The sequence below is a fragment of the Dysgonomonas mossii genome (genome assembly GCF_004569505.1).
Taxonomy (GTDB): Bacteria; Bacteroidota; Bacteroidia; order Bacteroidales; family Dysgonomonadaceae; genus Dysgonomonas.
In genome coordinates this window covers 57,672-114,673 of the sequence record NZ_SPPK01000001.1, presented here as the reverse complement: position 1 = coordinate 114,673, position 57,002 = coordinate 57,672, and the positions used below count along the sequence as shown (strand labels likewise).

The following is a 57,002-nucleotide window of genomic DNA, read 5'->3' as shown; positions in this document are numbered from 1 at the left end:
GAAAGTATCTATGTGAACTACTTTGCTGCTAAAGGTAAAAAGGTAAAAGTAAATGTATTTAAATTCTTCTCGAAGAAAAACGATATTATAGAAGTAGAAGAAAAGGAGGACAATAATGGCTGAGGTTAACAAATTAGCTCCTATCATCCTGAAATGGGAAGGAGGATACAATAATCATCCGCTTGACAAAGGAGGCCCCACAAATATGGGCGTCACAGTAGAGACTTGGCGCAAAGTGGGTTATGACAAGGACGGAGACGGAGATATCGATGTGGATGATCTGAAGCTATTGACAAAAGAGGATGTTGTGAACCGTGTATTAAAACCTCATTATTGGAATAGGTGGAAAGCCGATCAGATAAAAAACCAATCGATAGCAAATATCCTTGTCGATTGGGTGTGGGCTTCTGGATCATGGGGGATAAAATATCCTCAAAGAATACTGGGAGTTGCGGATGATGGAGTCGTAGGGCCTAAAACCCTAGCTGCTATTAATAGCTATCCTGATCAATCGGAATTATTCAAAAAACTTTGGCTACGAAGAAAGCAGCATTTTGAAGACATCGTAAAAGCTGATCCTACACAAAAAGGATGGATTAAGGGATGGTTAAACCGGTTGAATGATTTTAAATTTTATATTTAAATATATTATAGAGACTCAATGATGGTTGAATTAAAGAAGGAATAATATCCGCATTTTGTGCATATAAGGGTATACACGGACTTTGGAACAAATTTCTGAACTTCAATATCCAGAGCAGTTGCAGAACCGAAGATTTCTCTCTTTTCAACAAAAGAAAAGCTACTTCTTTTACAGAAAGGGCATACAGCATCTCTAATAAGTTTATAAAACTTTTGTTTTTGTTCCATATTTAATTTCATATTCATACAATTTTAAAGATTAATAAATCAAGTAAATGTAGTGATATAAATTAGTTTAATATCAATATATTATGAAAAAAGCATCAGCCATAGTTTTAGCCATGATAGTTAGTTTAGCAATTGGTTTCTTCAGTGGAAGATCATCTATTGATTCCGAACCGAAGAAAGAATATATAAAGGGTGAAACGCTTACAGGATCAGTAAGTCCAACTCAATTTGAACCAATAAAAGAAGAAAAGCCGGATAAATCTCTATTACCATTTATTCAGTACCGGGATACAGGTAGTGTGAGATATATGCCTATTGATTCAGCAGCTTATGCAAAACTTGTTATTGCTGATTATGAACTAAAGCGAACATATAAGCTTACGGCCTTCGATAATAAGACACAGGGTAAGCTTGATTTATTCCCGGTTATACAATATAACAGGCTATCGGCACTAGATTATAATTTCACTCCGGTAATAGAGCGTCAGACAATTTATAAGACTAAAATATGGCAGCCGTTTATCTCTGCGTCTTACTCTACTCTTAATTATATAGGGATTGGAGGAGGAATATTCTATCACGATATTGGTATTGAATATCAATATCAAAAGAGTTTAGGTAGTCAGAGCAACGGACATTTGTTTGGGGTGAAGTATAAGTTTTAATTTATTAAAGGTTAAACTTATGGAGTCGTTTAGTCGTGAGATTGAATGTTTTTTAATGTTTATTTTAAAATATTGAATATAAACAACTATATTCGCTTTAAATTTTAACTAAATCTAATACAGAAATATGAATGAAGATGCTCAACTTAAATTAGCCTTAATAGAGAGGAATTCAGAAAATGATATGCCCATACAGCAAAGATTAATGGATGGGTATATAAATGCAACAGAATTATGTCAAGCAAGTGGAAAAAATTTCAATGATTACTCTAGACTTAAATCAACCAATGAATTTATAGATGTGCTTTCTTCCGAAACGGGAATTCCCGTTTCGACTCTAATACAATCTGTTAGAGGCGGTGATGTTAGATTTCAGGGGACATGGGTACATCCACAAGTCGCAATTAATCTTGCGCAATGGGCATCGCCTAAATTTGCAGTATTAGTATCAAAATGGGTATTCGAATGGATGAGTGGTAATATCCCAAGCGCAGGGAAATTGCCTTATCATCTTCAACGATATATGATTAATAGGACCCAAATTCCCCCTACCCATTTCTCCGTATTTAATGAACTTGTATATAATCTGATAGCACCTTTAGAGGATTATGGGTATGAGCTTCCTGATTCAATGGTTCCAGATATATCAGAGGGGAGGATGTTCGCCGATTGGGTAAGACGAGCGAAAAAGCTAAATCCTGATAACTTTCCAAGATATAATCATACATACCCTGATGGTCGTAGTTTTCCTGCACGCCTATACCCGAATGAATTATTAGCAGAATTTAGGGAGCATTTTCATAATGTATGGTTAGTGAAAAATGCCCCAATATATTTTGCTCAAAGGGATACTAACGCGCTCCCATATCTAAGGAAAATGATAGATTCATTGCCCGAAGGTAAAAAACAAGAGGCTATTGATAGCTATAATAAAGTTGATAGAAAATTATTAAAATAATGCAATGTTCAAACCGCTTATCTGTTGAGATAGGCGGTTTTTTTAATATTTATCTTTAGAATGAGTTTGCTAAATATATGATAGCCAAATTTATTTTTAGATTAAAAAAATACATATAATTGTCAATATTTTCTATTTTTGTAACCTTAAATAATATTTAAAGTGGCAAAAAATCATAACCAAATATAAAAGATACCCATCTAGATTTAGTCAGACTTATTTTGGGCGGATTAAATCTAGTAAAGAGATGATTATAATATTTCTTTTAAAGAAATGGAGAAGGAAGTTGGAAATACAACTATTGTTGCAACTAGAATTATTGCTCCTTATTTAGATTCTTTGTTAATTAGATAAGATAAACAAAATATTTATGTTTATTTTATTTCCTCGATAGAGCCGCCTTGCTTGTGAAAGTAGGGCGGCTATTCATATTCTCTTAATATTTCATAAAGTTCGTCTTTATGCATCTCTCTAATTTTGTATCCTATATTTTTTAAGGATTTGAGTTTATCGAGAATTTGAGTACCCTTGATTTTATCGCCAATCAATATAATATCAGTATGTTCATGAACAGAGCTTCCGACAGTAGCACCCATACATCTAAGCTTATTAGCCAGTTTTTTTTGAGAGATATTGAATTTTCCTACAATTACTAATGATTGTCGATAAAACGGATTACCTACGTTCAAATCAGGATTCGGGTTTATTCTTAATATTATTTGTTTGACATCTCCGCATCTCCTTTGATTATCATAAAATTCTACATATGCAATATATTTATCTAATTGGTTATAATCTTCAATGAAATCGTATGAATTTAGATACCATCCTATACCATTTTTAGAATATTGGCAGTCTATATATTTATCTACAAGGATACTTCCCCGTTTTTCAACCTGTTCTAACAATTTAGGAACTATGTAATTTTTGTTATGAACATTCGACACTGAGATACATAGACTCTCTGATCTTGTATGATAAATTGCTAATACAATAAATATGATTGCAATAATAAGCATTATCCAGTACATAAGCAGGGTTATTATTCTTTACTCCTTTCAAATATCCATTGATCGAATTTTAATTTATCTGATCCGATTTTAAGTATATTATATTCTTTGGTTCCATTCTTATTGTATTTGAGTATAATCTTATTTGCAGATAATTCATAAGTAAATAAATCAGAAAAAGAAAAATCTTTATTCTCATATATCAAATACGAACCTGTCATATCCGAATTAAATTCAAGGAAACGGCCAGACGTGCCATCTGAATTAACTATTTGCCATTCGCCTATGATATAATCAAGAGAAATGTCGGATTGTTGGTTATCATCATCGCTACTACAACTGAAAAATAAAAGAGATAAAATAAAAAACGATATTAAATTTTTCATAGTCTATATATATTTTGATTTAAACTTTAATTTAACATTTTGTGTTCACAATTAACACGATAATATTTAACATAAGACACGTTAACCTTACTCTATACTGCATATAGGGTTAGGAGGGATATTTTTTGATTTTTAAGTACCCGTTTGACGGTACTGTATTTTGTTCTCATCGAGTATTCCCTTTAGTCGTCCTATTTCTTGGTTGAGGTTGTTTATTTCCCTATCCTTGCCCTCTATTACATCCTTCAACTCAGATATTTGATCTCGTAGAAATGATATAAACTCATTATTCCCTAACGATTCGTGCGAATTGGCGTTATGGGGTGTATCGGATATGTTTTTTAACATATTTCCATCACCTGTAAGAAGCCACTCCTTACTAAACACATTATAAAAAGTTTGCTGCAATTTTATCACAAAACTTTCTGTAAGATAATCCTCATATCCATTAAGAGCCTTTGAAATAGATGTTCTTGAATATCCCATCTTATCCGCCAAATCTTTCTGATCGTTAATTAGCCCGGCCCCTTTTAAGTGATGGTAAGCCTGTTTTAATCTGCCTTTTATATCATTTACTTCCATTTTGATAATTATTAAATAAAGTTAATAACAGAAATAAATGTTCTGAATTATTTCATTACAGAACATTATGTTCTATATTTGCATACGTAATACGGTACGGATAACAAATATAATAAAATAGAGTAATGAAAACATCAACATTCAGGATTAAAGAAGTAACAGAATACAATGAGCTCGTACGCCCGTTAGTCTATGACTTGAAAAACTGTTATGTAGTTCAAAAGCAGGTATTCGGCTTTTTGTGGGTAAGTGTAATATCGTTCAACAACCCAACATCAGCAATAGATTTCGTAAACACGGTACACCAACGTGAGCTAGGATTGCCGGAACTTTTGTCCGCTCAGATATCCGATGTGGGAACATCTAATTACGTAGAAACAAGAGGTCAGGAACTATCCGCTGTAGTTTACCCGAAAGAGCAATGCGCTCAACTAAATGTCTATTTATCTCCAATCAAATAATAAACAAAAGAACTATGGCACAGATACTAGCAAAAAAGGTTCAAAAGATATCATGGACGGACACCATCCGAGGAATGAAGGCGGGACAAACACTCTATTGTACGCTAAAAGAGCGACTATCGGTAGCCTCAAGATTGAGCGACTATAAGAAACGTCACCCGGAGGTAGAGTTTAGCGATTGGAGGGAGATAGAGCCGGACAAATACGCTATAACCTGCAAAAAGAACTGCAACGATGAATAACGATATAATACTCCAGGGAATTAGCAAGGATGCCCTTATAGATGAGGTAACAAGTAAAATAATGTCACGTATCGAGGGCATTGTGAAGAAAGCTTCTACACCTGCATCTCCACTTTTGGATAAAAAAGAAGCGGCCGCCTACCTGAATATAAGTCTTCGCAAATTAGAAGACCTGACAAAGAACGGGAAAATAAAATACTCGAAGATAGATAGTAATGTAAGGTTCAGGCTATCAGAGTTAGAGGCTTATGTAATGAAAAATGAAGTTAAGATAAGGAATCTTTAAATAAAAATCGATCAACAAAAAAAATAGCTATGGACTCAACTACTCAGGAATATAAGGGGATTTACTACGACGGATTGAAATATTCGACTCGTGAAATAAACATGAATTTCAAGATAAAAGTTAGCGGCCAAAATAACGGCGCAAAACTTCATACGCTCGTGGGCGTCGGTGGATATCTCGATATAGTAGGCAATACCGATGTGGCTAATAATCTTCTGGATATGGCATTCAAGAAAGGTAAGGATGTAGTTGTATGTAGGTTGAGGAGAGGTTTAAAGATAACATTTTACGCAAACTAATATGAAAAAGATATTTGAAAAACACATCTGGGACGTGCTACTGCTTATACTCCTTCTGATATCGATAGGTCTTGCAATACATAGTTGTATCGAGTGTAACAACAGAACAAAGGCCCTAAGTCAAAGTAAAGAATACGATATCCCAACCATACGTAAATAACAACATGAATTGTAAATGCGGAAATATACCATTGCGGGGCAAAGATATTTGTTTGTCATGCTTCCTTAAGGAGGATGCGGAAAAGCAAACAAAATCAATATCGCACGAGGAGGATGATATACAAGAGTGCTTTTTCAAGAGTGCCAGGGTGATATTTCCTAAACTGGATAAACTTCTTTTTGCCGTGCCGAATGGCGGGAAAAGAAACTACCCTGAAGCTGTAAGACTGAAAAGGCAGGGAGTAAAACGGGGGCCGGCTGATATACTTTGCTTAGTTCCAAACGATAGATACAGTTTTCTATGCCTGGAAACAAAGACGGATACAGGCACACAATCAGCCGATCAAATAGAATTTCAGAAACAAGTTGAGGCCTCCGGCGGATTATACCTGATATACAGATCAGCCGCCTCTGGGATAGAACTACTAAAAGAGTATTTATCAACTACTAAATATAAATAACCTATGGACTACAGGATGTCCCGCCGAACAAATAACGCCATATACTTCTACTTAGGAAGCTACGGAAATGTACAGATGGATAAAGATACAGGATCGGAACGCCATCAAATGAGATACGATATCGGAAACTACATCCCACGCGAAAAAATATATGAAGCACAAAAAGCATTCTTTGAGGAAAAGTTTCCCACACTATCGAAAAAAGAAATTGAAGACAAAATACGCAAAGCTGAAGAGCTAGCAAAAAACAAAAAATAAACTATGGAACCAAATCAAGTAAAAGCTAAAAGCTATACATTATATACTAAAAATGGGTGCTGGTTAGGGCAAATAGTCCTTACATCTGATGGTGCTTTTATGGCAATAACAGATTATGGAAACTTTTCTTTTGCCTGGAGATCATATGGTAGCGGAGATTTCAGAGAATTTATATGTAGGCTTAATACAGACTATTTTGCCGGAAAGATGGCTAACGGAATGGGATATGTAGCTTATGGAAAAAAGATAGATAAGGCAGCCGAAGTATTCGCTGAAAAAATACTCCCTCCATTACAGGATATACTCAATAAAGAGATAGAATTAGAAAAAAATAACCCCTAAAATTAATCATTATGCACAATTGGTTTGAATGTAAAGTCTCCCATGAAAAAATGATGGAGAATGGATTACAAAAGAAAGTAACAGAGCCGTATTTGGTAGATGCTCTTTCTTTTACTGAGGCTGAGGCCCGTATTACAGAAGAAATAAAGCCATATATATCTGGAGAGTTCACGATACAGACAATAAAGAGGGCTAAACTTTCAGAATTATTTTTCAATGATAATGGAGATAAATTTTTCAAAGCGAAAGTATTGTTTGTTCATCTCGATGAAAAATCAGGAACTGAAAAGAAAACCCCTGTTTATATGCTAGCTCAAGCTTCAGATATTGATGAGGCGCAAGCCGTAATAAAGACAGGTATGGCAGGAACATTGGCGGACTACGAGATAGCTGAGGTAAAAGAAACCAGGATCATGGACGTATTTCCTCACTCTGAGGAAGAAAAGAAAAAGATAATCATATAATAACATCGCCCTACTTTCGGGTAGGGCACAAATAAAATAACTATGGGATATATAGGATTAGATAAAATTATAGATATAGATAATATATCAGATCTTGAAGAGCTATCCGAATTGAATATAGAATTAGATGAAATATTCGGTGAAATATCAGATAGCGAATTAATGAAAGAAATGGATTCTCGTGGATTACTTCCAAACGATGATAATGATGACGATGTGGATTTAGACGAAGTTGAAACATCTGATATAGTTGAACATTTATCTGGGCTTGGATACGAGGTGATAGAATCAGGTAAATTACCCGACCATCTATCCGAACTCCCCCCCTATAAACTAAAAGACCTGTTTTGTGATATGGTAGGCGTAAATCATCCCACGCCGAAAGACGAGTTAATGAAACTCATTGCAGCTAAAATATAAATATTTCAATAAAATAACTATGGAGGAAAAAGCAATATTCAAAGTCTCAAAAAATGAGCTTCAACACCAATTGCAAAAAGTTAGTAAATCGGTATTGGATAAATCTACACTTCCAATCTACACATATATACTTTTTGAGCTACTGGAAAACAAAAAATTAAACCTGACAGGATCTACAACGGAAATACAGATAGAGACAAGTATGGAGGTAATAGAATCTAATAATGTGCTTACATTCTGCGTGGATAAATCGATAATAAACATACTGAAAACTCTACCGGAGCAACCTGTTACGATTGAAGTGACAAAAACTCCAAATCATAACGAGGGAACAGCTAGTGTAACTATTGTTTTTAGCCACTCGTCAGGAAGTGCAATTATACCGGGAATGGATGCAACGTTTTTCGAAAAAATGAAAGAAACGTCCGGGCAATCTTTCATAATACCTGTAGAAAAATTAAGAAGAGGCTTAAATATGACACGAAAATTTGCGGGGACAGATGCGATGAAACCGACACAGTCAGCTGTATTCTTTGATCTAAAAGAAGATTGTATAACTTTTGTGGCTACTAATGGAGCCTATATGTCTCGATTCAAGGACGAATCTGTTAAGTGTCCGGGATGCGAGGGATTTATATTCAAGTTGGATGCAGTAAACATAAGCTCCTCTACACTGGAAGGACTGTCAGATATTGATGTGAAAGTAACGTCGAATAAAACAAACGTGAATATGTCGGCAGGTAGCCTAAAAATAACGTCAAGGCTGGCTGAAGGTCGTTACCCTAACTACAACAGTATATTTCCATCTGATAATAATATTGAAATAATGATAGATAGCAAAGCTCTTGCTTCTATCATAAATAGGTTGTTGATAGTTGCAAACCCCCTCGTTGCTCTTATAAAATTAGAAACAGGAATGATAGACTGCTCATTGTCTACATCGGATGAGTTTAGTAATAAATCTGCAAAAGAGATTGTAGAGGTTAGCAGCAATATGGAAATAACAATAGGGTTTAGCGGCTCTCAAATGATAGATATATTGTCTGTTATATATGGAAATGCAATACTGGCATTTTCAGCACCTGAAAGGCCTATTCTTGTAAAGCCGGAAATAAATGATGAGGATTGCGATTTAACTTTATTATCAATGCCCTTAATACTAAGATAAGGATATGACAAGAGAAGAGGAATATATAAATTTTCTTTCCTTAAAAATGGCAGTCAGTAGCCAAACAGGATTTGATGTAGAAAAAAGCGAATTAACACCTACATTATATCCACATGTGAAAGATACTGTACAATGGGCCATAAAGGGAGGATGCCGGGCTATATTTTCATCATTCGGGTTACAGAAAACAGTAACCCAATTGGAAATAGCAAGGCTTATAATAGCACACAAGGGGGGTAAGGCTCTTATTGTATGTCCTAAACGTGTCGTTATAGAGTTTAAAGCTCAGGCTAAAGAACATCTTAATATGGATGTAACCTATGTGAGATACATGACTGATGTAATAGACTGCAAAACGGACATAATGATAGCTAATTATGAACGTGTCCGGGATGGAGATATAATGCCGGATTATTTCATAATGACATCACTTGATGAGGCTTCGGTATTACGAGATTACGGTACAAAAACATATCAAGAGTTTCTACCTAAATTTTCGACAGTACCTTATAGATTTGTAGCTACTGCAACACCATCTCCGAATAGGTATAAAGAGCTAATACATTATGCAGGGTATCTAGGAATTATGGATACGGGGCAAGCTTTAACTAGATTCTTTAAACGTGACAGCACAAAAGCGAACAATCTGACACTATACGATCACAAAGAAGAGGAGTTCTGGTTATGGATGTCAACATGGGCGTTGTTTTTGACAAAACCTTCTGATCTCGGATATTCTGACGAGGGTTACGAATTGCCGGATTTGATAGCCTATGAAGAAGTTGTTAATGTAGATAACTCTACAGCAGGTGTAAATAAGGACGGACAGGTTAAAATGTTACGTGAAGCCTCAACAAAGGATTTCCGGGGAAAAGCAAAGGAAAGAAGAGATAACCTAGATGCTAAAGTAGATCGTATAGTAGAGATACTGGCCCGGCCTGAAAACAAAGATGATCATTTCTTGATATGGCACGACTTGGAAGCTGAACGACACGCCATCTGTAAAGCCATCCCTGAATGTAAAGCCGTATATGGCACACAAAAGGATGAGGAGGCCGACATCATTATTGACGACTTTAAGAATGGTCGTTTGAAATATCTAGCTGCAAAACCCTCGATGCTGGGAGAGGGTTTAAACTTCCAATATTATTGTCATAAAGCAATAATGATAATTGACGATAAATTCCACGATAAATTCCAAGCTATACATCGTATTTGGCGTTTCATGCAGAAATACAATGTACATCTATATCTGGTATATGCTGAATCTGAAAGCAAGATTTATCAGGATTTCATCCTGAAATGGGAACAACACAATAAACTCGTGGATAATATGGCCGAAATAGTACGCAAATACGGACTTTACGGACTGGATGCACAAGAAAAAATGATGCGATGGATGTTTGCCAGTCGTGAAGAATATAAGGGCACGGAATTTATATCTGTTAACAATGATTGTGTATTAGAGGCTTTTAAAAAGAAGGATAATTCTTCAGGGTTAGTAATTACATCTATCCCATTCTCTAATCATTACGAATACACACCAACTTATAACGATTTCGGGCATAATATCAATAATGATAAATTTTTTCAGCAGATGGATTTCTTAACACCGGAGATGTATAGGATCTTGCAACCGGGACGACTAGCCTGTATCCACGTTAAAGATCGTGTGCTATTCGGAAACGCTACAGGTACAGGGATGCCAACAATAGATCCTTTTCATGCCATGTGTATTTTTCATTATATAAAGCACGGATTTGAATTTATGGGAATGATAACAGTAGTTACCGATGTAGTAAGGGAAAATAACCAAACTTACAGACTTGGATATACAGAGATGTGTAAAGATGGCTCGAAAATGGGCGTCGGTTGTCCTGAATATGTATTATTGTTCCGCAAACCGCAAACCAATAAAAGCAAGGCATACGCAGATATACCGGTAGTTAAAGACCCGGAATCATATTCTTTGGCAAGATGGCAAGTAGATGCGCATGCGTTCTGGAAATCATCTGGAAATACATTGTTGACAGCCGAGCATATTTCCAATATGAAAATAGATCAGGTTAGGTTACTATTCAAGGATTTTGATAGAAACAATGTATACAATTATGAGCGACATGTAGAGATTGCCGAAATGATGGATAGAATAAATATTCTACCACGTACATTTATGGCTATAGACCCGACAACAGATCATCCGATGGTGTGGGATGATGTAGCGAGAATGAAGACACTTAATACTCGTCAGACACAGCATAACAAGCAAAATCATATATGTCCCTTGCAGATAGATATAGTCGATAGGCTGATAGATAGATATAGTAACGAAGGAGATGAGATATACGAGCCATTTGGAGGTATCGGTACAGTTGGTTATTGCGCTCTGAAAAAGAAGAGAAAAGCCTTCGTGACTGAACTTAATTATGACTATTGGATAGATGGGTTAGGCTATATGCGTGAAGCGGAAATGAAAGCATCCGCACCGACATTGTTTGACTTAATGGAAATAGAGACGATATGAGAATAATTATAAATTATGGAAAACAATATAACCGTTTCAGCAAAAGAGTGGCGGGAGGCTCAATCTATCTGGATGAGGATAGAAGAAAAGCTCTCTAAGCTACTAGAGGAGAAAGAAAACGAAATATTAACGCCTAGCGAGGCGTGTAAAATTCTAAGGATAAGCAGAAGTACATATCAGAGGTATGTACAGAATGGTATAATTGAACAACATCCATTTAATGAACAGAAACAGGGAAAAGTATTTGTATTGAGGTCTAGTCTCAATAAGCTTATCGAAGAGGGGAGGTTGTAGATGATTGATTTAATCACACTGGTAAAACCATTATCAGATAATGAAATTAGCTCAATCGTCGCAAAAAACCATCTCCAAACAAACTCTAAAGATGGAGTAGTCTTTTACGACAACCTGGCAACTAAAAATTTCTCTCAAGATAAAGGAGTATTCATACGGATAGAGACAAATAAAAAGCTAAAGATGGAGTGTAGTCTGCATAAGTTTTTCAATGAGATATCAGGCCGGGAAAGAAACAATTATAACATGTTCTCGATGGCTGAGGCTAAACAATCTATCAATCATCTATTACTCGAAAAAGATGTAAGTATAGACAATCTGAGGATATATGGTTACGAAATAGGTTTGAATATCGACGTATCTAGGGATTGTAACTATTTTTTAAGTAAGATGAAAAGTATAGGCCCGTCGGGAGATGAAAAGCAGCTGTATGTGAATGCCAGATACAAAGATGAGCGCATGAAGACAACACTATTCCACAAGGACGCCCGAAAATACTTCAAAGTATACGATAAGGTTTTTGAGTCTATGGATCGGAAACGAAAGATCATTCCTGATGCAAATATATTGAGGATAGAAACTGTATACAGAAGGCAGGAGAATTGTATGGTAAATAATTTCTTTAAGCCGGATAATCTTAAAAAGTTAGTTGAGTCATTTTTCCGTGATTGGAGGACAATCCAATTTGAACAAGATATTATCACGCCGAAAGGTACAGGGAGAGCCAGGCAGCATCTATGTATGCAGATTATAGAGCTCGGTAAAGATGCAGTACTGGCACAGGCAAAAGAGAGGCATAAAAACGGATCTCTGAAAGACTGGGAGTATAGAAATATAAGAGAATTTATCTGCAATGAATGGGATATAATCAAGAAAGAAATCCGGTTCATTCAGAGCGATGAGGAAAAGGAATACAGGCACTTGTTAGGAGTGTATCATACTATCCTAAGAAATGAGGAAATACGCAATTGACATTAAAATCGTAAATAATTATATATGAAACAGATACAAAAATCAGTGAATACAGATGGCTATAAATGGATAAACAAAATGTTTTTCATGGCAACTATTATAACATCCATAACAGGTTGGTAGCTTGTCGTATATTTCCCGAAAGGGAAAGCCGTAAGGCTTCCAAGAGGGAAATCAAAAAGACCGAATAATGAAAAAGATTGTACTCTCGATTTATTGTAACGAAATATCAGACACATCGAAAATTCATATAAGAGATATTATAAGATTGCTGTGTAAGATTACAGGTGTACACATGATCGAGATTGCAGAAATAGACATAGATAAAGAAGAAACTAAAAACGATAAATAAAATGAGTAAGATAAGAGAAATAATAGAAATAAATCCTCCTATATCTCTGTACTGGCCAGCATCAAGAAAAGAGGTTGTTAAAACAAAGGTGTATGAATGTACATCATGCAAAGGTACAGGAGGGATGTATCGTGATGGCCCGCCAAAAGAAGAGGGTTTTGAAGCTTGTGTTATGTGCAAGGGTACAGGATTGATACAAGCTGTAGCAAGTATAGAATGGCAATCTACAGGAGAAGTAAAAGAACAATTTAAAAGAGACAATAATGGAAAGAACGATAACAGATAGGTCAAAAACCCCGCAGCAATATAAAGACAAATGGATTTTACGTGTTGAATCGAAACAATACGGCGTGATAAGAACTCATATCCTACTATTCAACACTGAAGCTGAGGCTAACAATACAAAGATAGGCGATGTATACTCAACTGACAATATACTTAGAGAGGCGCATGAGCGAAAACCAAAGGCTCTGTCGGTACAACAGCCATTCGCCCTACTGGAAGTATTGGGGATAAAAGACGTTGAAAATAGATCATGGGAAACTAGTTATAGAGGTAGGATATATATTCATGCTTGTGGAACGAAGAAAAAGTCAATATATAGTTTGACGGAGAGTCAACAAGAGATAGTTTCGGATATTCCTCTAATTGGCACACTACTGAAAGATACTCAGATGATGTATTCGGCCATAATCGGACACGTCGATCTTGTCGCCATAACTGAAAATAGCTCTTCTATTTGGGCGATACCCGGACATTATCACTGGATACTTGCAAATCCTGTAATGTTTGAGACTCCGATTGTAAACGTTAAAGGGAATTTGAATCTCTGGAACTGTAACGAGCACCTGAAAGGTAAAAGTATACACCCATTAACAAAATAATAGACGATATGGGATCATGTGCTATAAAAATAAAGATTGAAAGCAATACACTTGTAGACATCAAGGGCAAAGAGTTATCCAACGGAGATATCATAGAGGTTGTGGATGAACGAGGTAGGCCTTGCCGCCATATAGTGTTATATAATAATGCGATAAATGGATATATACAGTACTTGTTTATGGCTCAGGATATTGTTGTTAAGCCATTCGATTGTGGCTTGTTGACTCAAAAATATATAAATGACGAGGGTAAATATATCATAGGAAACATAATTGACAACCCAGATTTGCTCACGAATAAATACTAGACATAGAAAAAGTTTCAGAATCAACGAAATAAAGCAATAAGAGCCACAATAAGAGCGATTATAGATATAATAAATGCTGTATTGTCTCTCCGAAATTGAATATCAGATCTTCTCTTAGTCTCCTGGTAGTCCATTATATTTCGAAATTCAATAGAGTTGCTCAATAAGTCGTTATCGCCGTGGGTATCTCTATCAAAATCATCTAAATCGTAAGGGTCGTTGGGATCATTGACACGCTCTATAGGAGTTTTATTTCTAAATCGATTCATCGTATTAAATTTTAGTAAACAAATATATATAAAATAATTAAATCACATTAAATAGAGAAGAAATGAAACAAGGAATAGAATTAAATAATAAGGATTATAAAGTAATAGCAAGGCATATAATGCAAGCTATTCAATTAGATAATGGATATGGACATGTGGAAGGTATATCATATCCGGATAAATGGGTATCTAAATTATCTAAATCGTTACAAATTTTCTTTGAAGCAAATCCAGATAAATTTACAGATGAAGATGTCGAAAATATATCTTTAGGAGGATATGACGAAAATCTGGAAATATACGGTGATCTAATTGGATGGTCTGAACTGGATAAAGTACTTAATGATTATTTTGATGAAGGCATGGGTGTCGGCATAGTTGAAGAAAAACCCAGAATAATGCATACCTACCATAGGGTTAAAAAATAAAATAACTATGAGTTTAAGATACAGTGTTATCGGCGACAATACGCCTGAAAATAGAGAGTGGTTGGAGAAGGTCGGGTATGGACTAGTTGTCAATAGTGAATTAGATAAATATATATGCGTATTCCATGATTCCTCTTATGCTGTTGGAGGTAACTTCATTCCAGACTATTTTTATCATAAGGCTATAAGCTGCATCGGTAACCCTCATTTATTCAGATCCGTAACAGCTATGAGGGATGATAGCGATTATATGCAGTGGTTTACAGATGGCAATATAAGGGTTTGCCGTAATCAATCAGATTTCAGATATGAAGTTTCAATACCTAGTAATATCGTGAAGGATGTTCACAAAGCTACTCTATCCGAACTTCAAGAACACTTCCAACGTGTATAGTAAAGTAACATTTTCTATACATATCAAATTAACGTGTATAAATTTTAAAGAAAAATAGATATGAAAAAATTTACATGGAATGATCTGCAAGAGCGGATAAATAATATGAGTGAAGAGCAACGTCAAAAACAAGTTTATTTCTTGACTGGGGACGACGATTCTTTTAAAGTTATAGACGACGTGGAATACGTGGAAAACGATGTATATGTAAATATATACGATCAAGATGAAGCTGGAACATTAGCAGACCTAATGCTTGCAAATGGCGAAGACTTCAATATTGAAGACTATAAGTTGTCTACACCTAAAGGAACACCTTTTTTGTGGGATGGAAACTAAAAATGAATGACATGAAAGTATTCAAGATCGACGACGGAGGCGTTATAACTTATGTAATAGCAAAAAATGAGAGTGACGCAATAGGAGAATATGTTACTAAAATGAATGCTGAGACAGATTGTATAGACCATATATCAGAGGTTGCATTAAATGAATTATCATCAATAATAATACATGATGATTTATCCGGAAAAGATATATCATTAAAGAAACTTATAGATAGGGAAAAATATACAGAATCTGATATCGTTGCTTGTTCTGAATGGAGTTAAAAGCATCATTATTTTAATCGAATTTTCGATATGACGAACTTTCGATAAGGAAAGCATAACTAACGTGCTATTTAGGATAGAGGCCTTTAAATTTGATTTAAAAGCCTCTATTTTTCATATAGTATAAGGTGGATATATTTTCGATACTTAGTGATATAATAAATAAGTAGCCAACAAACAACCGCCCCAACAACCGCCCCAAATAAACAGTGGCTGCATATAACAATAATATACAGCCACTTACAAACACCCATTGTGACCCCGGAGGGGCTCGAACCCTCGACCCATTGATTAAGAGTCAATTGCTCTACCAGCTGAGCTACGGAGTCGTTTGGTGAGTGCAAAAGTATAATAATTATTCTTTTTAAGAAAATTAATCTAAGAAAAATTAGCTTTTATTAATCACTCTTTTTCTTCGTCTTAAATAATATACTACTATAAATATAGCTAAACATTGATTTTGAATACAATAATTCTTCAGAGAACACCTTTTAACTAAAAAACATAGTTACAACTAAAACATTTAGTTATATTTGTTTTAAATAAATATCTAACATGAAAAACCTAACAAAAAAAGAAGAGGAAATAATGGACATTCTTTGGTCGCAAGGTCCTATGCGAGTCAAAGACATTCAAGATCTGTATGATGACCCAAAACCTCATGTAAACACAATATCAACATTAATTCGTATACTTGAGGACAAAGGCTATGTGGGCTACGAACCTACAGGAAAAGCTTACAGGTATTATGCACTGGTAAGCAAGGATAGCTTCAAAAAAAACACACTGACAAAGATAATCAGCGAATACTTCAACAACTCTTATTTGGGAGCAGTATCTTCACTTGTCGAAGAAGAGAAAATTTCCGTCGAAGACCTAAAGGGGTTAATAGAAAAAGTGGAAAATGCAGCTAAAAATAAAAAGTGATGGCAGACTTATTAATATACAGCACCAAGGTTTCCTGTGCTTTATTCTTCTTCTATATAATATATAAACTGGTATATAGCCGGAATAAATTTTTCAGAATAAACAGATTTTGTATTCTTTTATTTTATATCAGCAGCCTTTTTATCTTTCTTATAAAAATAAAAACCTCTGCACTAAACGAAGTACATCAGACCATTGCCGCATACGAATCATCACTGACCAGCGAATCGGCTCCGATAGAATTCATCCCCGCCACCTCCGCCACTTCTATAGTAGTCGCAGAACATGCAACAATAGATTGGATTAGGATAGTGGGAATCATTTATCTGGCAGGAGCACTCTTTATACTGATACGTAACACTTACTCTACTTTGCACATATTGGCTATGATAAAGGGATGCGAAAGACTGAAAACAGACGAAATCAATATTCTTATTACAGATAAAGACATCCCTTCATTCAGCTGGATGAATTACGTTATCATATCGCGAAAAGATTATAATGAAAACAAAGAAATAGTACTGACTCACGAATTATCGCACATAAAGAATAGGCACTCATTAGACTTGCTCTTTTCAGAGCTTTTCGTACTTTTTCAATGGTACAACCCCTTTGCGTGGCTTTTTAGAAGAGAACTGCGTAATGTTCACGAATTTGAAGCAGATAACTGTGTACTAAAATCAGGTATCGATACTAAAACATATCAAATTTTATTAATTAAAAAAGCTGTCGGCTCACAACATCTCACCTTTATGACCAACAGCTTTAACCACAGTAAACTCGAAAAAAGAATCACTATGATGTTAAAAGAAAACAACAATCCGCATGCAAAAATGAAGTATCTACTTCTGGTTCCTGTATTTGCAATTGCCGTATCAGTTTTTGCCCACCCTCAACTAACAAGTAAATTGGACGAGCTTTCAGACGCTGAAGGTATAGAAAAAAATGCTTATCCGCAAAAGACCGACAAGACTGATGAGAAAACTGAGGTAGCCGAAAATTCGGAAATAAACGTCGAACAACAAAAAACTGTCACCCACCCTTCCGACACTATCGACCTGAAAAAGTATAGGGTAGAAGCCTACAAAAAGGGCAAAAGAATCGATTTTAATTCATGGAAAAACTTTGAAAGAAAAGACGGCAAGATTCTTGTTACGTCAGACTCCGCATTTTATTACAAAGGTGATAAAATGCTATCCTATACTCACGGAGGAACAATTCACATTGCAGAAAACACCAAAAATTTAAACGCAGCAACAATACAACGCAGAATGATAGCTGCATATGCCATATCCCATGAAAAACAAAAGGATATGATAAATACAGCAGGAAGCGAAGAAGCTTTTTTTAAATCAATCGATTTGGATAAATACAGGATAGAAGCCTATCGGAACGGAAAGAGAATCAACTTTGATGACTGGAAAAATTTCAGCGAAAAAGACGGTTATATCGTTATAGACTTGGATTCGGCAAATTACTATAATGGTGATAAAAAAATCGGACAAGAGTCTGCCACTCCGGGACCGTTTCAAAAAAATATATCTAAAAACACTGAAAACCTGAATGGTGAAACAATCCAACAGAGTATAATCGGTATGGTTCTACTGCTAAATGGAATCAAGCCCCAATAAATAATCTTAAAGTATCAAAAAGAGCTGTATCCCCAAAATAAGGATACAACTCTTTTTCGTTTTCACTTTTCATTTTTCACCTATTATTCCTTACTTTTGTAGCCGAAGAGAGATTTCTCCTCCGTGTATCTTAGGATTAACCACGTAAAAAACAAAGTTATAGAATGAATAAAACAGAATCAGCGTTGGTCTTGTTTTCGGGTGGACAAGATTCAACAACATGCCTCTACTGGGCTCTTGAAAATTTCTCATCCGTTCGTACGCTGTGTTTTACCTACGGACAACGTCACTCCAAAGAAGTGGAAGTAGCAAAGGCTATTGCCGAAAAAGCCAATGTACCGTTCCAGCTACTGGATGCATCTATTATTAGTCAACTATCCGTCAACTCTTTGACAAGCGATATTGTTATGGATCAGGAAAAACCGGCAGACTCTTACCCAAATACGTTTGTACCTGGACGTAATCTATTATTTCTTACTTTTGCGGCTGTAATTGCTCGCTCGCACGGTATACGCCACATTGTAACAGGAGTATCAGAAGCCGACTACAGTGGTTATCCCGACTGTAGAGATACATTTATACTTTCAGCAAATGCTTCTATTAATCTGGCAATGGACGAACATTTCCAGATACATACGCCATTGATGTGGAGAGACAAAACTGCAGTATGGCAATTAGCTGATGAGCTGGGTGTTTTCGATATCATTCGTACTCAAACCCTGACCTGCTACAACGGTATCATTGCCGATGGTTGCGGACACTGCCCTTCTTGCAAATTGCGTAAACAAGGATTAGACAACTATCTAAAGACAAAACTATAATATGACAATAGAAGGACTTAGCCATTTAGGCGGAAAAACCGAATATAAAGATAATTATGCTCCTGATGTATTAGAAGCCTTCGAAAACAAACATCAGGGAAATGACTATTGGGTAACATTCAATTGCCCGGAGTTTACAAGCCTATGCCCTATTACCGGACAACCCGATTTTGCAACAATACACATCAACTACATACCTGATGTGAAAATGGTAGAAAGCAAGAGTCTTAAGTTATACTTATTTAGCTTTCGCAATCATGGGGCATTCCATGAAGACTGTGTAAATATTATGATGAAAGACCTTATTGAACTGATGAATCCGAAGTATATTGAAGTGGTAGGAATATTTACGCCACGTGGAGGCATTAGTATTTATCCGTTTTGCAACTATGGACGTCCGGGTACGAAGTTTGAACGACTGGCAGAAGAGCGTCTGATAAATCATAACCCACAGCAAATATATAAATAGTTAAGAGGCTTTAAAGCCTCTTTTTTTATTCTGATTATGCTATCTTAGGTCTTCGTTTTTGTACTCTTTTATAGACTACTGTAAACCAAACAGGCAGTATTATACCTTTACAAACCGTAGATATAGCAATTGCCCACCACACCCCAACAATGCCCATTTGCGAAGCCAGATAATAAGCCAAAGGGATGCGTAGCGCATTGAATGTGATGCTTATCACGGCAGGCTCTACTGTGCGGCCAATACCATTAAACATACCTTGTGTAGTCAACTCAAACATCATAAAAATCTGAACCAAGCCCATAACAAACAAATATTCGGCTCCGGCTCGCATAGCATTCTCTTCAGGAACAATAATTCCAAAAATTTGAGCACCAAACAAAATAAATGCAATACTGACAAAAACACCCAAGGTAAACATAACACGTATCGTATAGATATATGCCTTTTTACCTCTTTCCAATTTATTAGCAGCATAGTTCTGAGCAACAAAGGCACTCAGCGCCGTAGAAAATCCCTGTGATGTATTCCACGTAACGGCCTCTATCTGTCCTCCCGTTGTCTGAGCCATCATGCCTAAATGACCGCCATGAATAGAAGCCACACGAGCCAGATTCATATTGATGATGGCATACAATGAGTTCATTATTGAAACAGGCGTTCCCAGAAAAATTATGCGTTTAAGGTAAATACCTTTCGGCTTAATAAAGAAGGAGAAATCGCCTAAAATACGATTACCATATTTAATCTGATAAAAGAACAAAGAAAACACAAACAATTGTGCAGCAACTGTGCCAATAGCGGCACCGTGCAATCCCATCCCCATACCAAACATCAAAATAGGGTCGAGTATCATATTTAACACGAGCCCGGCTGCATTATTTTTGAACGGAACAGTACTTCGCCCTGCACCATTGTATATCCCTGCGAAATTGTATGACAAGAACTGAAACGGAAGACTAATAGTGAGTATTCGTAAATAAAGCACCGCATCGGCTGTAATATCAGCAGATAATTTGAAAAAAGACAAGATAGAATTAGCAAAAACAAAGAGTGTAGATACCCATACCACGCTAAGCACAATAGAGATAGTTGTAGAATGTGAGGCGTATATAGCTGCACGTTTCATTTTCTTCGCACCTATCGATTGACCGACTGCGACCTCCGATCCGATCATAGCCAGATATGCGACCGATGAAGTCAACCACAACAACATACCTATAGCACCGATTGCAGCTTCCGATTTGGTTGCTATTTCGGGGTGAGACACAGTACCCAGCCTGCCAACCCACGACATAGCCATCAGCGTGTAAGCCATCTGTAAAAAGCTTGTACCCATCAGAGGCAAAGCCAAGCGTATTAAGGTAGAGAATATTTTTCCCTCGGTAAGATTATGAATACCTGATTTCACGTGTATGAATTATAAATTTTTGAGCAGTTTGTCCCCATTTTCGCTATCCGAAAGCTCTTTAATTTCTAAAATAGTCTCCCACTCTTTCCTGAATTTTGCATTTGTATCAATCACAAAATCCTCTGAACCATACATCTCTATTTTCTCAAACAGATAACTTACGGTAATATGATTGATATCCAAAGCAGGTATAAAAGCGGGTACTAATGCGTTTTGAGATGGAGTCTCTACAATAAGACCGATATCCTGCAAATAAAAAAGAGTATCACTAGTCAATTTTGTCGGAATTTTATATTGCTCCGAAAGTTCATCAGCAGTATAAGGCATATCGCCTTTTTCAAACCGCTTAACAATCAAAGTCATTATTAGTAATGCAACAAAATCCTTATAGCGACGACTTATTTTAGAAGTTTCATGCTCGAAACTAAACTTATTTACATTCTGATAAGCAAAAGATAGCTGCACACCAAACAACACAAAAAACCATGTCAGTTGCAACCATAGCAGCAACAAAGGCAAAGCAGCAAAACTACCATATATAGCATTGTATTTAGAGATCCAAATCTGACCACCGATATACAGCATTTGGAATACCTGAAAACATATACCCGTAAACACACCGCCTAATAAGGCACTGGTAAACTTAACCTTCGTATTAGGAATATAGATATATAGTATTGTAAAGAGTAAAATGGTAATAAGAAAAGGAACAACTTTCATAAAAGGACCAATAACCAGTCCCAGTATATACTGTTGCTCGGCTGTAGTGCTCAAAAGAATATTAACCCCGGCATTGCATATAAGAAAAACAGGCGCAATAATGATAAGAGCCAGATAGTCCGTGAACATCCGAAAATAGGTACGTCCTTTTTTTATCTGCCATATTTTATTGAAGTTATCTTCTATGTTCGAAAGCAGATTGATTACAGTATATAATAACAAGATGACGCCGACGCCCAAGAAAATCCCACCCTGAGCATATTCGATCGATTTGTCGATAAAAGCTGTCGCCTTATTCAATATCTCTTCTTGTCCTGCAAAATAGCTAAAGAGTTGAGTCTTTACAATATTCTGAAAACCAAAGCCTCGAGCTATGGCAAACAATACAGCTAGCATGGGGACGATAGACAGTAAGGTGCTATATGTCAATGCTGATGCACGTGTAAAAAGTTGCTCTCCATCAATATTCCTGATGGCTAGGATAAAAGACTTAATAATATCGTACAATCCCATTTTACGAGACGATCTCTCGCGCTTGTTTATCCGCCAGATATCATACCTAAGAAATCGAATTACTCTTTTTACAAACTCTTTTATTCTTTCAATCATACGAGATTTTTATCCGAAATATTTACAAATATAGCTTGTTCTTTATAAGTAAACATACTTGATAGATAGAATCTTAAAAAATAGTAACAAATATATCTACCAATAAGATCAATCTTCATTACTAAAATTTGTAAAAAATCTCTACACTAGACCAATAACCTAACCATAAGAGACACTGTGTAGAATATTCACGAAAGAGGAAGACCGATAAGTATAATTTAACTTTGGCATAGAAATATAAAATATCTATACTGGGATATTTTTATTACTTTCGTGTTAGTAAATAACAATGATAGATCAAGCCACCATAGACCGTATAATAGATGCTGCACAAGTAGTGGATGTAGTGTCTCAGTTTGTTACGCTCAAGCGTAGAGGTATTAATTATGTAGGGCTGTGTCCGTTCCACGAAGACAGAACTCCGTCATTCTACGTTTCTCCATCTAAGAATATATGTAAATGCTTTGCTTGTGGCGAAGGAGGAACCGCTGTTCACTTCATTATGAAGCATGAGCAGCTCTCTTATTTCGATGCACTACGTTATCTCGCAAAGAAGTATAACATCGAAATACAAGAGCGGGAGTTAACCGATGAGCAGAAGCAGGCTTATAACGAGCGTGAAAGCCTTTTTATATTAAATGACTTTGCCCGAAATCATTTTGTAAAAACTCTGCATGAACATATCGAGGGTAAATCTGTAGGTCTAAGTTATTTTAAAGAGAGAGGATTCCGTGAAGATATTATACAGAAATTCCAACTCGGGTACAGTCTCGAACAAAGAGACAGCCTCACGCAGGAAGCTATAAAAAATGGCTATAAAGAAGAATTCCTTGTAAAAACAGGTCTCACGATAAAAAGTGAGAGTAACGGCGCTCTTATCGACCGTTTTCGAGGGCGAGTTATATTTCCCGTACACACGTTATCGGGGAAAGTTGTTGCTTTTGGAGGACGTATTCTAAAAAAGGCAGAGAACACAGGAAAATACGTAAATTCTCCCGAAAGTGAGATATACCACAAGGGCAGCGAACTATATGGAATATATTTTGCAAAACAAGCTATCACCAAAGCCGACTGCTGCTATCTGGTAGAAGGATACACCGACGTGATATCAATGCATCAGGCAGGTATAGAAAATGTAGTTGCTTCATCAGGGACAGCACTTACTCACGGACAAATCAGGCTCATTCATCGCTTTACAGAATATGTAACTATACTCTACGATGGTGATGCTGCGGGTATAAAAGCGGCGCTGAGAGGGATAGACCTCTTGCTTGAAGAAGGAATGAAAATAAAGGTGGTACTCCTTCCTGATGGTGAAGACCCCGATTCATTTGCACGCAAACAAAATGCCGAGTCGCTGACAAAATATGTACAGGAACATGAAGTGGATTTCATACGCTTCAAAACACAATTACTATTAGATGATGCAGGCAATGACCCTATAAAGCGAGCAACCCTTATCTCCGACATAGTAAGCAGTATAGCGGTTATCCCCGACAACATTATACGCAGTGTATATATAAAAGATTGCAGTATACTACTGAATATAGACGAACGGATACTTATTCAGGAAGTAAATAAGAAAAGGCTTGCTCACCTAGAGAAGGCTCCTCAGCCGAAAATAGATCCGGAACTATCGGCAATCAACGTTGACCTCTCGCAGCCTGAAGCGCATAGAGGGAAACCCGTTGTAAAAAAGACTAACATTGATAAGTTTGAGTTGGCGATCCTCTACTTTATTGTCCGTTATGGAATGGAAATATTGATAGAAGGAGGAGAAAATAATCCTGCGACAGGCGATATGCCGACAACCGTAATAGATTGGGTGAAATTTGACTTGCAAAGAGATGGTTTTTGGTTTACAAATCCTCTGTATAAAACAATACTGGAAGATGCAATAGAACACTCGGCAAATGAGTATTTCAACCCTAGCCGTTACTTTCTGGCTCATACAGACGCACATATAAGCAAAATTGCAGCCGAGTTGGTAAGCGACAGATATCAGTTGAGTAAACTGCATATAAAACAATTTGGTGAGAATCTTAAAAAGGAAGACACCCCTCTTGCCGAAGAAAAGCATCTCTGGAAAAACGTTCCTCGTGCAGTTACCGAGTTAAAAGATGCTCATATATCTAAACAGATGAAGGAGATCAAAGAAGATCTGGAAAAGAAACAAAAGGAGAAAGACTGGGACGGAGCTATTATCCTTATGCAAAAGCTTAAGGAAATGGACGAAATAAAAAAGATTCTGGCAAAAGAATTAGGCGAAAGAATTATTCTGCGATGGTAAACAGTCTAAAGTATTTATTGCCGTACCTTATCTTCACATCTCAATACCTTTAGAAAAGGAAATGCTTAGTCACATATCTATATAAAATACGACAATAACTCTTCGCAGAGACTTAAAGTACCTTATTCTTCATCCTCGACTATAAACCAGCGCGTACTATCTTTTTCTCTTGTAGCAGCTTGTCCCGGTTGCAAATCAGGAAGTTTCTTCAATATCGGTTCCATCTCCAATATCTCATCTACCGATACCAGATAAGCATCCTCTTCGTCATCAACTTCATCATCACCAAACAACTGCCAGTCTCCGTCTTCATCATAGAGGACGAAAGTTATCGGAGATCCGTTTGTTAGTACATAACTGGTTGTCAGTACCGATCTGTTTTTTTGTTCTTCTTTTAGCTTCATTGTTATATATTTTGAAAATAAAGGTAAGCATTATTTAATTAGACAAGGCCTGATTAACTCTCCTATTTATACGCCTTAACAAAGAAGCCTTTTTACATATATACATAAACAGCTTAGTGACAGGGGCGAAATAAAATATCTCAGCCATTATCTTCCGCTTCTTTATTGTTTTTATCACATCCTTATTTTGCACTTTGAGATTGGCTTCTGTAGATAACGATACAACTCTGAATATTTTTCGCAAATAATTACTAAGCATCATTTATTACAGAATAGTTGACACGAAGAATCAAGGATAGATAAGGACTTTTCGTTAAAACATCCTTAAAAAAGCTCAATAAAATTGCACAGGTCTTTCCTTCTTTTCCTAATTATATTTATTGGCAGTACTCTTGTACCTCCAAATAATAAGTTAAATGAAAAAATCGATAAGAATATTACTGCTTGGTATTTTATGTATATTTCAGTCATGCGAGATGATCGAATATCATCCGTACGATGGTCGCATTTCAGGGAAAACAGATATCAACAAAAAGAATATAGCACGAATAGAGGAAACTTGTAGAAACAAAGAAACAATACGGTTTGCGATGATTGGCGATACCCAACGATGGTATGACGAAACAGAGGCTTTTGTGAATGCACTAAATAAAAGAAACGATATAGATTTCGTTATTCACGGAGGAGACGTATCAGATTTTGGGCTTACCAAAGAATTTCTATGGCAACGGGATATTCTAAACAAACTGAAAGTACCTTATGTAGTCTTATTGGGAAATCACGATTGCCTCGCAAATGGGATAGAAGTCTTCAGGAAAGTTTTTGGTGAAGAAAATTTTTCCTTCATTGCCGGAAAAACGAAGTTCGTATGTTTAAACACCAATGCCTTGGAATTTGATTATTCGCTCCCTGTACCCGACTTTCAATTTATAGAACAAGAAATAAAAGACAAGAAGGATGAATACGATAAAACAGTAATGGCAATGCATGTCCGTCCTTTTTCAGAACAGTTCAACAACAATATAGCCAATGTATTTCAACGCTATATAAAAGAATTTCCGAATCTTCAATTTTGCCTCAATGCTCACGATCACAACATAGCAGTAGACGATCTCTTCGATGATGGAATAATCTATTATGGCACACCCAATATAGCTAAAAAGAAATATTTACTATTCACATTAAATTCAGATAACACCTATGACTATGAAGTGGTCGCTTATTAAATATATATCTTTTTTATCACTCATCCTATTATTCAACCTGTCCGGTTATTCTCAGAATGGCTACGAAAAACGTGTAGAAAAATATCAGAACCAGTGGGCCAATCTCATTCCTACACATATAAAATTTCAGTATGCAGGCGGCATGGGGCTTATATCGATAGGAACAGGATGGGACTATGGAAAAAACAATAAGTGGGAAACGGATGTGTTCTTTGGATTTCTTCCTAAATACTCAACAAAAGAAAATAAGATAACATTTACCTTGAAGCAAAACTTTATTCCTTGGACAAAGCCAATAGGGACAAAAGGATTCTATATAGATCCGCTAGCCTGTGGCTTGTATATCAACACTATCCTTAACGGAGATTTTTGGATAAGTGAACCCGACAAATATCCAAACGATTACTATTCGTTCTCTACGAAAATGCGTTTTAATGTCTATATAGGACAAAGGCTTACGTATAAGATTCCACACGAAAAGCGTTTTTTTGCTAAGTCTGTTACGGCTTTTTACGAACTAAGTACAAATGACTTATATCTTGCAAGTGCTTTTACGAACAAGTACCTTAAACCAAAAGACTATTTAAGATTATCGTTTGGTTTGAAGCTCCAATTCTTTTAAAAAATCAATATTGATCTTTTACAAACTTATTTTTAGAAGACAGCTTGATCGGATTGTTGGAGAACCAGTCTGTAAAGCTTTTCCATTTACTTTCATTCGCGGATTTCCACTGAAGAAATTCGGAAGGATCTCCCTGCATCAATATCCAATAGTTATAGGCTTCAAGGTGTCCGGCATCCATCAACAACTTTTGATAGTCGAGCAGTACATTTGGATATATATTCTCTATATTATTTTTATAGTAGATATTCAAAAAATTAGTGCGAATCTTACTCAATGTAGCCAAATCTAAAGTTTTGACATCCGGAAGAGACAACATAAGAATTGGTTCGTAGATACCACTACCAAAAGAGGATTCCGAATTATTTTTTAAATCTAGTCCTGCATATTTACAAAAACTGACAGACACAGCAGAGTCACTCACTATCGTGATCTCACTCTTATATGTCTCATAGAGCAACTTACTCATCTCAACCGTGCGATGTGTATTACGCTCCAGATTCATAAATAGTTCGCCGTAGAGCATCCCCCATACTTCATCTTCTGTATCTAAATATATTTTAGCTGCCCAATAATAATTAGAAGGATATTTAGGATCTGCTGCGATTCCCTTCTCAAAATAAGATAGTGCAGTGTATTTTTCATCTTGAGCCATATACGCATTTCCTAATTCAAAATAAAGAGCACCTGAATCGGGGAATTTCTTTATACCTTCCTCAAAGGTCTTTATTGCACCTTCATTATTTCCTATAGAGTTATAGCAAATACCCAACATCTGGAAAAATGTATCCGAAGCATCTTCATTTTCCTGTATCGGTTTCAGAATATTAATAGCCTCTTCATAATTTTCTTCGAGACAATGCGCATAAGCTATTTCGTAAGGATACACAATATTCGCCGGATCAAGCTTTTGAGCTTCCTTAAGCAGAGTGATACTTTCTTCTACTTTTCCACAGTCCATTAATTTTACTGCTTCTATTCCCTTTTGTGCCGCAATATCCTTTTTGGACTGCGAAAGCAAGGGAAGAGTTGAAAGAAAGAAGATTGATGATATAATTAAGATTTTCATTTGCGTCTAGTACATGTTTTTTATGGTGTTTAGCATAGCAAATATATAAATAAAAAAGACCGGAGATATAATTTCCGATCTTTTTTGCATTTATCTTAACGTCTATAAAACATTAATCATTGAATGTTGGCAATGAAGAGAACTCTTTCGAGTATCGAATCATTTGCTCTGCATAACCTTCTTTATAATTAATTTTCACATCTGTAATTTTACCATTGCTATCTTTCACCAATTCGAAAGTAGGGTTTACAAATCCCTTGTAAGGCTTCATATTCAACTTCTTATAACGAGCTAAAACTTCACTATGCAATTTTTGGTCTACCTTGACAGCATAATTTTCTACAATCGCTTTTGCCCCTTTAAAATCGCCTTCCGATTTTATACGTTGAATTTCAGCTAACAGATCCCCAAACAGAGTCCGTAATTTATTGTAATCGTTCACTACAACGTATGTTTTTCCGTCTCTCACTTTATATTCGACTACATTGTCTGCTTTTCCTTTTTCATAAACCCATTTAGCGATCAACTGACGATTGCGCATGTGCGATTCTTCTATATTCTTACCCGGTTCTATCCGCACCAACTGAGTCATAAGACCATTCATCATAAACTTATAATACTCCGCTTTGTATGCATCGCCATTCGGTATTATACCTAGTTCTACAAGCTTAGGATCGGCAAGGAAATAAAGACCGAACAAATCGGCACGGGCTTCTTCTATTGTCGAGCTGAATTCTCCTAATGCATTCGGATCAACCTCCGGCAGCAATTTACCCGAGCCATGCCCTAAACATTCGTGAAGGTCGGTATGCAATACGTCTGTTATAAAACCATATTGCTTTACTGAGTTAACTTCATGTTCAGACCACATAAACTCATCATTAAAGCCTGTATGTGCTCCAGCAGCATCGTAGGCCTCCATTATATTTTCTATTGTCACCGATTTTGACCCATGATCTTTCCGTATCCAGTCGGCATTAGGCAGGTTGATACCGATAGGCGTTGCAGGATAACAATCTCCGCCCAGTTGAGCTACTGTAATTACTTTTGCAGATACCCCCTTCACACTTTCTTTTTTGAAACGTTTATCCACCGGAGAGTGATCTTCAAACCATTGAGCGTTTGAGCTGATAACTTCTGTTCGTTTGGTAGCTTCTACATTCTTGAAGTTTACCACCGATTCCCAACTTGCTTTAATTCCTAGCGGATCACCATATACTTCGGTAAAGCCATTTACAAAATCAACCTGAGATTTCAGATCTTCTACCCACGCTATCGCATATTCGTCAAATGTCTTTAGGTCTCCTGTTTTGTAATAAGAAATCAGCTTAGTGATAACAGCTTTCTGTTGATCATTTTCAGCTACAGCTTCAGCCTTCTCTAGCCATCCTACGATTCGTTCAATAGCAGGGGAATAAAGACCTCCTACTTTCCACACATCTTCTACCAGCTTGTTCCCTTGTTTTACAAGGCGGCTGTTAAGACCGTAGGAAATCGGAGTTTGATCTGTCGTATCTTTCATAGCTCCATAGAAAGCCTGTACTTCTTTCTGAGTGACGTCTTCTCCATAATAGTTATTAGCTGAAGAAAGAATTAGGTCGTTACCCGACTGATTTACTTTCTTAGCCATCACATTCGGATCAAACATGACAGGAGTAATCATTTTTATAAAATCATCTGCATTCACAGATTCATTCCCCGAACGGCTGGTTCTTGGAATCAGATTATCGGGTAAGGCTTTAACCTGTTCGGCAAAAAACTGTTTAGAAAAGCCCGGAAGGAATTTTTCTTCTCCATAGTGGTGATGTATACCGTTAGAGAACCAAACACGTTTCAGATAAACCTCAAACTCTTTATAATCGTTCGTATTCTTGTCTCCTTTATAATTTTCATATATAGCTTCGAGCACACGGCGGATAGCCAGATTGTATTTATTATTTTGGTCGTAAAGAATATCACGCCCTTCGATGGCTGCCATCGATAGATAGTAAACCAGTTCCTTTTGTTGTAACGAAAGGTTATTGAACCCGGGAACGTAATAACGTAGAATTTGGAGATCGGCAAAGGCATCAACCTCATATTTAAAATCAGCAGGAACAGAGTCTGTCAATGCAGCCTCTCCAAGGGATGCTTTTTGCGTTCCTCCACAGCCTGCAAACAACATTGAAAATCCTGTCATAGCAATTAATACTGTTTTTTTCATTGAGTTATATATTTATTGTTCGATAGTCTCATTATATCTATAATCTCAAAAAGGTGACAAAAGTGACACTTTTTTGATTGTTTTTACGTGTTACCTTTTTATTGCGAAGAGCAGGTTAAACGATATATTAGATATTTTATTCCAAAAGTAATAAAAATAGCAAAGAATATATCTCATTATTCATGACATAGTTTATTACAAATGATTCTGGTCTGGATTATTTAACTAACTTAGGAAAATCTTTTGTATTGCTAACTATCATAACAACAATACCATGAAAAAAATTTATTTATTTTTTCTCCTTCTTTTGAGTTTATCTATAACCCAGTGTACAAAACCCGGTCCTAAAATTATAGAAAGACCTGTGTATGGATTACAGAATACAAAAACGATTGAAATAGCCAAGATCATCCTGACTGATTCAGCCACAATTTTGTATATAGATGCTTATTCTTATCCGGAAACCTGGATTCGGATAGATTCGGCCACATATATTCAAGCTGATGGAAAAAAGTATATAATAACAGGAGCAGATAGCATAAAACTCAATAAAGAGCATTGGATGCCCGAGAGTGGCGAGACTCATTTTACACTATTCTTTCCGCCGATACCAAAAGGAACTAAAACAATAGACTTTATTGAATCTGATTGTGATAATTGTTTCAAGATATGGGATATCGACCTTACAGGAAAAGCTAAAGCTTATAAACCCTCTTTACCTGATAATGTATTGAATTATAAAACCAATAAAGATTACAAGCTACCGGAGCCTGTATTTAAGTCCGGCAGGACAAAAGTGACTTTATATCTGACAGGGTTAAAAGATGGGTATGCAATAGGCGAACCCGAGCTTAGCGTAGAAAATATAATTGCACAGGAAAGGGATGGAGTTGCAGGGAAAAAAGAATCAGATGGGAAATACACTTTCGATGTAGACCTGTATTCTACATCCACAGGATATCTTTTTTGTAATAATATATCGATAAAGGTAATACTCAACCCGGGAGAAGATATGGAAGTATATTATGATGCGACGGCTTTCTCAAAACGGAATTCTCGCTATAACCCGCAGCCGGATTTAGCTTTCGGAGGATTCACCGGCGGATTATCCGAGCTGAATACACAGCTTTTACAATACAAAGATTCTGTGATTGCTTATAATTTTATGTTGCATGCATATTGGGATCTTAGCGATCCGGCAATTCTGGACATGGACAGCGAGCAGTACCTTGATTACATCTTTGGGCTTTATGACGAAAAGATACAGAAAGTTGAAAAATCAGACCTGCCTCAAGCTATGAAGCAAATTGTGAAGTATAATCTAAAAAGTTCTCTTATAAACAATATATCCCTGAAACACAGAGTATACGAATTGAGCTATCGCAAAAAGAACAAACTGGATTGGAATAAACCTGTTGAAAAAACTCTTCCTAAAGCAACAGAAAAAGATTTTCTTGCTCTTAAAAAAGTAAATCTTAATGACTCGATGTTGGTTTACTCTGATGATCTTAGTTATACGGTATTAAGCTTGCTGAATAGTAAACCTGCTGATTTAAGTATCGAAGAGATAACAGATACCAAATCCGGATATTTCCAAGACATGGAAAAGGTTTCAAAAATAATAAAGAAAGGTTTTCTTTTGGAAGAACTAACGTCAAATGATGAAAAGAAATTGTCTGAAGCTTCAACACCGTATTATAAAGAGGTATATACACAAATCTTTGAAAAAAGTAAGCGAGAACAGGAAGAAGCATTGGCAAAGGGTGGGTTTATGATTGAATCAACACCGGTTGTGACAAATGATAAAATACTGGAATCTATTATTGCTAAATACAAAGGACAAGTTGTTTTTGTCGATTTTTGGGCAACGTGGTGCGGCCCGTGCCTGATGGCTATGAAAACAATAAAACCAATAAAACCTCAAATGAAAGAGAAAGGGGTTGTTTCTGTATATATTTCGGGAGAAACATCGCCTAAGGGTAAATGGACAAGCATGCTGCCTGAGATCGGTGGTCTACATTATTACCTTACAGATCTACAATGGGGTGCTTTGGAAAAGAAATATAATATAGATGGAATTCCAACCTATATGATTTTTGACAAGAACGGTAAGAAAGTTTTTGAAACTACAGGATATCCCGGAAATGATAAAATCTTAGAAGAATTATCGAAAGTATGGTGAGTGAATAGCATAAGCTCTATTTTAAAAAAGCTATCCGTATCTTTTCAGAGATACGGATAGATATATAAAGTACAACTATATGTCTTATCAAGCCGCTCTACCCTCTCAATACAAATAACGGAGTATCTGAGTGGAACAACATCTTGCGGGAGATACTAGGGCTAAACATCCGGGCAAATATATTGCGTTTGCTAGTTGTTAGTGCCAATACCTGTATTCCATCATCTTTTATATATTCGTCGAGGCTTTTCAGCATATCGGAAGTATCGATGAGCTTATAATCGAGATTCAAATTTGGATATTGCTTCGAGAAGTACGTTTTAATACCTTGAAGCTTAATTTCGTCCCACTGATCCGATTTTTTCACAGCAATATGAGTCAAAGAGATACGGATATCCTGATAAGGTTGTAATAATTTAGCTAACAAGTCGAACGAAATTAGGTCTCTTTGGCTAAAGTTTGTAAGAAACGCAATGTGCTTCACATCCTTGAAATCCTTAAACGGAGTATTCTCGGGAATGGCTATCAGCGGCACATGTGTCATTTCTATCACTTCGGCTGTTACGCTACCTATCAGGTCGGCATCCTTCTGGTCTTTCCCTCTAGTGCCCATTACGATGATTGATGGCTTATATTCCTTTGTAAATGTCACAATTTCTTCTTCGGGCAAGCCCTCTCTAAGTACATAAGAATAATTCACTGACGGAAATTCGCCTTCAGATACTTTCTTATCGATGGTATTGCAGAGGCGTTGAATATTCTCTTTTACTTTCTCTATTATGTTTTGAAATTCCTTTTCCTCTTTCCCCTGATAGGCAAAAGCCTCTGCCATAGGAAGGGCGGTAGGATAATAAGGATTGAAATACACATGGAGTATTTTGACCTTTGCACCCAGCTCACGAGCCAGATTGAAAGCGATACGACAAGCCTTAAGAGAGTAATCGGAGAAGTCCACAGGGATTAAAATCCTTTGGCGTCCATCATCGGTACGATATGTTTCTTCCTCATCGTAGCTAAACAAATGGCGACTTTCTACAACACTCAACGCCTTAGGAAGATCAGATTCTTTTATTCGGATACGAACTCCGGCCGATACTCCGGGATTATCAAGATCTACATCATTGATATGTACTTCAATGTTCTCACCTTCCAATACATGTTTTAATATTTGGGCTTTTTCATTTGTATGAATAGCTAGTGTTACTAATTTATCTTCCATAATCGGCATATTTATATAATTTCTTGTACAAATTTTGTAATCGTTTTTTCTCAGTATTGCAAATTATCATGTTTGCAGCTAAAAACGTTCGGATATATTTGAAAAGAGATGAACACTTTCTGGCGTATTCATCTCTCTTATTCTCTTAGGCCTCCCTTGATTCCATCATTTCTAAAGCCATATCCAAAATAGTGGTATCATCAATAGAGACATATCCTCCATCCGGGCCCGGTTCTATATGAATTCCGCAGCTTTGACCTTTTTCGTAACTATATCCGCCAAAGTAGTTCCATACAGTTTCCACCGGGAGTTCTAACTTTTCTGCTATTTGGTGTATACTTCCATCCGGTAAGGTGTCCTTAATCCTTCTTAGCTCTGCAAATCTGATAACTCTAGTCATACTCTCTAAGTTTTAAATGGTAAATGATTAGGAATATGTTCTAAAGTTATAAAATTCTTTTTTGAAAAACAATGGATTTTATGTGGGAATATTAAATACTGCGCTATAAATGGCGATCGAAATCACCAGAACCCAAATCGTGCACATTAGTATCTGAGCCCTAACTTTTGTGTAGACAGGAATTTTCAGTTCTTCTTTAGGAACTTTTAAGATATACCTGCGTGAGGTTAAATAAACATAATACATAGAAATACCGACCAATGCACCCCATATTGCACCTCCAACAACGTCGGATACAAAATGCACTCCAAGGTATATTCGGGAGTACCCTGTTATGCATGCCCATAAAAGAACGGTGATTGTATAATATTTATATCTGAAAAGTAGAGATGTAAAAGCGACAATACCAAAACCATTAGCGGCATGATTGGATATAAACCCATACTTTCCTCCCCGGTAATTACGCACAGTGTCTACATAGTTCTGAAAGTCGGGATGATGGGTAGGTCTGAGACGTTCAAAAAAGGGCTTTATTAGAGAAGAAGAGACATAGTCACAAAGCACGCCAACCAAAACGGCACAGAGTAATAACAGAAGTGCCTCTTTCCATTTTATTTTGTAAACAAAAACACCTATTGCAACGATTGCGAGTGGAAGCCATACAAGCTTGCCGCTATATATCCACATAAAAACATCCCAATAAGAGGTATGCTGATCATTAAGCCACAAAAAGAGATTCCTCTCATAGGGTAAAATTCGTTCTACTAAACTCATTAAAATAATATTCTCATGTAAATATATAAATGGAAGAAAAGGAATCAGATTATTTCCAGTTTATCGCGTTGTATCCAGCCCACTGTACCATTATCTATTTCTACTTCAAGCCAGTTACGATCTTCTTTTGTTATCGACACCTTCGTTCCTGCGTGCAATACTGTAAGCTCTTTGCTATTTATATCGGGAGAGCTAACCATAGAAGCCGAAGCAGCCATTACTACCGCTGTGTCCCGGTATTCCAAGCGGCTCTTTTGCCTAAACGAAAACACATTGGCAAATATAACGACTATAATGAATACTATGCCGGTATAGAAAGCTATTTTTTTAATCGTAATCAGTTTCGTGAAGAAGAATAATACTAAACAGCCGATCAATAGGAGAAATGAAACAACACCGATATTCGCCCAACTATTTGAGCTAAACAGATTTTGTACCCCATTGAACCAGATGCTAAGAAAGAACGTATCAGCAACAGGAATCTTATCTTCAATCTTAGTCATAATATAATCTATATTATGCTTCGTATCCCTGTCTCCCGGATCGAGCAAATGTGCTCTTTCGTAATATAGGCGGGCTTTTGCAATTTCATTAACCCGATAATATGAGTTCCCAAGGTTATAATATAATTCCGCAGACTCTAACCCCTGTTTCTTTTGTTCATTCTTTTCGTTTTCGAGCAAATCTATTGCTTTGCGGAAGTCTCCGCTATTGTATAACTCGTTCGCTTTATCAAATACAGTATTATCACCGCCCTTATTGTCTGCAATCGTAGCAGAAGGCTTCACTGTTGCACTATCTACTTTTACATTGGTTGTATCTTGTGCATATGAAGATATAGCGAATACAAAAAGGAAGAATATGTATGATAATATGACTCGTTTCATCTCACGCATCATTATTTTATTTTTTTGATTGTATTTTCCATTTTACCGATAGCATCTACCGTATCGTTATAGAGCTTATCCATCGCATCATCCGATTCTGACGGAGCATAACGTGCAAACTCTCCGGTATCGAGTATATTTATAAACGTTCCTATAATATCGTCTCCAACTCCGTATTTGCGAAGCTCTGTTTCAATATTCTCTCTATTGAGATCAGCTACCGGAATAGTCAGTTTATCGCTCAGATATCCCCACACAGCACGAAGTATCTCTTCGTAGAAATTATCTTTTTTATGTGTAAGCAAATATTGTTTGGCAAGTTTCAGGCGTTTAGTTGCAACTTTATTTGCCTTCTTGGTACGCATCAGGGCTATATCTGCATTTGCCTGTATTTGCTTCCTATATATAATCGAGAAGATAATAAACAATGCAAGCGGGATGAGATAGCAAAGAACATAGGAAAGAGAGCCGACAAAAAAGTCGTTCGGATTCTTAAACGAGTAGCTGCCTGTTTTTATATAACGTATATCCTGATTTATCTCCAGTTCCTTCTGATTAGAATAGCTTGTTGATACATTCTTCCCTGCATTCGGATCTTTATCTACATCCAATTCGTAAGATGGAGAAGATACCGTTTTGTAAGTATTGGTACGTGTATCGAAATATGAAAATTCGATAGGAGGAATAGTAAACTTACCCGGATAACGAGGGATAAACATATATTCTATCGTCTTTGTACCCGACAAACCGTTCTCAGTCAACTTATAATCGTTTTTCACCTGAGGATCGTAAGTCTCTATATCTTTAGGGAATTTTATTTCCGGATTCTTTATAAGCTTCAGGTTACCTGTACCCGAAATATTTAGCTTGATGGTTACAGCATCATTCGCTTTCACTTTCTGTGAAGAAATAGTAGGCGTAAACGTAAATGCACCCACTGCTCCCGAAAAGTTAGCAGGTTTATCTTGTAACGGAAGAGCCGAAATATCGACAGTAACAGGTGTTGTTTTCAATATCTTCTTAGCTTCTGTCATCACATCCTGAGGACCGAAGAAGGTCTGTACTTTACGTCCTGAAGAAACCTCAAAAACAATCTCCATCGTTCCCGAAGGAATGGTTATCTTGCCCGAGCGTTGAGGGAACAACAAGGTCTTCTTTACATCTATTGCCATGTAGTTTCGACCTTTATAATGCTCAGCTGTCATTTGTCGGTTTGTGGCCATATCAAAATCCTCTGTCATGAAGCCTTCAAATTCAGGGAATTGTATTTTACCAACATCTCTGATATTAAGTACGGTATAGAATCGGAATGTTACTACAACAGCTTCCTGTTCTTTTACTTTAGTTTTAGAGAATATGGCTCTTACAAAGGCATCATCAGGACTCACATTTCCTTCTTTTGATGTCTGGGTAATAACTTGAGGATTACGTCCCGGCTGTTGAGGCTGTGCGTTCTTATCGGGTGGCAATACTTTTATTTGAGCCGTTCCCGACCTATAATTCTTACCATTAGCCTTAATTGACGCAGCAGGTAGTGTAAATGTCCCTTCAGCATTAGCCATCAGTACATAGGTGAAAGTTGTATTGCTCTCCGAGCTAACTTTCCCATTGATATTAGAAGAGCTATAAACCTGAGATACAGAAGGTCCGAAAAGAATATCAAATCCTCTTATCTCATCAGGAATCTGGATATTGTTTCCACTCCCTCCTTTCAATATATATTGCAGTTGTATCTGAGCTCCTTTTACGGTAGATGCAGGAGCATTGATGACAAACGAGATGTCATCGGCCAATATTTTTGAAACACTTATGAGTAATAATATCAATAAAAACGAACACCTCTTCATTACTCTCTCAATTTATTTTTCTAAAGATTATCACAAAAGTAATATTTTTACTTTATATAGCTTTCAAGTCTTGAACACGTATAACTACCGAATCTATTTTCAGCACCTTGTCGTTAGTCACCGACTCGTCGTATACATCTCCCCAAATATCTCTTACTTTCCGTCCGGTAGGAGTCGAATACTGAACAGTCACTGAACCCTCGGGCAATACCATTTCTCCGATTTTGCGAGGTTGCAAGAGTAGTTTTCGCATTTCCACTACTTTGTATGTTTTTCCGTTTATTACTTCTTCAGAAAATGACTGTCTCAAGCGGGTTATATCACTTGAATAGAAATCATTCGGATACGGAAAGTCTACATCCACGATCTTATATATATCCTTTGTTGTATATAGACGATAAGAGAGGGTTAACGTATCCGAGAGGTTAACACTGGTTTTGGAGGCTACCACTTTTAGAAAAGCATCTACATCCTTCACCTTAGCTATATTCTCTTCTAGTGATCGTACTTCTATCTTTAAACTTTCCGATTTATACTTCTTACCATCGATATTCACTTCTGCCTGTGGCAAAGAAAACTTACCCTTTTCGGGTGCACGAAGTATATAGGTTGATGTAGCCGAAAAAGACTGTACCCTCTTCCCTTTTTTAAACACGGTAGAACTTGATGCGGACAAAGAAGGCCCGTAAAGAATTTCAAACCCATTCATATTTTTGATGATTACAGGTTCTTTCACTTCCTTATCACTTTCCACAATATAAGCGACTGTAAACTGCTCTCCAACAGTTACCGTTTCAGGTGCTTTTATCCTCACTTTGTTCTCCTGTCCTGCTAAAGAGATATAAAAAGATAAGGCGAAGAACAAAACTAAAAGCCGATGAAATGAGAGAATATTACTTCTTTTCATTATTACCAGTCTTTATTCTGCTTTCTGTTATTTTCATTCTTTTGTTTGCGTTCCTGAGCCTTCGCTTGGTTTACGCGTTCTTGAGTATTTTTTTCGTCTTGCTCTATAGCTTGCAACATCTGTTGCATATTGTCTTGCGACATTTGATTTTGATCCTTCTGATCTTTTTGGTCTTGTTTCTGATCCTTGTTCTGATTCTGGTCTTGGTTTTGATCCTTATTTTGGTCTTGTTTTTGATCTTTGTTCTGATCTTTATTTTGATCCTTATTCTGATCTTCGTTTTGTCGGTCTTGTATCATTTTCTGTACAACAGCCAGATTATAACGTGTATTATCATCTTTCGGATTCAAACGCAATGCGTTCTTATACGCTTCCATCGACATTTTCAGATTATCCCCCTGTTGTTGTTGGGGTTGTTGGGGCTGCTGCCCCTGAGGTACGGGAGCTTGTTGACCTTGTCCTTTTTCATTTGCTTTCTTTTTCAAGAAAGTGTTTCCCATATTACTCCAAGCAGCACTCATCTTGATGGGATTCTGATTCTCCAATGTGAGATAATGTTGATACTCTTTCAAGGCATCGTCCCACTTTTGTTGTTTGTAATATGCGTTTGCAAGATTGAATGAAGCTTCTTTCGATGCGGCATCATCTTTCAGCGCTTTGTGATATTCGGCTTCGGCAGCACCGTATCGTTGGTCTTTATATGCCTTATTACCTGAGCGAACGGCTTTGCGTGATTCTTTCTGAGCCGATAAACTAACTGCGATCAGGGTAAAAAGTGTTATAAATATAATTTTTTTCATTTCGTCGATATTCAATTATGATGTCATTTCAAAACAAAGTAATAAATCTTATATCTCTCCGACTAAGCTCTTCGTTACCTTAGCATGACAAAAAACGTGCATTACTTATCTTACTTAAACAACCTTATATTTCTGAATATTCTATTCTTCTTTTCGAAGATACAAATCTCTACAAAGAGTAAAACCAATAGAGCCCATGCAAAAATCTGATATTTTTCGTCATATTCAGAATATGCAATACCATCTATTTCTTTCTTCTGTAGTTTATCCAGCTCTGCCTGTAAGCTTTTCAGCGCACTGTTAGAATTATCAGCATGCGCATACAATCCTTCTCCGGCTTTTGCTATCTGACGACACATTTCTTCATTAAGCTTGGTAACTACGGGTTGCCCTTGCGTGTCCCTTTTTATATCTCGTGAATTTTCAGCTTCGGGAATCATTGCACCCTCTGCCGTTCCTATTCCTACTACATTCACATGCACACCTTTACTCGCAGCACGGGCAGCAGCCTCTTCTGCATTACCCTCATGCCCCTCTCCGTCTGTGATAAGCACAATAGCTTTATCTATATCGGCATCGTTAGAGAAGCAACTCATGCTCATATCTATAGCACTACCAATGGCAGTACCCTGTACAGGCACAAGACTCGGATTGATCGTTTCGAGGAATAACTTCGCCGATTGATTGTCAGGTGTCAGAGGTAACTGTATAAATGCCTCTCCTGCAAAAACCACAATTGCTACCTTATCATTCTTACGTTCATCGATAATACGAGTCAATATTTGCTTTGCCTTTACCAATCGGCTCGGGCTTATATCTTCCGCCATCATCGAATTAGAAACGTCTATAGCAATAACCAGCTCTATTCCTTTTTTATCTACTTTCTCAACCTTTGTCCCAAATTGTGGACGAGCCAAAACGATGATACCAAATCCTATTGCAACCATCGTTATCCAAAATTTAAGATAAGAACGTTTTAACGATAGTTCCGGCATCATTTTCTTCACCAAAGACAATGTCCCCAGCTTTTCCACACTTTTACGTTTAGCTATATTCAATAAGATAAAGCCAATAACAAATAAAGGTATGGCAAGGAACAAATATAGGAATTCGGGATTTGCAAACTTAAATACACTCATAATTAATGCTTACACTTGTTTTATTTATGGAATATTTCTCAACCATGTACGTCGCAGAATAAGTTCTCCTCCGATCAGCACTAAAGCCATAATTGCAAAAGGCAAATAAAGCTCTTTACGCTTTGTCACAGTATTTACACTTATATGAGACTTTTCCATTTGATCTATTTCGTCATATATGCCACTCAAACTGGTATTGTCCGTAGCACGGAAGTACGAACCTCCCGTTTTAGAGGCTATCTCGGTCAATGTGCGTTCGTCAAAGTCGCCCGATACATTCATCGATTGCATTCCGTACGGAGTCATGACACGTGCCACTGACGTTCCTCTCGAACCTATACCAATCGTATAAACACGTATTCCGTATGATGCGGCCAGCTCAGCAGCTGTCAACGGCGCAATCTGTCCGGCGTTGTTAGAACCGTCTGTCAGAAGGATAACAACACGAGATTTCGACTGACTGTCTTTCAATCTGTTTACGGAGTTGGCTAGTCCCAATCCTATGGCTGTACCATCTTCTATCATTCCGAATTTAACTTCGCTCAATAAGTTGAGAAGTACCCGGTGGTCTGTAGTCAACGGACATTGAGTAAAACTCTCACCCGCAAAAATGACCAAACCGATACGGTCGCTTTGCCTGTCGTTGATAAATTCGGATGCAACTTTCTTTGCCGCCTCCAAACGAGTTGGAGAGAAGTCGTTCGCCATCATGGTTCCTGATATATCCAGCGCCATAATAATGTCTATCCCTTCCGACTTGGATATATCTGAAGAATTGACACTCTGAGGTCTTGCCAACACTATTATAACAAGGGCAATAGCAATTACCCTCAACAAAAAGGGAAAGTGACGCATATATACCCTCAGTGTCGACGGTGCTTTTTCGAATGCATAGCCAGAAGACAACTTGAATGTAGCCTGCATTTTCCTTAGCTTAAAGATATACCACCCAATAAGAGGTATAAGCAATAAGAGTAAGTATAAATATTTCGGATTGGCATATTCCATTTCTGTATCTTTTAGCTTTGTTTATTATTCATATTTTGATTTCCTGTTGCACTTGTTTCCCCCTGCGCTTCTTTTCCTTCCTTCTGTTCTTCCAATGTAGGTCTTTCTTCTATCTTGGTCTGATTTACAAACAAGAATGCATTAACCAAACTAAGGTCGTTTTCATCGGCAAAAGGTGTATATTTTGCAAACTTCACAAGATCGGACAGTTTCAGGATTTGAGCAAGTCCGTCTGTCGCAGATTTTGTATCTGTAACCAGATGAACAGCGGCAATAATATCGTCCGATATCATTTCGGGAGCAGCAATATCAAAACGACGACCAATATACTTACGAAGGATATCAGTCAATTCGGTATAATATTCTTTCTCCATACCTCGCTGCCACATTTTTGAATCCTTGAGTTTATCAAGACCCTGCAATGCTTCGACGTGAGGAGGCAATACAATTTTAGGAGTAAAATAATATCCTTTTTTCTTTTTCCTGTAATAGAGATAAACTAAGGCAGCAATCAATAATATAATAAGAGATGCCAGGAAAAGTATATACAAGTATTCCAAATAATCGAGCCATACAAATGGAGGAGATTGGACATCCTTGATATCGTTAATCTGAAGCTTAGCAAAATCGATAGAGTCAGTCTCATGATTTTTCAATCGTTCGAGATAAGCTAACGTAGAGTCGGATAGTTGCGGAGCAGACACTTTGAGCCCAAAATCATTTGTCTTCAGGGTATCTATGCCATCTATCACCATCATATAAGGTATATGATACAGCGTAGAGTCGAATGAGGTAACAATGTATTTCTGATTGATAGTCATCACCTCAGTCATTGTTGTATCCGGCTTCAACATCGCGAGAACTTCTACCCCCCTGATTAGTGTGTCCTTGTAGGCAGGGAAAATAATATTCTTCCCTTTTGGGGCAATAACTTCTACATTTATAACTGCCTGCTCACCAATCAATATATCCGACGGCTGTATAGTTGCCCTTACGGTCGACTTTTGTGCATGAAGCGCAAAACTCAAACAGAAGAATAAGCTAAGCAGTATTATATTTTTCAATTTCAACATATATCAATGTATCGATTTTATTTTCAACTTCTCTTTTTAAATAAAGCCAACAATGCTTTCACATAATCTTCATCGGTACGCACCGATACACTGTCCACCTTGCTGCGATTGAATGAGGTTTGCATACTATCCTGTTGTTTCTGCCACCAATCTTTATACGTCTGTCTTACCTTACGAGACGAGGTGTCGATCCAATGTTCGCTTCCGCTCTCTGCATCCAGTATCTTCATAAGACCAATGCTAGGCAACTGAGTTTCGAGAGAATCATATACCTGCAACGCAACAATATCGTGTTTACGATTTGCTATCGTGAGCGCATTGTAGTAATCTTTGACATCAATAAAGTCGGATATCATAAAGGTTGTACATCTCTTTTTTATAGCATTCGTCAAAAATTTCAGAGCCATTCCCATATCAGTTTTGGGACTTTCTGCCTGAAAGTTGATCAATTCGCGGATAATGTACAAGATATGTTTCTTCCCTTTCTTTGGAGGGATGAATTTTTCGATCTTATCAGAAAAGAAGATTACTCCGATCTTATCGTTATTTTGTATAGCAGAAAAGGCCAGAGTAGCAGCAATTTCGGTTACGACATCTCTCTTTACAGAAAGGTGTGTACCAAAATCCTGACTGGCAGAAACGTCGACAAGCAACATAACGGTAAGCTCGCGTTCTTCTTCGAAGACCTTTACATAAGGCTTGTTGTATCGTGCTGTCACGTTCCAATCTATATCGCGGATATCGTCTCCATACTGATATTCTCGCACTTCTGAGAAAGCCATACCACGCCCCTTAAAAGCAGAGTGATACTGACCGGCAAAAATATTGCGGGATAATCCACGGGTTTTAATCTCTATCTGACGTACTTTCTTTAATAATTCGCTTGTTTCCATCTTGTTCAGTTAACAGTTATCAGTTAACAGTCAACAATTATTAAATTTTATTTATTCGAGTTATCTTTAATATAGAGTATAACATTTTAGCTATTTCATCAGCATCTTCATGCACGTCATTAAAAGTATCAGGAGAAATATATCCGGTATCTTTAAGTAAAGAAAGCCAATATTTAGTCTCCAATATTTCCTTATATGCTATACTGATTTTAGCTGAAAAATCCGAATCCGAAATAGCGCCGTTGGCTTCTGCTATATTAGCTCCGACAGAAGTTCCTGCTCTCAACAGTTGTTTTGATAGAACAAACTCTTGTTTATCTTTTAAGAACTTATAAGCATTTACAATTCTTATTGCAAAAGAATAAGCTTTTTCATATACAAGACTGTTTGTTATCATTTCAGTTTATTACATTGCTAACTGCTCTCTGTTAACTGTTGACTGTGATCAATTACGGAACTTCAATCTTATTTAAGATTTCACTTATTATTTCATCAGATGTAGTATTATTTGCCTCAGCTTCGTATGTCAAACCGATACGGTGACGCAATACATCATGACATACTGCACGTATATCTTCCGGTATCACATATCCTCTGCGTTTGATAAAAGCATAAGCTCTTGACGCAAGGGCAAGGCTGATAGATGCACGTGGAGAAGCTCCGAACCCGATCATACCTTTCAAAGATGCCAGCCCGTTATCTTCAGGGAAACGAGTAGCAAATACTATATCTACAATATATTTTTCAATTTTTTCGTCCAAATAAACATCACGAACCACTTCACGGGCACTTATGATTTCTTCGGCTTTCATTACCGGCTGAAGGCTACCATAATCTCCGGCGAGGTTATTTCTGAGGATCAATTTTTCTTCTTCTTTTTTCGGATAGTTAATTACCACCTTCAGCATGAAACGGTCAACCTGAGCTTCAGGAAGCGGATAAGTACCTTCTTGCTCAATAGGGTTCTGTGTAGCCATCACAAGGAAAGGAGACGGCAGCTTGTAGGTTTTCTCTCCGATAGTAACCTGACGCTCTTGCATAGCCTCAAGCAAAGCACTTTGTACCTTGGCTGGAGCACGGTTAATTTCATCGGCTAATACAAAGTTAGAGAACACTGGCCCATGTTTCACTAAGAATTCTTCAGTTTTCTGGCTATAGATCATTGTTCCCACCACATCGGCCGGAAGCAAATCGGGAGTAAACTGAATACGACTATATTTAGCATCGATAAGTGACGCCAAAGACTTTATTGCCAACGTTTTTGCGAGACCGGGAACACCTTCCAGCAATATATGTCCATCAGCGAGCAGACCGATAAGCAACGACTCTACCAGATGCTTTTGGCCCACAATAACCCGATCCATTCCCATTGTGAGTGATTCGACGAATGAACTTTTGCTTTGAATTCTTTCGGTAAGCTCCCGAATATCAACATGTGCCATATTTTTCTTCTATTTTGAGTTTATATTGATCTTCATTTTTAGTAAGCACGACAAAAATAGAAATGTTAAATCTTAAAAGCGATAATTCGGAGTTAAAAAAAATTAAGCAGAATGAAGTATTTAAAGGCCTAGAAATAAATATCAAAAAGCAGATATAACATAAATCAACTTTTTATATTTCCATTCCTTAATTATAGTCTAACAATCATAACACTACGAAAAGATTATCTTCGGATACACATTGTACAAAAAGAACTATAGTAAAGCGAAAGATTTACCCTTTGATCTTAATAATATAATAAAGAAAAGAGAGAAGTACATTCTCATTTTAATCACCTATAAAATGAGTGCACTAAAGTTTTATCTTTTTTGCAAACTCGGATTAACAAATCTTCGAGTTAAATTAATATTCTGTCAAATTTTACTATAATTTCATTTTTTCATAAAATATCTCTCACAGAATTTAGTATATTTGTATCACTTTTTAAAATGGGCAGCAGCCCCTAACAAAGCATTGATAATCAGTAATATTATTTATATTTAACTAAAACAAATCATGATTACAATTGACAAATTCAACTTTGCAGGCAAAAAAGTCTTTGTACGAGTTGATTTCAATGTGCCTCTAGATGCACAATTCAACATCACAGATGACACTCGTATTCGTGCGGCTATGCCTACCCTAAAAAAGATCGTAGCTGATGGTGGTAGCCCGATTATAGCATCTCACCTTGGTCGTCCAAAAGGAGTAGAAGAAAAATATTCATTGAAACATATCCTTGCTCACGTATCTAAACTTCTTGGTGTAGATGTACAGTTTGCAAATGATTGCGTAGGCGAAGATGCCGGAGTAAAAGCTGCTGCCCTTCAACCGGGAGAAGCATTATTGCTCGAAAATCTTCGTTTCTATGCCGAAGAAGAAGGCAAGCCTCGTGGTTTGGCAGAAGATGCAAGCGATGAAGAAAAAGCTGCTGCGAAAAAAGCTATAAAAGAAAGCCAAAAAGAGTTCACTAAAACACTTGCTTCTTATGCGGATGTTTATGTAAACGATGCTTTTGGTACAGCTCACCGTGCACATGCTTCGACTGCTCTTATTGCAGATTACTTCGATGCTGAACACAAAATGTTCGGTTACCTGATGCAGAAAGAAATTGACGCTGTAGAAAAAGTATTGAAAGATACAGCACGTCCGTTTACTGCTATCATTGGTGGTGCTAAGGTTTCTTCAAAAATCGACATCATTGAAAACCTATTGGATAAAGTAAACAATCTTGTTATTGGTGGTGGTATGGCATTTACTTTCATCAAAGCAGCAGGTGGTAAGATCGGAAATTCTCTTGTAGAAAATGACAAGCTAGACCTTGCTAACGAAATTGTAGCCAAAGCTAAAGCGAATGGTGTACAATTAGTAATAGCAAGCGATGCTAAAATAGCAGATGCTTTCAGCAACGACGCTAATACTGAAATATCAGAAGCTAACGCTATCCCTGACGGATGGATGGGATTAGATATAGGTCCTAAAGGCGAAAAAGAAATTGCAGATGTACTTATGGCTTCAAAAACTATTCTTTGGAATGGTCCTGTAGGTGTATTCGAGTTCGACAACTTCGCACAAGGAACAAAAGTAACTGCTGAAGCTGTTGCTACTGCTACCAAAGCCGGAGCTTTCTCTCTTGTAGGTGGTGGTGACTCTGTTGCTGCTGTAAATAAGTTCAACCTTGCAGATGAGGTATCTTATGTTTCTACAGGTGGTGGTGCTTTACTTGAATTCATCGAAGGTAAAGTTCTTCCGGGAATCAAAGCTATCAGAGGATACTAAGATTTTAATTAATCAAATAAAATATGTAAAGTCCGTATAATATTATACGGACTTTTTTTATCTTTATTCTAAAATAATCAAAACAAATGCTATGGCTAAAAAACTATTACTTTTAATTACTTTCAGCATGCTCCTGTTTTCATGTAGCACATACAATAGCATGAAAAATGCAGACAAAAATATCAGAAATATTAGCATAGGAATGTCTCAACAACAAATTGTCTCTATTATGGGAGATCAATATGAAGTAGTGGAAGCTAAAGACAATGTCATAGTCTGGGGTTATAAAGCGTTTGATGACGGAATATATAAACTCAGGTTTGTAGATGGCAAACTGTTGGGGTGGAATAAAGTATGGTTAAACAAGTATGAATTTGAGAACAGACCATCTCCATCCTCGTCCTCTGATACCTCAAAATAATAATAAAACACCTTCGGACTATTCATCCGAAGGTGTTTTTCTATTATAATTATAATATTTAAGAGAATCGATTATTTCACCAACTCGAATTTGCTTGATTTTACATCTTGGCTATTCTTTCCGATCATGACTTCAAACATACCCGGCTCACAAACATAATCTATATTATTATTGTAGAATTTCAACTGATCGGCAGTTATTGTAAACTTAACTGTTTTTGTTTCACCTGCTTTCAGGAATATCTTCTCAAAACCTTTCAGTTCTTTCACCGGTCTTGAAATACTGGCAGCCTCATCTCTGATATATAGCTGTACGATTTCATTTCCATCTTTATTTCCTGTATTCGATACAGTTACACTAGCTTCTACACTTCCGTTCTCATTCATCTTATTTGAGTTGAGCTTAACATCACCATACTCGAAAGTAGTATAGCTAAGGCCATATCCGAATGGATAAAGCGGCTCATTAACCTCGTCAATATAATTTGCTTTAAACTTATGAGGGCCGCCTTCCACATACGGTCTACCTGTATTCATATGATTGTAGTAGATAGGAATTTGCCCAACCGAACGAGGGAAAGTCATTGTTATCTTACCCGATGGATTGTAATCGCCAAATAAGATATCTGCGACAGCGTTACCCGCTTCACTACCGGGAGCCCAAGCCTCTACGATGGCAGCACAATTCTCATCTTCCCAAGTTAATGTAAGAGGGCGTCCGTTAAACAGTACCAATACTACAGGCTTACCTGTTTTCACAAGCTCTTTAAGCAATGTTTTTTGGTTTTCGAAAAGATCAATATTTGTTCTTGATGCCGATTCTCCACTTTGGCTATTTCCTTCACCTAAAGCCACAACTACAACGTCAGACTGTTTTGCAACTTCAATAGCTTCTTTTAGTAATTCTTCCGGAGATTTAGGATCTTTGGATACAAATGGGAAACCATAGAAATTTGACTTATCAAAGATAAACTCATCATCAACTATATTAGCTCCTTTTGCATATACTACAGTAGCATTATCACCCACTGCATTTTTAATACCTTCTTTTAGTGTTATCGAATATTTCTTATCGGCAGTAAGTGCCCATGTACCCATCATATCATATTGGGAATCCATAAGAGGACCGACCAAAGCAATTTTCCCTTTATTCTGTAAAGGCAAAGTTTGGTTTGCATTCTTCAGTAAAACAGTAGATTGTCTGGCAGCTTCACGAGCCAAAGCTCTCGATTCTGGTGTCACCAATGGCTCTCCTACACGCTTCAAATAGCGGAAAGGATCTTCAAACAAACCAAGTTTATATTTAGCTTCAAGCACTCTTCTACAAGCTGCGTCTATATCTGCTTGTTTTACAACACCTTTTTTTACTAATCCGGCTAACTTTGTTAAGAAAGCTTCTCCGGCCATATCCATATCTACTCCAGCATTTAGAGCTAAACCGGTTACTGTTTCCAGATCTCCCATACCATGATCTATCATTTCGTTGAGAGATGTAAAGTCAGTAACAATAAAACCATCAAAGCCCCACTGTTTTCTCAACACATCTGTAAGCAACCATTTGTTTCCTGTAGCAGGAATTCCTTCTACCAAATTGAATGATGTCATCAAGCTTCCTGTTCCGGCTTCTACGGCTGCTTTATATGGCTCCATGTAGTAATTAAACATCTGAACCCGACTCATGTCCACTGTGTTATAATCCTTACCAGCCTCCGATGCTCCATAAAGGGCAAAGTGCTTTACGCATGCCATAGCTGTATTATCAGCACTCAGATCGTCACCTTGAATACCTCTAATCATTGCTTTTGCAACAAGTCCGCCAAGATACGGATCTTCGCCTGCACCTTCAGCCACACGTCCCCAACGCGGATCGCGAGAGATATCTACCATCGGTGAATATACCCAGTTTATACCTGTACTGGTAGCTTCTACAATAGCTCTGCGTGCTGTTTTCTCAATCAAAGCCGGATCCCATGTACATGCAAGAGCTAACGGAATAGGGAAAATAGTTTTGTAGCCATGAATAACATCCAATCCAAAAAGAAGCGGAATCTTCATGCGTGTTTGTGTAGTTACTATTTCCTGAGCCTTTTTCTGTTCTTCAGGGCTTATAACATTTAAGAAAGCTCCGAGTTGGCTTTTTGTAAGCTTTTCATTTATATTCTCAGTAAAAGTAGTCCCTGTCATCAGAGCAGGTGATGCTGCAAGATTTAACTGCCCCACTTTCTCTTCAAATGTCATTTGCTGCATCAGATTATCTATAAACTGATTCATCTTTGTATCGCCTTTGTTTTGACTATACACACATAAGGATAGTCCCCAAAGAGCTAATAATAAAACTTTTCTCATAATCTCTATTTATTAAAATATTATATTAAAATCTGTACTTAACACCAAATTCTGCTGTAAACGGACGAATATAGGTCGCACCCTGTATAGTTCCGGCAACTGCATTTGCCTGCTCTTGATTATATAGGTCTGTTCCTCCGATTGTACCGCCGATACCTTCTTGATTAAGCAGGTTTACAAAATTGGCATAAAAATCGAAGTGTCCTTTGTAGTTTATATTCAAACCTCCAAATGTTTCCCAGTGACCTTTATAATATAAGTTGTTTGGCAGGTTTGCATACTGCTTACTATAATAACGACCACTTAACCAAACTCTTACGTTTGTATTTTTATCTATACCGAATGAATAGCTAGGATCTATCTCGAGTAAGAATTTAGAAACCACAAGAACATTTTTATCGTCAAATTTTACAGGCTCCGGAAGCATTGCTCCACTCGGGAACTTGGGATTGATCGAATAGTTTTTGTAAACAGGATCTTGCAGTGTCACTAAAAAGTGAAGGTTAAAGTTTTTTAGAGAATTGTCGAAAAACTTAAACGGCGTAAACATAAAGTCCGTCGTCCAACCCAGTGTTTGAATGTCGTAGTAAATAACCGTGTTAGCACTTTCATTTCCTAACTTCAGGTCCATGCGTCCAACATAATTATTTTTACTGATAAAAGTACCTTTCGATACCAACTCTACCAGCGGGTGATTGAAGTATAAACCTAAGCCTCCACTTAATACCGTATTTTGTTTGGCATCTACTTCGTATTGACCTGCATAGCTTTCCAAGTGAGGTGATTGCCTGTTATATCCGGCATCAGCTAGTAAACCAAAGCTATTTGTCAGTTTATAAAGAGCATCAGCATTAAAAACAAGATTCAGATAATCATCATTTATTGCTTTATATTTAGATTTGTCTTTAGATAAAGTCCCATCGGCATTACGCGCCGTTACAGACAAAAGATCTCCATTCTTATTATATCTAGGGGCATAAGTTCCCTTAACTTTTTGCCATTCCACTCTCGCACCATATCCCATATTAAAATTTGGACTGATATTCCATTTATCAGAGAAATATAAAGCCAGTTTTCTTTCATATCCGCTATCGTACTCTGTTCCGATATTGTACATTTCATTTCCTACTATACTTTTAATTTGACCGTATTGATCAAATTGAAATATCTGATTAGAGTTATCAACAACTTTAGAAGGGTTCTCTTTTACGTCTGTATAATATGTTGAGGTTTTTGTATAATATTCTCCCGGATTATACATAGCCCCCATTAAGCCTATATTAAAATCATGCGTATTGGTCTTTTTATTCAGATTCAAAACTCCTGATAGAGTTTTTATAGTCATTTCGGGATTAGAGAAGAGCCAATGCTGAATGCCGGCATTCCCTTTTACAGGCGTACCATCCATATAGCTATAACCTGTGATATCGTGTGCACCTAACAGCACCTGGATCAATTGAGAGCCTTTGGTTTGTGACAATTTAAATGTATAGTTTAAGTTCCAGTTATTATCAAATTTGTTTTCTCCGATAAGATATAATTCATGTGTTTTCCATTTATTTTGGTCAAACATATCTTCTTCAATCATATTCCCTGAATACACGTCTTTCATCCATACTTTTCCTGATTTTTCAAAGAATGAAGACCGTCCGATTTTTACGCCTGGAATTTCCTTTATACTACCATCCCCATTATAGTAAAAGGGACTGAAACCTAAAGATATTCCACCTGTATTCATATATTTATACATAACGCTGATCTTATCCCTGCCTCCGTTATATTTCTGGGTCAATGCTCCTTTAAACATTTGAGTCTGGTCATTATAGTATTTTTTGAAAGGGACGTCTAATGTTCCGGGATCATAATTAAGATAAAACCCTGCTGCAAAAGAAAGTCCATTTTTATTGATCGGAGCACTTATAGCACCAGTAGCTTTCATCAAGCCGTAATGGTTTCCGGTAATGTCAAAATTACCAAATACCCTATCTGTCCCCAGATTATCATACGTAGCAATAGAAATGCCGACATCTCCCGTACGCAATGCTGTCTGATTTAAGTTTAGAGTTTCGAAACCTATAGTTGAAGCATCCAATCGCCATGCTCTAGTAGGAAGAACCGGCCAGTAAAAGTAAGAGACAGGTAGTCCATTTTCCATAACCGATGTACCGCCAACCCCGGCAGGCAGTCCGATATTTACTGTACGAGGGCCCGTACTGCTGCTGGCATTCAGCATCATGTTTTTTTCATCTTTAGCATCGGCTGCAACCGTATCCTTTTTTAGCGCCTCAACCTTTTGCGCATATATAGTTGTACTACCCAATAAGGATAGTAAGATAGCGGTATATATTACTTTATTGATATTTATATTTCTCATATTTATGTTAAAACATTAGGGATTAATTTTGTTAAGTTCAGTCTTTTACGTGTGGTGTATTTAATACGCGATACAAAAGTATAGCATTATTCATTAGCGTACAATATACGCCACAACAAAATAACATGTTTTAAAACATAAAATAAGAAAAAAAATATCCAAGCATGAATAAAACATACTTGGATACACATAAATAATAACAAAATGATTATATCATAAATCCAACAGCTCTTCTATTCTCTTCATATTGAAGGAGTACAAGTTTGGCTGAGGATAGGGATCTAATTCTCTCTTTTTATCAAGACTAACAATCAATTCAGAAGTTAGCATTCGTTTTCTAAAATTACGCTTATCAAGTTCCTCTCCCAATATATCTTCATATATCTTTCGCAACTCTACTATCGTAAACTCCTCGGGAAGCAATTCATATCCGATAGGAATAACGTCTATAAGCAGTCGTATATGCTTTATTGCCCGATTTATGATTTCATTATGGTCATGGCTGAGTTTAGGTATTTTATCTATATCAAACCACATACTCAAGTCTGTATCGTCTTCGCTCAACGATACCTGATCGTAACGCACGAAAGCAAAATAGCCCAACGTCGCATATCGGCTCATCAAATTGGGGATATCGTCAGGGCTAACACCATAACTTTCCAGCAGATCTCTATTGTTATCTATATTACAGCGATCTTTCTTTCCAAATAAATAGAATTGTCTCAATTTTATGTTAGTCAAACCGGTGCGCTGAAGTAAAACTCTTTGTACAGCTTCATCCACATCTTCTTCTTTATGGACTAAACCTCCCGGCAACATCCACAGTTTACTTAATTTATATTTATTGAGCAATATCTTCATTTTTTGCTCATGAAAAGATATAATAACACAGTCTACAGATAGTCCCGGGTGTATATTTTCTGTCTGTGCTTTAAAAGTCTCCAAGTACAATGATTTCATAAGTCTCTCTTCTTTACATCATTAAACCAATATCTATTTTTCAGACGACATGATCCCTCATGCTGCATGTTATACAACATAAAAAATAAAAGCGTATTATGTACGTCATATGGGCATATGTATTAATTTTGCCTCTGGTGTGTAAAATACGTTATTATAAAATTGATAAAAAAATATTGATATGATAAAAAAATATATTTTAACAGGTTTTTGTTTAATTATCGCAACTTTTGAATTATTAGGCCAACCGCCTAAACAAATTGTTGTAGATGGAAAAACATTCCCAGACTTAAATAATGACGGAAAACTACAACCGTATGAAGATACTCGTTTGCCCAACAACAAACGAATTTCAGACTTAATGACTCGCCTGACACTAGACGATAAAATAAATCTAGTGTTGGGAACAGGCATGAAAGGCTTCGAGGGGTTGATAAAAGACATGGTAGTAGGAGGAACGGAATACCTAGTCCCGGGTGCTGCCGGCACAACTTATCCTCTTGACAAATATGGTATCCCGGCTATTGTGATGACAGACGGGCCGGCAGGTGTCCGCATCAGCCCAAACAGAAAAAACACAGATCAAACATTTTATGCAACCGGCTTCCCAGTGGGCACTCTATTAGCTTGCACTTGGGATACAAAGTTGATAGAACAAGTAGGGCGAGCAATAGGAAACGAAGTATTGGAATACGGATCTGATATACAACTTGCTCCGGCCATCAACATTATGCGAAACCCACTCTGTGGACGAAATTATGAATACTACTCGGAAGACCCTTTATTGACAGGAAAAATTGCGGCAGCAATGATAAACGGTATACAGGAGAACGGCTCGGGAACATCGGTAAAACACTTTGCGGCAAACAACAGTGAAAAAAACAGGATGGACTTGAATGTCAATGTATCTCAGAGGGCATTAAGAGAGATTTATTTAAGAGGTTTCGAAATCGCAGTTAAAGAATCAAACCCAGCAACCATAATGTCTTCTTATAACAAGATAAACGGAATATATACTTCTGCCGATTATGATTTGCTGACAACAATACTAAGAGACGAATGGGGATACAAAGGTGTAGTTATAACAGACTGGTTTGGTGGATATAGCAACGGACTAGAGGCTCTGATGGGTAAAGGGAAAGAACACAACACATCGCTGCAACTAAAAGCAGGTAATGATTTATTAATGCCGGGTATCCCTTCGCAAAAAGAAGACATACTGAATGATTTAAAATCGGGAGCTCTTACCGAAGCGGATTTGGATATTTGTGTAAAGAGAATATTGGATATGATCTTGTCTTCAAACAAAATAAGAAACTATCAATTTTCAAACAAACCCGACTTGAAAAAACATGCAGAACTCACACGTCAGGCAGCAACCGAAGGCATGGTTTTATTAGAAAATAAAGAGAATGCTCTCCCTCTTGCTCCAAGCACAAAGAATCTGGCTGTTTTCGGAAGCTTATCTTACAATCTCATTGCAGGAGGAACAGGTAGTGGAGATGTAAACAAGGCATATATTGTATCACTAAAAGAGGGACTAAAGAATGCAGGCTATTCAACGGATCAGAAACTAGATCAATTTTATACTCCATTTGTAAATGCTGAGGCAGCCAAAGTAAAAGAAGCGTTAAAAGCGAACCCGTTAATGCTGGTTCCGCTGATGCCTCAACCAAAACTTAAGGAATCGATGATAAAAGAAAGTGCCTCAAAAAATGATGTTGCAATAATTACCATAGGAAGAAGTTCGGGAGAACTGGATGATAGAAAGATTGAAGCTGATTTTAAACTGACACAAGAAGAACTGAACCTAATAGACAATGTATCATCTATATTTCACGCTCAAGGAAAAAAAGTGATAGTGGTTCTCAATAATGGAGGAGCAATAGAAGTTACAAGTTGGAAAGACAAAGTGGACGCAATCTTAATGGCTTGGCTTCCGGGGCAAGAAGCAGGAAACTCTGTAGCAGACATTTTATCAGGGAAAGAAAACCCGTCGGGAAAATTATCAATGACATTTCCTGTAAGATATGAGGATGTTTCTTCTGCCGAGAATTTCCAAGGACTTCCTGCCGACAAACCAACCGAAGTGATGTATAAAGAAGGAGTATATGTAGGATACCGATATTTCAACACCTTCAATGTAAAACCTGCATACGAGTTTGGATATGGTCTGTCTTATACAACATTTGAGTATACTGATATGAGAATAAGCGACAAGATGTTTGACAACGAACTGTATGTAAGCGTTAATGTGAAGAACACAGGAAAAGTGGCAGGAAAAGAAATCGTTCAGTTATATTTATCCTCGCCAACGAATGTTATAGATAAGCCCGCAAAAGAACTTAAGGCTTTTGCCAAGACCCGATTGCTAAAACCGGGAGAAGAACAAACAGTAACTTTACGTTTAACTCTTCGCGACCTAGCTTCTTTTAATCAAGGAAAGAGTGCATGGGTAGCTGACAAAGGTTCTTATCAGATTGAAGTGGCAGCATCAGCACTAGACACAAAGGTTAAAGAGTCATTTATGCTGCCGGAAACAAAAATTGTAGAAAAAGTAAATAATGTACTGAATAACAAGGCTTCTTTTGTCGACTTAAAACCTTAATTAACTTATATAAATATTCAAAGAGGTTGTTCTGAAAATTGGTTCAGGACAACCTCTTTAATTTAAAGAAATCATTTACTAACAATATTAATATGCCTATTCTGACTTTAATTTAAAAATGACAGGTAAAGTAAATTCATCCGAGAGCCTATTCTTATTTACCGGAATCCATTTAGGCATCATTTTTACCATTCTTACAACAGCGCTATCACACGAAGACTCTAAACCCTCTTTTATTCTCACATTCACGACTTCCCCATTAGGCGCAATATTGAATTGTACAACGACCTGTCCCTCTATTCCTTGTTTTTGAACAGATTTGGGATATTCCAAGTTCTTTTCGATAAAAGAATATAAAGCACTTTCTCCACCCGGATATGTCGGCATTGGTTCTGTTGTAATTAAAACGTTCCCGTTAGTCTGTGCATTACAAATAATAGCAATATAAAAAAATAAGTAAAAAAACATACTTCTCATAATCGCAATAATTATCTTTCTCTAATAGATATCTAAATCTATAAAATTCCATAAGCAAGAACAGCTTGTTTCATTCTTGAAGAAAAAACCATAAACTTTTCGTATTTTTGTTTAGAAAAAAACACTGACAAATGATCATTTTCAATACTACATTTCATGTAGAAGACGAAGTCTGCAACGATTATATCCGTTTTATCAAAGATGTTTACATAATCAAAGCAACGAATAGCGGTTTCTTACACGAACCTCGTTTCGCACGTATCCACGCACAGCATGAGGAAAGTGGAACCAGCTATTCATTACAGTTCAAGGTGAAGAATGTAGATACGCTCAATCACTGGTATGCTACAGAAGGCGAAGCCCTCCAGAAAGAGCTAACCTCTCTGTTTGGAAATAAGGCTTTGGGGTTTGTTACATTATTGGAAGAAATAAGCTTGTAGTATGATACAAAAAGAACGAATAATATTGGGTATCGACCCCGGCACACAAGTAATGGGATACGGTATCTTGCGTGTAGTGAATAACAAGCCCGAACTATTAGCAATGGGGGTACTACAACTCAGTAAGTATGACGACCATTATCTGAAACTCCGACGGATTTTTGAACGGATAATTGGGCTGATTGATGAATTCCTACCCGATGAACTAGCCATCGAAGCTCCTTTCTTTGGAAAGAATGTACAAAGTATGCTCAAGCTGGGTAGAGCACAGGGAGTAGCCATGGCAGCTGCATTATCGCGGGACATTCCCATTTTTGAATACGCCCCATTGAAAATAAAAATGTCAATTACCGGAAATGGACGTGCAGCTAAAGAACAAGTTGCCTATATGTTACAACATTTCCTCCATATACCCGACAATAATATGCCAACTCAGATGGATGCTACCGATGGTTTAGCCGCTGCAGTTTGCCATTATTTCCAAACAAACAACCCTACACAAGAAAAGAAATTTACAAGTT

65 protein-coding genes and 1 tRNA gene (2 of these 66 cut by a window edge) are annotated in these 57,002 nt (G+C 36.9%); 39 read left to right on the top strand and 27 right to left on the bottom strand.

Features of this window, described 5'->3' with window-relative positions; genetic code table 11:
• The 4 genes from E4T88_RS00580 to E4T88_RS00565 all read left to right on the top strand — a co-directional run.
• A protein-coding gene (locus tag E4T88_RS00580; RefSeq protein WP_135103556.1) for a phage holin family protein crosses the window boundary here: on the top strand, window positions 1-123 show its 3' end. 303 nt of this gene lie to the left of the window's left edge; the window shows 123 of its 426 coding nt (coding positions 304-426); its start codon lies off the left edge, out of view; the stop codon is at window positions 121-123.
• Window positions 116-643, top strand: coding sequence for a glycoside hydrolase family 108 protein (locus E4T88_RS00575; protein ID WP_135103554.1), 528 nt, complete (start codon window positions 116-118; stop codon window positions 641-643). The genes E4T88_RS00580 and E4T88_RS00575 overlap by 8 nt, the downstream gene beginning before the upstream one ends.
• A gap of 310 nt (window positions 644-953) precedes the next feature.
• The gene (locus E4T88_RS00570) at window positions 954-1,535 is read left to right on the top strand and encodes a hypothetical protein (protein WP_135103552.1); all 582 of its coding nucleotides are present in this window, start codon (window positions 954-956) and stop codon (window positions 1,533-1,535) included.
• Window positions 1,536-1,662: 127 nt separating this feature from the next.
• Window positions 1,663-2,493 (top strand): KilA-N domain-containing protein, encoded by an 831-nt coding sequence (locus E4T88_RS00565; protein ID WP_135103550.1) that lies wholly within the window; start codon window positions 1,663-1,665, stop codon window positions 2,491-2,493.
• A gap of 422 nt (window positions 2,494-2,915) precedes the next feature.
• On the opposite strand, the gene E4T88_RS00560 is transcribed toward E4T88_RS00565, so the two are convergent.
• The 3 genes from E4T88_RS00560 to E4T88_RS00550 form a co-directional block, all read right to left on the bottom strand.
• Window positions 2,916-3,524 carry a BRCT domain-containing protein gene (locus tag E4T88_RS00560; protein ID WP_135103548.1) on the bottom strand — a complete coding sequence of 203 codons (609 nt, stop codon included), beginning with the start codon at window positions 3,522-3,524 and terminating at the stop codon, window positions 2,916-2,918.
• An 11-nt stretch (window positions 3,525-3,535) separates the two neighbouring features.
• The gene (locus E4T88_RS00555; RefSeq protein WP_135103546.1) at window positions 3,536-3,889 is read right to left on the bottom strand and encodes a lipocalin-like domain-containing protein; all 354 of its coding nucleotides are present in this window, start codon (window positions 3,887-3,889) and stop codon (window positions 3,536-3,538) included.
• Between the two features lie 132 nt (window positions 3,890-4,021).
• Entirely contained in the window at window positions 4,022-4,471 is a 450-nt protein-coding gene (locus E4T88_RS00550; protein ID WP_135103545.1) for a hypothetical protein, read from the bottom strand.
• Between the two features lie 125 nt (window positions 4,472-4,596).
• Between E4T88_RS00550 and E4T88_RS00545 the strand changes: the two genes are divergently transcribed.
• From E4T88_RS00545 to E4T88_RS00470, 18 genes are all read left to right on the top strand, one after another.
• A complete protein-coding gene (locus E4T88_RS00545) occupies window positions 4,597-4,932 on the top strand; it encodes a hypothetical protein (protein WP_135103543.1) in 336 nt (111 codons plus the stop codon).
• A gap of 14 nt (window positions 4,933-4,946) precedes the next feature.
• Complete coding sequence (locus E4T88_RS00540; RefSeq protein ID WP_135103541.1) at window positions 4,947-5,174, top strand: hypothetical protein; 228 nt, start codon at window positions 4,947-4,949, stop codon at window positions 5,172-5,174.
• Entirely contained in the window at window positions 5,167-5,460 is a 294-nt protein-coding gene (locus E4T88_RS00535) for a helix-turn-helix domain-containing protein (RefSeq protein ID WP_135103540.1), read from the top strand. The genes E4T88_RS00540 and E4T88_RS00535 overlap by 8 nt, the downstream gene beginning before the upstream one ends.
• 29 nt (window positions 5,461-5,489) lie before the next feature.
• On the top strand, window positions 5,490-5,759 hold the full coding sequence (locus E4T88_RS00530) for a ribosomal large subunit pseudouridine synthase B (RefSeq protein WP_135103538.1): 270 nt from the start codon (window positions 5,490-5,492) through the stop codon (window positions 5,757-5,759).
• A 1-nt stretch (window position 5,760) separates the two neighbouring features.
• A complete protein-coding gene (locus E4T88_RS17930) occupies window positions 5,761-5,919 on the top strand; it encodes a hypothetical protein (RefSeq protein ID WP_167755415.1) in 159 nt (52 codons plus the stop codon).
• Between the two features lie 4 nt (window positions 5,920-5,923).
• Window positions 5,924-6,379, top strand: a complete 456-nt coding sequence (locus tag E4T88_RS00525; RefSeq protein WP_228093643.1) for a VRR-NUC domain-containing protein — start codon at window positions 5,924-5,926, stop codon at window positions 6,377-6,379.
• 3 nt (window positions 6,380-6,382) lie between these two features.
• A complete protein-coding gene (locus tag E4T88_RS00520) occupies window positions 6,383-6,637 on the top strand; it encodes a hypothetical protein (protein WP_135103536.1) in 255 nt (84 codons plus the stop codon).
• Window positions 6,638-6,640: 3 nt separating this feature from the next.
• Window positions 6,641-6,979, top strand: coding sequence for a phiTE_072 family protein (locus tag E4T88_RS18100; protein ID WP_185146717.1), 339 nt, complete (start codon window positions 6,641-6,643; stop codon window positions 6,977-6,979).
• Window positions 6,980-6,990: 11 nt separating this feature from the next.
• A complete protein-coding gene (locus E4T88_RS00510; protein WP_135103534.1) occupies window positions 6,991-7,443 on the top strand; it encodes a DUF4494 domain-containing protein in 453 nt (150 codons plus the stop codon).
• A 42-nt stretch (window positions 7,444-7,485) separates the two neighbouring features.
• Entirely contained in the window at window positions 7,486-7,863 is a 378-nt protein-coding gene (locus E4T88_RS00505; protein ID WP_135103532.1) for a hypothetical protein, read from the top strand.
• 19 nt (window positions 7,864-7,882) lie between these two features.
• Window positions 7,883-9,031 (top strand): DNA polymerase III subunit beta, encoded by a 1,149-nt coding sequence (locus tag E4T88_RS00500; protein WP_135103531.1) that lies wholly within the window; start codon window positions 7,883-7,885, stop codon window positions 9,029-9,031.
• A gap of 4 nt (window positions 9,032-9,035) precedes the next feature.
• Complete coding sequence (locus tag E4T88_RS00495; RefSeq protein ID WP_228093641.1) at window positions 9,036-11,555, top strand: DNA methyltransferase; 2,520 nt, start codon at window positions 9,036-9,038, stop codon at window positions 11,553-11,555.
• A gap of 15 nt (window positions 11,556-11,570) precedes the next feature.
• Window positions 11,571-11,849: a helix-turn-helix domain-containing protein gene (locus tag E4T88_RS00490; RefSeq protein WP_135103529.1), complete on the top strand. Its 279-nt coding sequence runs from the start codon at window positions 11,571-11,573 to the stop codon at window positions 11,847-11,849.
• Window positions 11,850-12,821: a hypothetical protein gene (locus E4T88_RS00485; protein WP_135103527.1), complete on the top strand. Its 972-nt coding sequence runs from the start codon at window positions 11,850-11,852 to the stop codon at window positions 12,819-12,821.
• A gap of 190 nt (window positions 12,822-13,011) precedes the next feature.
• Window positions 13,012-13,173 (top strand): hypothetical protein, encoded by a 162-nt coding sequence (locus tag E4T88_RS17925; RefSeq protein ID WP_167755414.1) that lies wholly within the window; start codon window positions 13,012-13,014, stop codon window positions 13,171-13,173.
• 1 nt (window position 13,174) lies between these two features.
• On the top strand, window positions 13,175-13,459 hold the full coding sequence (locus tag E4T88_RS00480) for a hypothetical protein (RefSeq protein WP_135103526.1): 285 nt from the start codon (window positions 13,175-13,177) through the stop codon (window positions 13,457-13,459).
• Complete coding sequence (locus E4T88_RS00475; RefSeq protein ID WP_135103524.1) at window positions 13,437-14,057, top strand: ASCH domain-containing protein; 621 nt, start codon at window positions 13,437-13,439, stop codon at window positions 14,055-14,057. Before E4T88_RS00480 ends, E4T88_RS00475 begins: the two co-directional genes overlap by 23 nt.
• An 8-nt stretch (window positions 14,058-14,065) precedes the next feature.
• Window positions 14,066-14,365 (top strand): hypothetical protein, encoded by a 300-nt coding sequence (locus E4T88_RS00470; protein WP_135103522.1) that lies wholly within the window; start codon window positions 14,066-14,068, stop codon window positions 14,363-14,365.
• Window positions 14,366-14,385: 20 nt separating this feature from the next.
• Here E4T88_RS00470 and E4T88_RS00465 read toward each other — a convergent pair whose 3' ends face one another.
• Complete coding sequence (locus tag E4T88_RS00465) at window positions 14,386-14,634, bottom strand: hypothetical protein (protein WP_135103521.1); 249 nt, start codon at window positions 14,632-14,634, stop codon at window positions 14,386-14,388.
• A gap of 62 nt (window positions 14,635-14,696) precedes the next feature.
• On the opposite strand from E4T88_RS00465, the gene E4T88_RS00460 reads away from it, so the two are divergent.
• The 4 genes from E4T88_RS00460 to E4T88_RS00445 are packed head-to-tail and all read left to right on the top strand — an operon-like array spanning window position 14,697 to window position 16,067.
• Window positions 14,697-15,062 (top strand): hypothetical protein, encoded by a 366-nt coding sequence (locus E4T88_RS00460; RefSeq protein ID WP_135103519.1) that lies wholly within the window; start codon window positions 14,697-14,699, stop codon window positions 15,060-15,062.
• A 7-nt stretch (window positions 15,063-15,069) separates the two neighbouring features.
• Window positions 15,070-15,456 carry a hypothetical protein gene (locus E4T88_RS00455; RefSeq protein WP_135103517.1) on the top strand — a complete coding sequence of 129 codons (387 nt, stop codon included), beginning with the start codon at window positions 15,070-15,072 and terminating at the stop codon, window positions 15,454-15,456.
• Between the two features lie 60 nt (window positions 15,457-15,516).
• The gene (locus E4T88_RS00450; RefSeq protein ID WP_135103515.1) at window positions 15,517-15,795 is read left to right on the top strand and encodes a hypothetical protein; all 279 of its coding nucleotides are present in this window, start codon (window positions 15,517-15,519) and stop codon (window positions 15,793-15,795) included.
• An 11-nt stretch (window positions 15,796-15,806) separates the two neighbouring features.
• Window positions 15,807-16,067, top strand: a complete 261-nt coding sequence (locus tag E4T88_RS00445; protein WP_135103513.1) for a hypothetical protein — start codon at window positions 15,807-15,809, stop codon at window positions 16,065-16,067.
• 256 nt (window positions 16,068-16,323) lie between these two features.
• Here the strand turns inward: E4T88_RS00445 and E4T88_RS00440 are convergent.
• Window positions 16,324-16,396: transfer RNA gene (locus E4T88_RS00440), tRNA-Lys, on the bottom strand.
• A gap of 226 nt (window positions 16,397-16,622) precedes the next feature.
• On the opposite strand from E4T88_RS00440, the gene E4T88_RS00435 reads away from it, so the two are divergent.
• The 4 genes from E4T88_RS00435 to queF all read left to right on the top strand — a co-directional run bounded on the left by E4T88_RS00435 (window position 16,623) and on the right by queF (window position 19,915).
• Window positions 16,623-16,994: a BlaI/MecI/CopY family transcriptional regulator gene (locus tag E4T88_RS00435; protein WP_135103511.1), complete on the top strand. Its 372-nt coding sequence runs from the start codon at window positions 16,623-16,625 to the stop codon at window positions 16,992-16,994.
• Window positions 16,994-18,625: a M56 family metallopeptidase gene (locus tag E4T88_RS00430; protein WP_135103509.1), complete on the top strand. Its 1,632-nt coding sequence runs from the start codon at window positions 16,994-16,996 to the stop codon at window positions 18,623-18,625. Before E4T88_RS00435 ends, E4T88_RS00430 begins: the two co-directional genes overlap by 1 nt.
• A 164-nt stretch (window positions 18,626-18,789) precedes the next feature.
• Complete coding sequence (queC, locus tag E4T88_RS00425) at window positions 18,790-19,446, top strand: 7-cyano-7-deazaguanine synthase QueC (protein WP_135103507.1); 657 nt, start codon at window positions 18,790-18,792, stop codon at window positions 19,444-19,446.
• 1 nt (window position 19,447) lies between these two features.
• The gene (queF, locus tag E4T88_RS00420; RefSeq protein ID WP_135103505.1) at window positions 19,448-19,915 is read left to right on the top strand and encodes a preQ(1) synthase; all 468 of its coding nucleotides are present in this window, start codon (window positions 19,448-19,450) and stop codon (window positions 19,913-19,915) included.
• Between the two features lie 34 nt (window positions 19,916-19,949).
• Here queF and E4T88_RS00415 read toward each other — a convergent pair whose 3' ends face one another.
• Together E4T88_RS00415 and E4T88_RS00410 are read right to left on the bottom strand one after the other, a co-directional pair.
• The gene (locus E4T88_RS00415; RefSeq protein ID WP_135103503.1) at window positions 19,950-21,323 is read right to left on the bottom strand and encodes an MATE family efflux transporter; all 1,374 of its coding nucleotides are present in this window, start codon (window positions 21,321-21,323) and stop codon (window positions 19,950-19,952) included.
• Between the two features lie 9 nt (window positions 21,324-21,332).
• Entirely contained in the window at window positions 21,333-22,652 is a 1,320-nt protein-coding gene (locus E4T88_RS00410; protein WP_135103502.1) for a YihY/virulence factor BrkB family protein, read from the bottom strand.
• 289 nt (window positions 22,653-22,941) lie between these two features.
• Here E4T88_RS00410 and dnaG point away from each other — a divergent pair, with 289 nt between their 5' ends.
• Entirely contained in the window at window positions 22,942-24,942 is a 2,001-nt protein-coding gene (gene dnaG / locus E4T88_RS00405; RefSeq protein WP_135103500.1) for a DNA primase, read from the top strand.
• Window positions 24,943-25,064: 122 nt separating this feature from the next.
• On the opposite strand, the gene E4T88_RS00400 is transcribed toward dnaG, so the two are convergent.
• Entirely contained in the window at window positions 25,065-25,346 is a 282-nt protein-coding gene (locus E4T88_RS00400; protein WP_135103498.1) for a hypothetical protein, read from the bottom strand.
• Between the two features lie 416 nt (window positions 25,347-25,762).
• Here E4T88_RS00400 and E4T88_RS00390 point away from each other — a divergent pair, with 416 nt between their 5' ends.
• Together E4T88_RS00390 and E4T88_RS00385 are read left to right on the top strand one after the other, a co-directional pair.
• The gene (locus E4T88_RS00390; RefSeq protein ID WP_135103494.1) at window positions 25,763-26,572 is read left to right on the top strand and encodes a metallophosphoesterase family protein; all 810 of its coding nucleotides are present in this window, start codon (window positions 25,763-25,765) and stop codon (window positions 26,570-26,572) included.
• A complete protein-coding gene (locus tag E4T88_RS00385) occupies window positions 26,553-27,194 on the top strand; it encodes a hypothetical protein (RefSeq protein WP_135103493.1) in 642 nt (213 codons plus the stop codon). The genes E4T88_RS00390 and E4T88_RS00385 overlap by 20 nt, the downstream gene beginning before the upstream one ends.
• 4 nt (window positions 27,195-27,198) lie before the next feature.
• On the opposite strand, the gene E4T88_RS00380 is transcribed toward E4T88_RS00385, so the two are convergent.
• Complete coding sequence (locus E4T88_RS00380; protein WP_228093639.1) at window positions 27,199-28,263, bottom strand: tetratricopeptide repeat protein; 1,065 nt, start codon at window positions 28,261-28,263, stop codon at window positions 27,199-27,201.
• 112 nt (window positions 28,264-28,375) lie between these two features.
• Window positions 28,376-30,466, bottom strand: coding sequence for a dipeptidyl-peptidase 3 family protein (locus E4T88_RS00375; protein WP_135103491.1), 2,091 nt, complete (start codon window positions 30,464-30,466; stop codon window positions 28,376-28,378).
• Between the two features lie 274 nt (window positions 30,467-30,740).
• Here E4T88_RS00375 and E4T88_RS00370 point away from each other — a divergent pair, with 274 nt between their 5' ends.
• The gene (locus tag E4T88_RS00370) at window positions 30,741-32,648 is read left to right on the top strand and encodes a TlpA family protein disulfide reductase (protein WP_135103490.1); all 1,908 of its coding nucleotides are present in this window, start codon (window positions 30,741-30,743) and stop codon (window positions 32,646-32,648) included.
• A 97-nt stretch (window positions 32,649-32,745) separates the two neighbouring features.
• Here the strand turns inward: E4T88_RS00370 and E4T88_RS00365 are convergent, their stop codons facing one another.
• The 13 genes from E4T88_RS00365 to E4T88_RS00305 all read right to left on the bottom strand — a co-directional run bounded on the left by E4T88_RS00365 (window position 32,746) and on the right by E4T88_RS00305 (window position 45,037).
• Window positions 32,746-33,867 carry a universal stress protein gene (locus E4T88_RS00365; RefSeq protein WP_006844563.1) on the bottom strand — a complete coding sequence of 374 codons (1,122 nt, stop codon included), beginning with the start codon at window positions 33,865-33,867 and terminating at the stop codon, window positions 32,746-32,748.
• Between the two features lie 145 nt (window positions 33,868-34,012).
• Window positions 34,013-34,267, bottom strand: a complete 255-nt coding sequence (locus tag E4T88_RS00360) for a DNA-binding protein (protein WP_135103488.1) — start codon at window positions 34,265-34,267, stop codon at window positions 34,013-34,015.
• Between the two features lie 78 nt (window positions 34,268-34,345).
• Window positions 34,346-35,041, bottom strand: coding sequence for a phosphatase PAP2 family protein (locus tag E4T88_RS00355; protein WP_006844561.1), 696 nt, complete (start codon window positions 35,039-35,041; stop codon window positions 34,346-34,348).
• 44 nt (window positions 35,042-35,085) lie between these two features.
• Window positions 35,086-35,928 (bottom strand): tetratricopeptide repeat protein, encoded by an 843-nt coding sequence (locus E4T88_RS00350; protein WP_135103486.1) that lies wholly within the window; start codon window positions 35,926-35,928, stop codon window positions 35,086-35,088.
• Between the two features lie 11 nt (window positions 35,929-35,939).
• A complete protein-coding gene (locus E4T88_RS00345; protein WP_135103485.1) occupies window positions 35,940-37,775 on the bottom strand; it encodes a BatD family protein in 1,836 nt (611 codons plus the stop codon).
• Window positions 37,776-37,827: 52 nt separating this feature from the next.
• Entirely contained in the window at window positions 37,828-38,682 is an 855-nt protein-coding gene (locus E4T88_RS00340; protein ID WP_135103483.1) for a BatD family protein, read from the bottom strand.
• A 2-nt stretch (window positions 38,683-38,684) separates the two neighbouring features.
• Window positions 38,685-39,482, bottom strand: coding sequence for a tetratricopeptide repeat protein (locus tag E4T88_RS00335; protein ID WP_135103481.1), 798 nt, complete (start codon window positions 39,480-39,482; stop codon window positions 38,685-38,687).
• Between the two features lie 110 nt (window positions 39,483-39,592).
• The gene (locus E4T88_RS00330; RefSeq protein WP_135103479.1) at window positions 39,593-40,621 is read right to left on the bottom strand and encodes a vWA domain-containing protein; all 1,029 of its coding nucleotides are present in this window, start codon (window positions 40,619-40,621) and stop codon (window positions 39,593-39,595) included.
• A gap of 24 nt (window positions 40,622-40,645) precedes the next feature.
• A complete protein-coding gene (locus E4T88_RS00325; RefSeq protein WP_135103478.1) occupies window positions 40,646-41,629 on the bottom strand; it encodes a vWA domain-containing protein in 984 nt (327 codons plus the stop codon).
• 11 nt (window positions 41,630-41,640) lie between these two features.
• Window positions 41,641-42,702 (bottom strand): hypothetical protein, encoded by a 1,062-nt coding sequence (locus E4T88_RS00320; RefSeq protein ID WP_135103477.1) that lies wholly within the window; start codon window positions 42,700-42,702, stop codon window positions 41,641-41,643.
• Window positions 42,703-42,725: 23 nt separating this feature from the next.
• Complete coding sequence (locus E4T88_RS00315) at window positions 42,726-43,595, bottom strand: DUF58 domain-containing protein (RefSeq protein ID WP_135103475.1); 870 nt, start codon at window positions 43,593-43,595, stop codon at window positions 42,726-42,728.
• Between the two features lie 40 nt (window positions 43,596-43,635).
• Entirely contained in the window at window positions 43,636-43,992 is a 357-nt protein-coding gene (locus tag E4T88_RS00310; protein ID WP_135103474.1) for a four helix bundle protein, read from the bottom strand.
• 52 nt (window positions 43,993-44,044) lie between these two features.
• Window positions 44,045-45,037: an AAA family ATPase gene (locus tag E4T88_RS00305; protein WP_135103472.1), complete on the bottom strand. Its 993-nt coding sequence runs from the start codon at window positions 45,035-45,037 to the stop codon at window positions 44,045-44,047.
• Window positions 45,038-45,593: 556 nt separating this feature from the next.
• Here E4T88_RS00305 and E4T88_RS00300 point away from each other — a divergent pair.
• On the top strand, window positions 45,594-46,856 hold the full coding sequence (locus E4T88_RS00300) for a phosphoglycerate kinase (RefSeq protein WP_135103471.1): 1,263 nt from the start codon (window positions 45,594-45,596) through the stop codon (window positions 46,854-46,856).
• 91 nt (window positions 46,857-46,947) lie between these two features.
• Window positions 46,948-47,277, top strand: coding sequence for a hypothetical protein (locus E4T88_RS00295; protein WP_135103469.1), 330 nt, complete (start codon window positions 46,948-46,950; stop codon window positions 47,275-47,277).
• A gap of 71 nt (window positions 47,278-47,348) precedes the next feature.
• Here E4T88_RS00295 and bglX read toward each other — a convergent pair whose 3' ends face one another.
• The 3 genes from bglX to E4T88_RS00280 form a co-directional block, all read right to left on the bottom strand.
• Window positions 47,349-49,622, bottom strand: a complete 2,274-nt coding sequence (gene bglX, locus E4T88_RS00290) for a beta-glucosidase BglX (RefSeq protein ID WP_135103467.1) — start codon at window positions 49,620-49,622, stop codon at window positions 47,349-47,351.
• 25 nt (window positions 49,623-49,647) lie between these two features.
• Window positions 49,648-51,996 carry a hypothetical protein gene (locus E4T88_RS00285; protein WP_135103466.1) on the bottom strand — a complete coding sequence of 783 codons (2,349 nt, stop codon included), beginning with the start codon at window positions 51,994-51,996 and terminating at the stop codon, window positions 49,648-49,650.
• Between the two features lie 213 nt (window positions 51,997-52,209).
• Complete coding sequence (locus E4T88_RS00280) at window positions 52,210-52,956, bottom strand: NUDIX hydrolase (protein ID WP_135103464.1); 747 nt, start codon at window positions 52,954-52,956, stop codon at window positions 52,210-52,212.
• A 181-nt stretch (window positions 52,957-53,137) separates the two neighbouring features.
• Here E4T88_RS00280 and E4T88_RS00275 point away from each other — a divergent pair, with 181 nt between their 5' ends.
• A complete protein-coding gene (locus E4T88_RS00275; RefSeq protein ID WP_135103463.1) occupies window positions 53,138-55,564 on the top strand; it encodes a beta-glucosidase in 2,427 nt (808 codons plus the stop codon).
• A gap of 96 nt (window positions 55,565-55,660) precedes the next feature.
• Here E4T88_RS00275 and E4T88_RS00270 read toward each other — a convergent pair whose 3' ends face one another.
• Window positions 55,661-55,951 (bottom strand): energy transducer TonB, encoded by a 291-nt coding sequence (locus E4T88_RS00270; protein ID WP_194215959.1) that lies wholly within the window; start codon window positions 55,949-55,951, stop codon window positions 55,661-55,663.
• Between the two features lie 221 nt (window positions 55,952-56,172).
• Between E4T88_RS00270 and E4T88_RS00265 the strand changes: the two genes are divergently transcribed.
• A complete protein-coding gene (locus E4T88_RS00265; RefSeq protein WP_135103460.1) occupies window positions 56,173-56,481 on the top strand; it encodes a DUF4286 family protein in 309 nt (102 codons plus the stop codon).
• Between the two features lie 4 nt (window positions 56,482-56,485).
• Window positions 56,486-57,002 carry the 5' portion of a crossover junction endodeoxyribonuclease RuvC gene (ruvC, locus tag E4T88_RS00260; RefSeq protein WP_185146723.1) on the top strand. 41 nt of this gene lie beyond the right edge of the window, so the window shows 517 of its 558 coding nt (coding positions 1-517); its start codon is at window positions 56,486-56,488; the stop codon falls past the right edge of the window.

Excerpts from the sequence above, each read along its gene's own strand:
- E4T88_RS00575 (WP_135103554.1), top strand. The coding sequence starts at position 116 with ATGGCTGAGGTTAACAAATTAGCTCCTATCATCCTGAAATGGGAAGGA.
- E4T88_RS00570 (WP_135103552.1), top strand. The coding sequence starts at position 954 with ATGAAAAAAGCATCAGCCATAGTTTTAGCCATGATAGTTAGTTTAGCA.
- E4T88_RS00565 (WP_135103550.1), top strand. The coding sequence starts at position 1,663 with ATGAATGAAGATGCTCAACTTAAATTAGCCTTAATAGAGAGGAATTCA.
- E4T88_RS00560 (WP_135103548.1), bottom strand. The coding sequence starts at position 3,524 with ATGTACTGGATAATGCTTATTATTGCAATCATATTTATTGTATTAGCA.
- E4T88_RS00555 (WP_135103546.1), bottom strand. The coding sequence starts at position 3,889 with ATGAAAAATTTAATATCGTTTTTTATTTTATCTCTTTTATTTTTCAGT.
- E4T88_RS00550 (WP_135103545.1), bottom strand. The coding sequence starts at position 4,471 with ATGGAAGTAAATGATATAAAAGGCAGATTAAAACAGGCTTACCATCAC.
- E4T88_RS00545 (WP_135103543.1), top strand. The coding sequence starts at position 4,597 with ATGAAAACATCAACATTCAGGATTAAAGAAGTAACAGAATACAATGAG.
- E4T88_RS00540 (WP_135103541.1), top strand. The coding sequence starts at position 4,947 with ATGGCACAGATACTAGCAAAAAAGGTTCAAAAGATATCATGGACGGAC.
- E4T88_RS00535 (WP_135103540.1), top strand. The coding sequence starts at position 5,167 with ATGAATAACGATATAATACTCCAGGGAATTAGCAAGGATGCCCTTATA.
- E4T88_RS00530 (WP_135103538.1), top strand. The coding sequence starts at position 5,490 with ATGGACTCAACTACTCAGGAATATAAGGGGATTTACTACGACGGATTG.
- E4T88_RS17930 (WP_167755415.1), top strand. The coding sequence starts at position 5,761 with ATGAAAAAGATATTTGAAAAACACATCTGGGACGTGCTACTGCTTATA.
- E4T88_RS00525 (WP_228093643.1), top strand. The coding sequence starts at position 5,924 with ATGAATTGTAAATGCGGAAATATACCATTGCGGGGCAAAGATATTTGT.
- E4T88_RS00520 (WP_135103536.1), top strand. The coding sequence starts at position 6,383 with ATGGACTACAGGATGTCCCGCCGAACAAATAACGCCATATACTTCTAC.
- E4T88_RS18100 (WP_185146717.1), top strand. The coding sequence starts at position 6,641 with ATGGAACCAAATCAAGTAAAAGCTAAAAGCTATACATTATATACTAAA.
- E4T88_RS00510 (WP_135103534.1), top strand. The coding sequence starts at position 6,991 with ATGCACAATTGGTTTGAATGTAAAGTCTCCCATGAAAAAATGATGGAG.
- E4T88_RS00505 (WP_135103532.1), top strand. The coding sequence starts at position 7,486 with ATGGGATATATAGGATTAGATAAAATTATAGATATAGATAATATATCA.
- E4T88_RS00500 (WP_135103531.1), top strand. The coding sequence starts at position 7,883 with ATGGAGGAAAAAGCAATATTCAAAGTCTCAAAAAATGAGCTTCAACAC.
- E4T88_RS00495 (WP_228093641.1), top strand. The coding sequence starts at position 9,036 with ATGACAAGAGAAGAGGAATATATAAATTTTCTTTCCTTAAAAATGGCA.
- E4T88_RS00490 (WP_135103529.1), top strand. The coding sequence starts at position 11,571 with ATGGAAAACAATATAACCGTTTCAGCAAAAGAGTGGCGGGAGGCTCAA.
- E4T88_RS00485 (WP_135103527.1), top strand. The coding sequence starts at position 11,850 with ATGATTGATTTAATCACACTGGTAAAACCATTATCAGATAATGAAATT.
- E4T88_RS17925 (WP_167755414.1), top strand. The coding sequence starts at position 13,012 with ATGAAAAAGATTGTACTCTCGATTTATTGTAACGAAATATCAGACACA.
- E4T88_RS00480 (WP_135103526.1), top strand. The coding sequence starts at position 13,175 with ATGAGTAAGATAAGAGAAATAATAGAAATAAATCCTCCTATATCTCTG.
- E4T88_RS00475 (WP_135103524.1), top strand. The coding sequence starts at position 13,437 with ATGGAAAGAACGATAACAGATAGGTCAAAAACCCCGCAGCAATATAAA.
- E4T88_RS00470 (WP_135103522.1), top strand. The coding sequence starts at position 14,066 with ATGGGATCATGTGCTATAAAAATAAAGATTGAAAGCAATACACTTGTA.
- E4T88_RS00465 (WP_135103521.1), bottom strand. The coding sequence starts at position 14,634 with ATGAATCGATTTAGAAATAAAACTCCTATAGAGCGTGTCAATGATCCC.
- E4T88_RS00460 (WP_135103519.1), top strand. The coding sequence starts at position 14,697 with ATGAAACAAGGAATAGAATTAAATAATAAGGATTATAAAGTAATAGCA.
- E4T88_RS00455 (WP_135103517.1), top strand. The coding sequence starts at position 15,070 with ATGAGTTTAAGATACAGTGTTATCGGCGACAATACGCCTGAAAATAGA.
- E4T88_RS00450 (WP_135103515.1), top strand. The coding sequence starts at position 15,517 with ATGAAAAAATTTACATGGAATGATCTGCAAGAGCGGATAAATAATATG.
- E4T88_RS00445 (WP_135103513.1), top strand. The coding sequence starts at position 15,807 with ATGAAAGTATTCAAGATCGACGACGGAGGCGTTATAACTTATGTAATA.
- E4T88_RS00435 (WP_135103511.1), top strand. The coding sequence starts at position 16,623 with ATGAAAAACCTAACAAAAAAAGAAGAGGAAATAATGGACATTCTTTGG.
- E4T88_RS00430 (WP_135103509.1), top strand. The coding sequence starts at position 16,994 with ATGGCAGACTTATTAATATACAGCACCAAGGTTTCCTGTGCTTTATTC.
- queC (WP_135103507.1), top strand. The coding sequence starts at position 18,790 with ATGAATAAAACAGAATCAGCGTTGGTCTTGTTTTCGGGTGGACAAGAT.
- queF (WP_135103505.1), top strand. The coding sequence starts at position 19,448 with ATGACAATAGAAGGACTTAGCCATTTAGGCGGAAAAACCGAATATAAA.
- E4T88_RS00410 (WP_135103502.1), bottom strand. The coding sequence starts at position 22,652 with ATGATTGAAAGAATAAAAGAGTTTGTAAAAAGAGTAATTCGATTTCTT.
- dnaG (WP_135103500.1), top strand. The coding sequence starts at position 22,942 with ATGATAGATCAAGCCACCATAGACCGTATAATAGATGCTGCACAAGTA.
- E4T88_RS00400 (WP_135103498.1), bottom strand. The coding sequence starts at position 25,346 with ATGAAGCTAAAAGAAGAACAAAAAAACAGATCGGTACTGACAACCAGT.
- E4T88_RS00390 (WP_135103494.1), top strand. The coding sequence starts at position 25,763 with ATGAAAAAATCGATAAGAATATTACTGCTTGGTATTTTATGTATATTT.
- E4T88_RS00385 (WP_135103493.1), top strand. The coding sequence starts at position 26,553 with ATGAAGTGGTCGCTTATTAAATATATATCTTTTTTATCACTCATCCTA.
- E4T88_RS00380 (WP_228093639.1), bottom strand. The coding sequence starts at position 28,263 with ATGAAAATCTTAATTATATCATCAATCTTCTTTCTTTCAACTCTTCCC.
- E4T88_RS00375 (WP_135103491.1), bottom strand. The coding sequence starts at position 30,466 with ATGAAAAAAACAGTATTAATTGCTATGACAGGATTTTCAATGTTGTTT.
- E4T88_RS00370 (WP_135103490.1), top strand. The coding sequence starts at position 30,741 with ATGAAAAAAATTTATTTATTTTTTCTCCTTCTTTTGAGTTTATCTATA.
- E4T88_RS00365 (WP_006844563.1), bottom strand. The coding sequence starts at position 33,867 with ATGGAAGATAAATTAGTAACACTAGCTATTCATACAAATGAAAAAGCC.
- E4T88_RS00360 (WP_135103488.1), bottom strand. The coding sequence starts at position 34,267 with ATGACTAGAGTTATCAGATTTGCAGAGCTAAGAAGGATTAAGGACACC.
- E4T88_RS00355 (WP_006844561.1), bottom strand. The coding sequence starts at position 35,041 with ATGAGTTTAGTAGAACGAATTTTACCCTATGAGAGGAATCTCTTTTTG.
- E4T88_RS00350 (WP_135103486.1), bottom strand. The coding sequence starts at position 35,928 with ATGAAACGAGTCATATTATCATACATATTCTTCCTTTTTGTATTCGCT.
- E4T88_RS00345 (WP_135103485.1), bottom strand. The coding sequence starts at position 37,775 with ATGAAGAGGTGTTCGTTTTTATTGATATTATTACTCATAAGTGTTTCA.
- E4T88_RS00340 (WP_135103483.1), bottom strand. The coding sequence starts at position 38,682 with ATGAAAAGAAGTAATATTCTCTCATTTCATCGGCTTTTAGTTTTGTTC.
- E4T88_RS00335 (WP_135103481.1), bottom strand. The coding sequence starts at position 39,482 with ATGAAAAAAATTATATTTATAACACTTTTTACCCTGATCGCAGTTAGT.
- E4T88_RS00330 (WP_135103479.1), bottom strand. The coding sequence starts at position 40,621 with ATGAGTGTATTTAAGTTTGCAAATCCCGAATTCCTATATTTGTTCCTT.
- E4T88_RS00325 (WP_135103478.1), bottom strand. The coding sequence starts at position 41,629 with ATGGAATATGCCAATCCGAAATATTTATACTTACTCTTATTGCTTATA.
- E4T88_RS00320 (WP_135103477.1), bottom strand. The coding sequence starts at position 42,702 with ATGTTGAAATTGAAAAATATAATACTGCTTAGCTTATTCTTCTGTTTG.
- E4T88_RS00315 (WP_135103475.1), bottom strand. The coding sequence starts at position 43,595 with ATGGAAACAAGCGAATTATTAAAGAAAGTACGTCAGATAGAGATTAAA.
- E4T88_RS00310 (WP_135103474.1), bottom strand. The coding sequence starts at position 43,992 with ATGATAACAAACAGTCTTGTATATGAAAAAGCTTATTCTTTTGCAATA.
- E4T88_RS00305 (WP_135103472.1), bottom strand. The coding sequence starts at position 45,037 with ATGGCACATGTTGATATTCGGGAGCTTACCGAAAGAATTCAAAGCAAA.
- E4T88_RS00300 (WP_135103471.1), top strand. The coding sequence starts at position 45,594 with ATGATTACAATTGACAAATTCAACTTTGCAGGCAAAAAAGTCTTTGTA.
- E4T88_RS00295 (WP_135103469.1), top strand. The coding sequence starts at position 46,948 with ATGGCTAAAAAACTATTACTTTTAATTACTTTCAGCATGCTCCTGTTT.
- bglX (WP_135103467.1), bottom strand. The coding sequence starts at position 49,622 with ATGAGAAAAGTTTTATTATTAGCTCTTTGGGGACTATCCTTATGTGTG.
- E4T88_RS00285 (WP_135103466.1), bottom strand. The coding sequence starts at position 51,996 with ATGAGAAATATAAATATCAATAAAGTAATATATACCGCTATCTTACTA.
- E4T88_RS00280 (WP_135103464.1), bottom strand. The coding sequence starts at position 52,956 with ATGAAATCATTGTACTTGGAGACTTTTAAAGCACAGACAGAAAATATA.
- E4T88_RS00275 (WP_135103463.1), top strand. The coding sequence starts at position 53,138 with ATGATAAAAAAATATATTTTAACAGGTTTTTGTTTAATTATCGCAACT.
- E4T88_RS00270 (WP_194215959.1), bottom strand. The coding sequence starts at position 55,951 with ATGCCGACATATCCGGGTGGAGAAAGTGCTTTATATTCTTTTATCGAA.
- E4T88_RS00265 (WP_135103460.1), top strand. The coding sequence starts at position 56,173 with ATGATCATTTTCAATACTACATTTCATGTAGAAGACGAAGTCTGCAAC.